Source organism: Rhodoferax sp. GW822-FHT02D07 (assembly GCF_058802405.1).
Window position 1 is genome coordinate 227,574 of the sequence record NZ_JBXAOD010000002.1, and the last position, 56,832, is coordinate 284,405.

Consider the following 56,832-nt stretch of genomic DNA (forward strand, 5'->3'; position numbering starts at 1 on the left):
GTCTGGTCCACAATGAGGTAGCCGCCCGACTTGAGCTCCACGCGCCGCCCAAGGGCCTTGGCCACTTCCTCGTCAATGGAGAACAGATCAAAGATGGGGCGCTCGCCCTTGTAGTGCTGCAGCTTCTCGGCCGCTGCGGGCATGAACTCCGAACCAAAGGCCTTGAGCGCCTCGAACTGCTCGCGCGAGTCCACGCGTATGGTCTGCGTGCCCTCCCCCACCAGATCCCGCAGCACGCGCTGCAGCAGGCTCAGGTCCTGGTGTAGAAGACTCTGGACCGGCAGACGAACGGACGCATCCTTGATGCGCGCCCAAGCCTTGCGCAGATAACCAATGTCCTCAGCCAGCTCGGTATCCGAAGCGTCCTCGGCATTGGTACGCAGGATAAAGCCACCGCCCTGCTTACCCGCCAGGGCCTGCATGCGGCTGCGTAGCTCGTCACGCTGGGCTGTGGGAATTTTTTGCGACACACCGATATGGTCGTCCTGGGGCAGAAACACCAGCAGGCGCCCTGCAATGCTGATCTGAGTGGACAAGCGCGCGCCCTTGGTGCCAATGGGGTCCTTGATGACTTGCACCATGAGCGATTGGCCCTCGAATACCTGCTTCTCGATCGGCACTTGCGGCTGGTTGGCGCGCGACTCGCTCAGGGACTCACCCGGTGCCGGCGGGTGCCAGACATCGGCCACATGCAAAAACGCTGCACGCTCCAGACCAATATCGATGAAAGCCGACTGCATACCCGGCAACACACGCGCCACCTTGCCCAGGTAAACATTGCCCACCAGCCCGCGCTCCAGCGTGCGCTCTACATGCAGCTCCTGCAAGGCGCCGTGCTCGACGATGGCCACGCGCGTCTCCTGCGGTGACCAGTTGATCAGAATGTCTTGTTGCATGGGAAACCCAGCTCGCGCAGCGCCTGCGCGGTCTCAAACAAAGGGAGGCCCATGATGCCAGAGTACGAGCCCTCAATGCGTGCAATAAATGCGGCCGCCCTACCCTGCACGCCATAGGCACCTGCCTTGCCCATGGGCTCGCCGCTGGCCACATAGCCGGCAATGTCTGCATCGCTCAATTCGGCGAACACCACCCGCGATTCGCACAAACGCTGCAACGTCTTGTCGCCCCATCCGATGGCAATCGCTGTGAACACCCGGTGCGTCTGCCCGGACAGGGCTCGCAGCATGCGCTTGGCATCTTCCGCGTCCTCCGGTTTGCCCAGGATCTGCGCTCCCAATGCCACCGTCGTATCAGCACAAAGAACAGGAAGATTTTGGCCACCAGCCCTTGTCAATCGTGCGCGAGAAGCTATCAATTTAAGAGCAGTCACACGCTGCACATAGACCTCGGGCGCTTCGCCGAGCAAGACCACTTCCAGGCTTTCCGCATCTTCGTCGGGCGTGGGCAGCAGCAGCTCATGCGCCACACCAATCTGCCCCAGCAGCTCACGGCGGCGTGGGCTTTGGGATGCCAGGTAAATGAAATCAGTCATTCGCGGTGGTAAGGGTGATTGGCATTGACAGACCAGGCGCGGTAGAGCTGCTCAATCAGCAGCACGCGCACCATGGCGTGCGGCAGGGTCAGGTCGGACAGGCGGATGCGCTCGTGGGCGGCCTGGCGGAATTCGGGGTCCAGGCCGTCGGGCCCGCCGATGACCAGGGCCACATCGCTGCCGCCCAGCTGCCATTCCTTGAGACGCTCGGCCAGCGCCGTGGTGCGCAGGCTGGTGCCGCGCTCGTCCAGCGCCACGATGCGCGTGCCCTTGGGGATGGCCTCTTCAATGCGCTTGCGTTCAGCCGCGTAGAGCTGCTCCACGGTCTTGGAGCCGCGGGGTTCGGTCTTGATGGCCTTGAGTTCGACCTTGAGCTCGTGGGGAAAACGTTTGGCGTAGTCGTCCCAGGCGGTTTGCGCCCAGTCCGGTACCCGCTGCCCCACAGCGACGATGAGCAGCCGCACGGCTCACCTCAGGCTTTACGGGGCGCAGCTTTCTTGGCCGGGGCCTTTTTGGCCGGCGCCTTGGCTGCCACCTTCTTGGCAGCAGGTTTCACTGCGGGTTTGACCACGACAGTCTTCACCTGGGCCTTGGCGGGAGCTGCCTTTTTGGCCGGTGCTTTCTTTGCCGGAGTCTTGCTGGCAGCCGACTTGGCAGCCGCCTTCTTCAATGCGGCCTTGGAGGGGAAGGCTTCCTCCACGCCCTTCTTGGCAGCGCTAGAACGGCGCACACTGGTTTCGCCGACGGTTTTCTTCGCGGGGGCCTTGGCTGCGGCTTTGGCGGCTTCGGACTGGGCCGGCTTGGCCGCGCCCAGCTTCAGGCGCACAGGCTTCTCGCCCCACAGCTCTTCCAGGTGGTAGTACTGGCGGAAGTTGGGTTGCATGATGTGCACCACCACTTGGGCACAGTCCACGATGATCCATTCGCCGTTGGCTTCGCCTTCCACACGGGGTTTGGCAAAACCGGCGTCGCGTACGGCATCGCGCACGCTGGCGGCCAGCGCCTTAGTCTGGCGGTTGCTGGTGCCGGAGGCGATGATCACGCGTTCAAACAGGGCGGAGAGGTGCTCGGTGTCAAACACCACGATGTCTTGGGCCTTGACGTCTTCCAGGCCATCCACGATGGCGCGCTGGAGTTTTTGGGTGTTCTTGGCAACGGTGGAAGTGGTCATCAGGCAGGTCGGTAAAGATGGTGTTGGTCAATATAACGCGCAACCGGTTCAAAAACCAGTGGGACCAGACTCTGGCCCGCTTGAGCGCGGTGTCGGATATCGGTGGCACTGAGGGCCACGGGGGGCATGTTCAGCACCGTCACATCGGGCGCGTGTGCTTTCAGGGCATCAAATTGGCCCTTGGCCCCCGTTGAATCTGCGCGAGCAGCTACACAAATTATAGCGAGTGCAGGCAGGCGCTCCCAACGGCTCCAGCTGGGCAGTGCGCGGGCCTGGTCCTCGCCGATGAGCAGGAAGAGCTGCGCGCCGGGATTTTCCCCCTGCAACTCTTCCAGCGTGTCCACGGTGTAGGTGGGGCCGGGGCGTGCAATTTCGCGCCCGTCCACCACCACCTGCGGCAGATCGGCAAAGGCTAGCCGCACCATGGCCAAGCGGTGTGTAGCTTCGCTCAGCGTACGGCTCTTGTGCCAGGCATGGCCCGTGGGAATGATGTGCAGGGCATCCAGTTGCAGTTGGGCAATCGCTGTGGCAGCCAAGGCGTGATGACCCACGTGCGGGGGGTCAAACGCCCCGCCGAACACACCAATGCGGCGTGACAGCACTGAGGCGGACCGGATCACACCCAATCCTTCGCCGTCAGGAAGTGCTCGGTCAGGCGCGCTTCGGGCGAGCCCGGCTCGGGCTGCTGCTGGTAAGCCCAGCTCACCAGTGGTGGCATGGACAGCAGGATGGATTCGGTGCGCCCGCCGGACTGCAGGCCGAAGTGCGTGCCACGGTCCCAGACCAGGTTGAACTCCACGTAGCGGCCGCGCCGATACAACTGGAAGGCGCGCTCGCGCTCGGTATACGCCATGTCCTTACGGCGTTGCACGATAGGCAGGTAGGCCGTCAAAAACCCATCACCCACTGCCTGCAGCATGGCAAAGCTGCGGTCTTGCCCCAGCTCGGAGAAGTCGTCAAAGAACACACCGCCTACGCCACGCGGCTCGTTACGGTGCTTGAGGAAAAAATAGGCGTCGCACCACTTCTTGAAGTGCGGGTACTTGTCGGCACCAAAGGGCGCCAGCGTGTCCTTGCAGGTCTGGTGGAAGTGCACGGCGTCTTCGTCAAAGCCGTAGTACGGCGTGAGGTCCATGCCACCGCCAAACCAGCACACCTCTTGCCCCTGTGGGTTCTTGGCAGCCAGCATGCGCACATTCATGTGGACCGTTGGCACGTAGGGGTTGCGTGGGTGGAACACCAGGGACACGCCCATGGCCTCAAACGGCGCGCCTGCAAGCTCGGGCCGGTGCTGGGTGGCGCTGGGTGGCAGCTTGGGCCCGCGGACATGCGAGAAACCGCAGCCCGCGCGCTCAAACACCGCGCCCCCCTCCAGTATCTGGGTGATACCACTGCCCTGCAGGGGCTCATGGGCAGCTTTTTCCCAGGGATCGACCAGAAACTGGCCACCATCTATTTCGGCGATAGCCCCCGTGATGCGGCTCTGCAGGCCCACGAGGTAGGCACGCACCAGTTCGGGAGTGGCTTGGGGAGAGGCCATGGCAGTCATTCCGTCTTTGTAGCAGCTTGCGCGGGCGCAGGCAGCGTTTGTATGGGGGCGGCCAGCGCCGGGTTTTTGCCCTGCACACCGGCCAGCAATTCGGCAATGCGGGCAAAGTCCGCCTGCACATCGCCGCTCAGGATGATGAAATGGGTCGCGTCCACCACCTTGCGCCCGTAGTCCAGGCTCACCACACCCAGTGGCACGCCCGCGCCCAGCGTCACCTGGTAGAAGCCGCTGCGCCAGCCCGGCGTCCAGCGGCGCGTACCTTCGGGCGACAGGCCCAGCCAGAACAGCTCGGCGTTCGTGCGAGCCAGGTCAATGCGTTCCACCATCTGGCCCACCACGCCCTGTGGCGCGTGGCGCAACACCGGCACGCCACCTACCCAGCGCAACCATCGCCCGAAGACGGGGATGCGAAACAAGGTGTCCTTGCCCCAAAAGCTCACCTGCAAACCCAGTGACCACTTGGCCATCATCGCCAGCACAAAGTCCCAGTTGCTGGTGTGTGGGTAGACGGCAAACACACCCTGCAAGGCGGGCAAGCCCTCAAACCGCAGCTCCCAACCACACAGGCGCAGCACCCAGCGCGCCAGCGGGTTACCCCGCAGCTGCACGGGCTGCGGGGGCTTCTCTGCCAGTTGCACCCGCTCAGCCCTTGACGGCGCGGTAACCGATATCGCTGCGGTACTGCATGCCCTGAAAGCGGATCTCGCTGATCACCTGGTAGGCGCGCTGTTGTGCCTGCTTCACGCTGTCGGCCAGCGCAGTTACGCACAGCACACGCCCGCCGGAGGTTTGCAGCTGTCCATCCTTGAGCGTGGTGCCAGCATGGAATACGGCGGCGTCTTCACTGTCCTTGGGGATGCCGGTGATGGCATCGCCTTTGCGCGGGTTCATGGGGTAGCCGTGCGCGGCTAGCACCACGCCCAGCGCCGTGCGGCGGTCCCATTGCAATTCCACCTCATTCAGCTTGCCGTGCGGGCCGGGCTCGGTGGCAGCCAGCAGCACGTCCACCAAGTCGGTCTTCAGACGCATCATGATGGGTTGGGTTTCGGGGTCGCCCATGCGGCAGTTGAACTCCAGCGTCTTGGGCTGGCCGTTCTTGTCGATCATCAGGCCCGCATAAAGGAAGCCGCTGAAGGGAATGCCATCGGCCTCCATGCCCTTGACCGTGGGCAGAATGATCTCGCGCATGGCCTTGGCGTGGATGTCGGGCGTGACCACGGGGGCGGGCGAATAGGCGCCCATACCGCCGGTATTGGGGCCCTGGTCGCCGTCCCGCAGGCGCTTGTGGTCCTGGCTGGTGGCCAGGGGCAGCACATTCTTGCCGTCCACCATGACGATGAAGCTGGCCTCTTCGCCTTCCAGAAACTCTTCAATCACCACGCGCGCGCCGCCATCGTTGTGCGCCACGCCCAGGGTGTTGTCCACCAGCATGAAGTCAATCGCTTCGTGCGCCTCGGCCACAGTCATAGCCACCACCACGCCCTTACCGGCAGCCAGGCCATCGGCCTTGACCACCGTGGGGGCGCCCATCTTGTCCACATAGGCATGGGCGGCGACGGGGTCGGAAAAAGTAGCGTATTCGGCCGTAGGGATGTTGTGGCGGCGCATGAAGGCCTTGCTGAAGGCCTTGGAGCTTTCCAGCTGGGCAGCAGCCTTGGTCGGGCCAAAGATGCGCAGGCCGTGGGCACGGAACTCGTCCACCACACCGGCAGCCAGCGGTACCTCGGGACCCACCACGGTCAGCGCGATCTTGTTGTTCTGCGCCCAGGTGCGCAGGCCCACCACGTCGGTGATAGCGATGTTTTCCAGGTGCGGATCGATGGCGGTGCCGCCGTTGCCGGGGGCGACATAGACCTTCTGGATCTTGGGGGACTGGGCCAGCTTCCAGGCCAGGGCATGTTCGCGACCACCGCCGCCAATAACGAGTACGTTCATAAGTATTTAAGAGGCTGCTGAATTAAAGGGCTGCGTTGTGGAAGATGTCCTGCGTGTCGTCCAGGTCTTCCAGCACGTCCAGCAGTTTTTGCATGCGCTCGGCGTCGTCGCCGGAGAGCTCAATCGTGTTTTCAGCGCGCATGGTCACACCAGCCACCGCGGCAGTCAGGCCTGCGGCCTCCAGCGCAGCTTTCACCGCTTCAAAGTCGGTATAGGCCGTCAGCACCTCGATGGCGCCTTCGTCATCGGTGATCACGTCCTCGGCGCCGGCTTCCAGTGCCACTTCCATGACCTTGTCTTCGCTGGTGCCGGGGGCAAAAATCAGCTGGCCCACATGCTTGAACTGGAAGGCCACCGAGCCTTCAGTGCCCATGTTGCCGCCGTTCTTGCTGAAGGCGTGGCGCACTTCGGCCACGGTGCGCACCTTGTTGTCGGTCATGGTGTCGACGATGATGGCCGCGCCGCCGATGCCGTAACCTTCGTAGCGGATTTCCTCGTAGCTGATGCCGTCCAGCGAACCGGTGGCCTTGTCCACGTTGTATTTGACGCGGTCGGCGGGCATGTTGGCGGCTTTGGCCTTTTCAATCGCCAGGCGCAGGCGCGGGTTCATGGCAGGGTCTCCGCCCCCCTGGCGGGCTGCCACCGTGATTTCACGGACGATGCGGGTCCAGATCTTGCCGCGCTTCTCGTCCTGGCGCCCCTTGCGGTGCTGAATATTGGCCCATTTGCTGTGTCCTGCCACGCGAAATCCTTCAAAAATTCGTTACGCTACTCCCTCGATTGTACTTTTCGGGACATCCATGGCCTCTACCTCTGACGCGGGCATCCTGATCGCCCAGCACGGCACCGGCAACTCCACCGTTCAGTGCTTTTTGCGGCCCGACAAGGCCAACCGCCATGGCCTCATCACTGGTGCCACCGGCACCGGCAAGACCATCACCCTGCAAACCCTGGCCGAGGGCTTCTCCAGCATCGGCGTGCCGGTCTTCATGGCCGACGTCAAGGGCGACCTCACCGGCATCTCGCAGACCGGCAAAGTGAGCGACAAGCTCGCCAAGGTACTGGCCGAACGTGGCATTGACACCCCCGAGTCCGCCGCCTTCCCCACCACGCTGTGGGACGTGTTTGGCCAACAGGGCCACCCGGTGCGCGCCACCGTGAGCGACCTGGGCCCGCTGCTGCTGACCCGCATGCTCAACCTGAACGAGACCCAGGCCGGCGTGCTGCAGTTGGTGTTCAAGATTGCGGACGACGATGGCCTGCTGCTGCTGGACATGAAAGACCTGCGCGCCATGTGCCAGGACGTGGGCGACAACGCATCAAGCTACACGACCGAGTACGGCAATATCAGCGCCGCCAGCATTGGCGCCATCCAGCGCGGCCTGATGCAGATCGAGCAACAAGGCGGGGACCAGTTCTTTGGCGAGCCCATGCTCAATATCGCCGATTTCATGCAGACCGATGGTTCTGGCAAGGGCGTCATCAACATCCTGGCAGCCGACAAGCTCATGCAGTCGCCCCGGCTCTACGCCACCTTCCTGCTGTGGATGCTCAGCGAGCTGTTCGAGGCCCTGCCCGAGGTGGGCGACCTGGACAAGCCCAAGCTGGTCTTCTTCTTTGACGAGGCCCACCTGCTGTTTGCCGACGCGCCCAAGGTGCTGATCGAACGCATCGAACTGGTCGTGCGCCTGGTGCGCTCCAAGGGCGTGGGCGTGTTCTTCGTCACGCAGAACCCGCTGGACATTCCCGACAGCGTGCTGGCCCAGTTGGGCAACCGCGTGCAGCACGCGCTGCGCGCCTTCACGCCGCGTGACCAGAAAGCTGTGAAAAGCGCCGCCGACACCATGCGCGCCAACCCCGGCCTCGACGTGGCCACCGCCATCACCGAGCTGGGCGTGGGCGAAGCGCTGGTGAGCCTGCTGGACGAAAAGGGCCGCCCCGCCCTGACCGAGCGCGTCTTCGTGCTGCCCCCGGCCAGCCAGATCGGGCCCATTACGCCGGATCAGCGCAAGACGCTGCTCACCGAATCCATCGTCGCTGGTGTTTACGAAAAGGCCGTGGATCGTGAGTCAGCCTTCGAAAAACTCAAGGGCCGCACCCAAAGCCGTGCGCCTGCCGATGGCGGCGAAGCTCCGGCACCCACACCCCGCGCCGGCCGTGGCGCTGCCGCCGAGCCCGCGCCAGCTGAATCGTCGGGCGGCGGCATCCTGGACAGCATTGGCGACATGCTGGGCGGAGGCCCGCGCCGCTCGCGCGCCAGCGTGGGCGAACAAATGATCAAGAGCGCCGCCAGCTCCATCGGCCGCGAGGTGGGCCGCCAAATCATCCGCGGCGTGCTGGGTAGCATCCTGGGTGGCAGCACCACCCGCCGCCGTTAAGGGCCACCACCGGGGCCGGGCGCGAAACCTGCTTGCTTTGCGACAATCGCACCATTGCCCCCATACAGATTCAAAGGAACAAGAACATGGTCACCATCAACCCCGAAGCCCGTGCCAATGTCACGCTGATCGACCACCCCCTGGTGCAACACAAGCTCACGCTGATGCGCAAGAAGGAAGCCAGCACCAGCAGCTTTCGCCGCCTGCTCAACGAGCTGGCCGGCCTGATGATTTACGAAGTCTGCCGCGACATGCCGCTGCAGGATCTGGAAATCGAAACCCCGCTGGAAAAGACCACCGGCAAGGTCATCGACGGCAAGAAGCTGGTATTTGCCAGCGTGCTGCGCGCCGGCAACGGCATTCTGGACGGTGTGCTCTCCGTGGTGCCCGGCGCCCGCGTGGGCCACGTGGGCCTGTACCGCGACCCCAAGACCCTACAGGCCGTGGAGTACTACTTCAAGATGCCCAGCAACATGGAAGAGCGCGACGTGGTGGTGGTCGACCCGATGCTGGCCACCGGCAATTCCGCCGCCGCCGCCGTCACCCGCCTGAAAGCCTGCAAGCCCAAGTCCATCAAGTTCCTGTGCCTGCTGACCTGCCCCGAAGGCATCAACACCCTGTACAAGGAACACCCCGATGTCCGCGTCTTCACCGCCGCCATCGACCGCGGCCTGAACGACCACGGCTACATCATGCCGGGCCTGGGGGATGCGGGAGACCGGATTTTTGGCACTCAGTAATCTGTAAGTCTTTGAATTTATTGAATGTTCAATGTATTATCTAAAAATAGAAAATACATTGAACATGCCCTCCAGCACCTTCTTCCTCGACCAGTCGGAAAGCCAGAAGCGTCAGTTCATTGACGCGGAAACGGTGTTTCTGGCTACAGCCAAAGCCAAAAAAGCTGCGGCAGAGGTGCGTGGCAGCATGCTCTGGCGTGAGTTGCGCGGCAAATCCACATTGATTCGCACGTCAGCCAACGGCGCCCAAAAATCTCTGGGGATGCGCAGTGAAGAAACAGAGTCGATCTACGCCAACTTCATGGCCCGCAAGAAGTCGACAGAGGAACGACTCAAAGCGCTGAAAGCCCAACTTGCGACTCAACAACGCCTGAATCGCGCGCTGCGCGTGGGCCGCGTGCCGAATGTGGTGGTTGGGGTGCTCAACGCACTGGAGAGCATCGGGGTGCAGGAGCACTTCCTGGTGGTCGGCACCCACGCTCTGTATGCCTACGAAACAGCCGCTGGTGTGCGGATTGCCGAGGAAGCCATGGCCACGCGCGATGTGGACATGCTGTTTGACGCCCGCAAACACATCTCCTTTTTCACGACCATGAAGAAGCTCGACAGCTCCCTGATTGGCGTGCTGCGCAAGGTGGATCCCAGCTTTGAAGTGGTGGAAGACCAGTTGTACACGGCCAGGAATCAGGACGGTTTTGAGGTCGACATCATCCGCCGCGCCGCCAAAGATGCCGATCCGCATCCATTGCGCATGAGCGATGAGGACGATGACTTCTGGGCGGTACAGGTGTCCATGGGCGAACGGTTGCAATCGGCTCGGCGCATGGACCAGGTAGTGGTGGCTACTTCTGGCGAGATGGCGCTGATGCGCACCATCCACCCGCTGGACTTTGCACGCATCAAACAAGGCCTCTCCATCCAGCTGGGGCGCGACCCGAACAAGAGCGGCAAAGATGCGCTGCAGTCCCGCATCGTCACCGAATTGGTGAACGAGTACTTGCCACACTTCTTGCTTGCTGAAGGTGGCGCCGCATCAATTGAATAGACATCTAGCCCACGTATTCATTGCGCAAGCAGCTATCAAATTAGTAGTAACCATCAGGACATTTCCATGCTCGACCTGCTCATCCACAACGCCACCCTGCCCGACGGGCGCAAGAACATGTCGGTGGCGGTGCAGGCCGGGCGGATTGTGGAGGTGAGCGAAGGCCTGATGGCCCCGGCAGCCGAGGTGATGGATGCGGGCGGCATGCTGCTCTCCACGCCCTTTGTGGACGCCCATTTCCATATGGACGCCACGCTCAGCCTGGGCCTGCCACGCTTGAACCAGAGTGGCACGCTGCTGGAGGGCATTGCACTGTGGGGCGAGCTGAAACCCCACCTGACCTTTGATGCCCTGGTGCAGCGCGCCCTGGCCTACTGCGACTGGGCCGTGGCCAACGGCCTGCTGGCCATCCGCAGCCATGTGGACACCAGCGACCCGAGCATGCTGGCGGTGGAAGCGCTGCTGGCCGTCAAGAAGCAAGTCGCGCCATACCTGGACCTGCAGCTGGTCGCCTTCCCGCAAGACGGCGTACTGCGCACCCCAGGTGGCGTAGACAACCTCAAGAAAGCGCTGAGCCTGGGTGTGGACGTGGTGGGCGGCATCCCCCACTTCGAACGCACCATGGCCGACGGCGCGGCCAGCGTGAAGCTGCTGTGCGAGCTGGCGGCCGAACAAGGCAAGCTGGTGGACATGCACTGCGACGAGTCCGACGACCCGCTCTCGCGCCATGTGGAAACCCTGGCTTTTGAAGCCAACCGCCTGGGCCTGCACGGCCGCGTCACAGGCTCCCACCTCACATCCATGCACAGCATGGACAACTACTACGTCAGCAAGCTCTTGCCGCTGATGGCCGAGGCGCAGTTGAGCGTCGTGAGCAACCCACTCATCAACATCACGCTGCAAGGTCGCCACGACACCTACCCCAAGCGCCGCGGCATGACCCGCGTGCCCGAGATCATGGCCGCCGGCATGACGGTCGCCTTTGGGCAGGACTGCTGCATGGACCCCTGGTACAGCATGGGTAGCGGCGACATGCTCGAAGTCGCCAGCATGGGCCTGCACGTCGCGCAAATGACCAGCCAAGCCGCCATGGCGCAATGCTTTGACGCGGTGACCAAGAACCCCGCCCGCATCCTGCATTTGCAGGGCTACGGCTTGGAAGCGGGCTGCAACGCCGATTTCGTGCTGCTGCAAGCCCAAAACCCCGTCGAAGCCATCCGCCTCAAAGCCACCCGCCTGCGCGTCTACCGCCGCGGCAAGCTGCTGGCGCAGACGCCGGCGCGGACTGCGGCGCTGAGCATTCCGGGGCGACCGGCGCAAACTGCCTTCCTCCACGGACAATAGGCCTTTTGGGCCTCTGGCCCGCATGGATACTGCGCGAGCAGCTAGCAAAGCTATAGTGGCGGCTTGTCCAAGCTGTCACACTTGCCATGCCCAAAAACCTTTTCTTTGCCAACTGGCCTGTCAACATGTTGGAGACCACGGCCAGCCATTCGCTGCAACAGAAGCTCAGCCAGCTGGCCATCATGGTGGATGAGGCCGAGCAGTTTCTGACTTCGGCGGCCTTGCGCATCAAGGCCAAAGATCCCATTTACGTTCTCACGCTGCCCGAGTACTACTTTGTCAAAGGCATCTCCGTGGTCAACAGCCGGGGCGTCTGGGAGCTTTACGACAGTGGCGAGAAAGACAGCATCTATGCCGGCCTGAAGCAGATCAGCGCGGCCTACCCTAACTTCATCATCTTTCCCGGCACGGTGTACTGGAAGACACCCCGCCAAACCCCCAGCGTGCGCGATCCGGCCCGTGTCTTTGATGGCATCAACGTGGCCCCCGTTCTCTACAAAGGCAAGGTGCAGTTCGAGTACGAGAAGAAGTTCAACGACGGCTCTTGTGGAGACTACACCAAGGATGTTGTCTTTCGGGCCGGCAATGGCGAACAGGCCTTCAAACTGGAAGGCGTGCGCTTCGGCATTGAAGTGTGCGGCGATTTTGAAGAATCCCGCCTGGCCGCGGCCACCAACAAACCGCTGGACGTGGAAATCTACATGTCCGCCACCAACCCGCACGCGTTCACCGACGACTACATGGCCCGCATCCCCGTGCGCAATGGCGGCTACCTGGTTCACTGTGATGCGTCCGGCGAAGCCAGCAAGAACGGCGTCTGGCTTATCAACCGGGGCAGTGGCTGGCACGGCATGGCGCTGAACGTCGACCAGCGTGACGCCAAGCTGTACGACCCCTTTACCTGCCAGCCCATAGACATCGGTCACACACTGGGCAGTGGCTACCAGGCCTATCGTGTTACCGGCGAAACGGTGGCACTGAGTAAGGTCTTCAAATCCGCACTCGACGCCAATCACCACCACGTCAACTTGCCCGTGCTGCTGGCGCCCCCCAAACCCCTGCCAGCTCCCTTGGGTGGAGCGTATTCGTTGCGCTTCAGCGGGCTTGAGCCTTTGGCCATGACGGACCTTGGCTTCCGCGCCAAAGCCACCGTACAAATCATCGGCAAGGGCGGGCCCGGCCAGCGCCTGAGCTCTGCGGCCATTCAATTCAGCTGCCCACAGGGCCTGGTTACTCCGCCGCATGGCGTCACAGACACCAAAGGCTTCGCCAGCTGCACGGTCACCGCCACAGGCAACGGCCCACTCACCGTGACCGCCAGTTGGCAAGGCGCCAAGACCAGCGCCACCATCGAACTGCTCAACCTCGGCATGGGCAACGTCAGCAAGATGGGCAAGCTGCACGGCAACCCCAACGATGCATTGCCCAGCTGGCACGTTCTGCTTTAAGCACTTGGAGACCATATATGCCCCTAGTCCCCATCAATATTGCGCAAGCAGCTAGCAAAAACATAGCATTCACCATCGCCGCAGCCCAAAGCACCTCTGTGCCGCTGGACGTGGCGGCCAATGTGTGGGACCACCTGCGCTATGTGGAGGCGGCTGCGCAGCATGGCGTGCAGTGGCTCGTCTTCCCCGAGCTATCCCTCACCGGCTACGAATTGGCCGCCATGCCCGATCTGCTGCTGCATGCCGGCCACGCCCAGTTGGCCCCGTTGCGCGAGGCCGCCGCCCGTACCGGCATGGCCGTCACCGTGGGCGCGCCGGTGGACAGCGGCACCGCCCTGCCCTCCATAGGCGCCATCACCCTGCGACCGGACGGCAGCCACGCCGTCTACGCCAAACACCACCTACACGGCCCGGAAACCCAGTTCGCCACCGCGGGCGCCACACCCGTGCACCTGCAACCCTGGGCCGGCCACCAAATCGCCAGCGCCATCTGCGCCGACACCAACCACCCCAGCCACGCGGCCAACGCCGCCCAAGCCGGCGCCCAGATCTACGCCGCCGGCATCCTCACCTCCGCCAACGGCTACGCCGCCGAAGCTCCGCTATGGGCCAGCTATGCGCGCGAACATCGCATGACCGTCCTGATCGCCAACCATGGCGGGCCCGCAGGCGGTTACGTATCGGTGGGGAGAAGCGGGATTTGGGATGCTGAAGGGGCGCTGGTAGCGGAGGCTTCGGGGACGGGGGACTGGCTGGTGGTGGCACGCGCCGCATAAATTTGGAATCCTGCCGGCACTTCACGGATCGGGAGTATCAGGCGGCTTTGGGCCAGTTACGGTAATTGGCGAATGACCGCTATGCAGCTTCACTGCAATCGACTTCAGTGAGTCGGGAGATGAAATTTTCGATGTGTGATCCGGCAGACTATAGTTGGGACCTTACTGTTTGAAAGTCATATAAAGACACATGTACAACCGACTTTCCCGATTCATAGGCTGGCACACTGAGCACAAAGGCCTTGGGAAGGCTGGTTGGCTGCGAAAGCTCTTCAGAGTATCGGCCCGTCCATCGAGCGAACCTTCCATTCCTACAGGTTCCGTAGACGCAAGCAAAGATCCAGAGTGGGTCACGGTCGCAAATGTTGTTTATCTGCGGCAGTACGGCCCAGGTGGCGCCAAAACGACGTCGGGAACAAAGCAGTTGTCTCCTGGGGGGAAAGTCTTCGTCTTCGCCAGTTTCGCTGGAAGCCCCGGTATGGTTGTCACTGTAGTCGGTCGGCATAGAGTTTCAAAGCGCTACATCACGCTTCACATGTCTGCTGAACACCTAATCAACTGGCGAGCAGAGTTGCTCTATAGCCCCCACGTTTTACGGCAGGTTCGAGCGTATGGTTGGTTCGCTTCGCCCGCCTCTTCGCCTGCCGAAGCACGAGCACGCGCCGAGGGTTTTGTAAAGCAGTACTCGAAGGCCTAGCTGTAGATTCACGCCTAGACTGGGCGGTGGTAATCGCCCGGACTGGGTGCAACCGCTGGTTCGGGCCAGGTGCGGTCGTCGATGGATGTCTGCTTTGGGACGCTAGACTCCGAGCCTCGTCGAAGATGACAGCTTGCGTTCACATGATCTTGTAATCGAACAGGAACAGGTAGGTATTACTGATCGGGTACCTTCCGACGAAACAGCTCGTGTTCGTCCTTTTGCGTACCGATACCCTGGTCTTTTGCAAGCAACCAGGGCATGGAAGCGAACCATTCAACCCGCAGCAGTATTCCCTTCCGTTGTTGTCTTGTTCCGTCGACGCGCGATAGCCCCCATCAAACCCAGGCCGGCAAGCAGCATCGCATAGGTTTCCGGTTCCGGCACTGCGGTTGCAAATCCGATGGCGTTGTCACCAATGCCGTCGAGTAGGCCAAAGTTGCCTGCCTGGTATTCGCGAGCGTTCGTGCGGATGATTTGCGTGAAGCTTGTTGTTCCAGGATTGATCTTGGAAAGACCGCTGGGAACAAAATTGAAGCCAATCACGCCCAGGTTGGTGCGGTCTGCATAGTCAGACTTTTCGGTGCCACTGACGAAGAAACCGAACGCGGCATCGGTCTGGTAAACGCTGACTGCAGTGGCACCCAGGCTGCTGAAGTCATAGCCGGTAAAACGCTCGATTCCGTTCTTGGAGCTCGCGTTGTTGGTGAACTGGTAGTAGAAGTCCAGACCAGTCCCCGTGTCATAGACCGCTGCGCGGGCGACGCCGTTGTAGCTGGAGTTGCTGATGTTGGTCAGTGTCTGGGCCAGCAGCGTGCCTCCAAATGAACTGGCCGAATAGTCGACGTTCGCTGTGGGGACGTTGCTGACCAAGCTGGTTGCCTGCGCGCTGCTGAAGGCAGTGACTGCAAGCAATGCGATGGCACTGTGGATCATTGAAATTTTCATGGATAGATTCCTCATGGGGTTGAACGGGGAGTGATTCACCGATCTGTTTTCCGGCGAATCAAGTGCAGGCTAGTGAGTCGGACGGATTCGATATGTACGCTGCTGCACATTGCATCCGAATGATTAACTCCACGGCACAACAAGCCAGCTGAATCGCACATGACTGTGTGCTCTGCCAGACAGACCGGACGTTAGAAGCTGAAGAAACTGCGGACATCAGAACCCATGGCAACAGGCGCTCAAGCTTGTTGACATGGGTAATGAATCGTGGCGCGAGGCAATTCGATCGTCGGCGCCGCACCACTGTCTTGTTACTCAGGAGGCTCCATGCCCATTTCCCTTTTCCGTCCTGTCGTTCTCTTCATTGGGTTGACTGGCAGCACCATGCTTCTGGCTCAGGGCCTGCCCAAGGCGGAATACATCGCGGCGCAGCAAGCGCTTGCAGATGACTACCAGGTGGCCAAGCGCAAATGCGAAGCGTTGTCGGGGCATGCCTCGGATCTCTGCGTGGTTGATGCCAAGTCCGGCCGAATGGTGGCCAAGGCCGAGCTGGAAGCCAGCTATCAGCCGAGCGCCAGAAACCACTACAGGGCCCGATTGGCCAAGGCTGAAGGTGACTACAGCATGGCCAAGGAGCGTTGCAACGAGAAATCTGGAAGCGCCAAAAGCATATGTGTCCAGGAGGCGAAGTCATTGGTGGTGGCTGCCAAGGCTGATGCCGTAGTACAGATGAAAACCCGGGAAGCCAATGCACAGGCCAAGAGCAGCGGTGAAGACGCCCGCAAAGATGCAAAGGAGGAGAAGATGAACGCAGGCTTCGCAGTTGCCAAGGAAAAGTGCGACGCCCTGGTCGGCGCTGCACAGGAGCGCTGCATGAGTGATGCGCAGGTCAGATTTGGCAAGCAGTAAATCTGCTCATTTCCACAGATTTTGGAGAAACACCATGAATGACGTCAGTAAGGCAGCGTTTGCTGCCATCTACGCAGTGACTTTGGCCAGTCTTGCAGGCTGTGCGGGCATGACTGCACAGGAGAAGGGCACCGCGATTGGCGCGGGTGCGGGCGCCGTCGGCGGCGCCATTTTGGGAGGTGGTACCTTGGGCACCATCGGTGGCGCCGCTGTGGGCGGCGTCATTGGACATGAGGTCACCAAGCCGTGATCCGCCATGCCTCGGGTCGACAACTCATTTTTCCGCAACAGGAGCATCTCATGAATACATCCAACATTCCCCAACCCACAGAGCCGTTGAGCGATGGCATTCTGCCTTTGATACATGACGCTGCAGAGCAGGCGGATGCCCTTTTGGAGCGAGGTGGAAAAGCTTTGCGCCAGACACGTACGGGCTTGCAGCAGCGCGCTGTACAGGCGGGCGAGCTGACATGTGACTATGTGCGCAAGGAGCCTTTCAAATCCCTGCTGATGGCGGCCGGGGCAGGTGCCTTGCTGATGGGGGCGCTGATATTTCTGAGCCGTTCCCCCGTGCGTGGGTAGGTGCCATGGCAGCGCGAGAAGCGGTTCTCGGCCAGCAACTGTTGCGTTTGTTGACGCAAAGGCCTGAACTTCTGCTGGCCCACGCACAGGGCTATCTGCAGGTGTTTCGGCAGGATGGGGCGGTATTGACGGCGTACTGGGGACACAAGGCTTTGCTCTATCTTGGGGCGCTGCTACTGGCCACCGTCGGAATCACGCTGATTGGAGTTGCAGCCATGCTCTGGGAGATTACCCCTGTACCGGCACAGTGGATCCTGCTGGTAATCCCGGGCGTGGGCGTTGTGGCGTCGGCCGCATGCTGGTTGGCAGCTCGTACAGGAGGGCCGCACCCGGGCCTGGACCAGTGTGTTGCCCAGCTTGAGGAGGATCAACTCATGCTGTATACCGGTACTACCGAGCCATGAAAGCCAGAGACCCGGCGCAGCAAGGCTTGCGTCGGTCACGTTTGGCGATTGCAGAGGCTTTGCGCTCGCAGAGCGCCGCCGCAGACATTCCGAATCTACTGGTACTGGCGCAGCGAATTGCCATGCACGCCCGGACGGGGGCGCAGGCCCGTGGTGCCGTATGCGATGCAGCGCGCCGATCACCCCTGATCACCGTGGGGACTGCGGTGTTGGTGTCGGTCGCGCTTCTGTGGGTGCGTCCCTGGCATTGGCTCGGCCATTCACCCGCCGTCCGGAAGCTGACTTCCGAGTGGGCGATTCGTACCATTGCAGATATGGTGTTCAGGGATGGCGGAAAGCCCTAGCCAGCTTCTCCCAGCTGGTCATAGAAGGCATAGCCGGTGTGCAGCCGCTTGGCATGGTACATGGCGGTATCTGCGTTCTTCAGTAGCGCTTCTGTAGTGACACCATCATTCGGGCATATGGCAATGCCAATGCTTGGGTGCACTGTCAAATCCTGTGTGCCAATTTTGGAAGTCGCATTCACGGAGTCAAACAGTTTGCAGGCGAGCTGTGTCAGCTGCTTGTGGCTTTCCATGCCGCGCAGCAGGCAAGCGAATTCATCTCCCCCCAGCCGGCACACCACATCCTCCATGCGTACGGCTTGATTCAGGCGTGCTGCGACAACGCGCAGCAATTCATCGCCGATGCCATGGCCATGCGTGTCATTGATGCTCTTGAATTCATCGAGATCCAGAAAGAGGACAGCCAGGCCTCCGCCAGTCAAGATATGTTCTTGCAGAGCGCTACGCAGCTGATCTTCGAAGTAAACGCGGTTCGGCAGTTGGGTCAGGCTGTCGTGCTGTGCAGAGTGCAGTGCCCGCCTCTCGCCCGCGCGCCTGCCTATCAACTCCTGGCGTGCCTGCAACAACGCGGCCTGGGTCTCGAGCATTTCCAGCTTCAGCAAGGCGTTGTGGTTCACTTCACTGTCCAGCCGAGTTTGCAGTGCATCTAAAGTCTCGATGCATTCGAGCACACTGATGCAAAAACGCGAAAGCATGTGTTGGTCGGCATGGCCGTTGCCCTGTGCGGACAACTCACCGACTGTCAGGTTGAGGCGCAGTTTGACAGCATTGAGCATGCTGTCCCAGTCAGGAGACGGTACAGGCAATGGGGAAGTTTTTGCATGGAACGGAGTACTGATACCGGATAGGGCGCTCATGGCAAATCAGCTCGTTTTGCCTGGAGGGAGGCGAGCCGGCAAGGCTTCAACTTCTGGAGTCAGCCTTCTTGGGAGGTGCAGGGTGTGCTTGTGGGTTTTCGTGGGGGTAGCCTGCGGCAATTGCAGGCTGTTTTCAGGTGTCTCGGCAATTGTCGGTTGATTGTGGACATAGTGCTTCGGACTCTTGCTGATGGTGATACTGGTCATGAGATCTCCCCGGCATATGGAGTCTTCTTTGTAGCGCTTGCTGAACCAGGAGTCTGTTCGCCAGCGAACACGCCAATTCCCTTGTCAGCGCATGGTGGTGAAGCGTACAGATGGGCCGTCGATTTGCCCACAGACTGAGCGCATCATTCACTGCAAAGGACAACATGAACGCCCTCTCTGGCCCTCGGAGGATCGATTCCGCCCAGCAGAACCTGCTGCTGGCACGTTTGCCTCCAAAAGACCGTTTGGCAGTGCAAACGCAATCGACGCTGGTGGATTTGACGTTGCGGCAAGTGCTTTGGGAGCAGGCAGGGATTGTTGAATACGTGTACTTCCCGCTGTGTGGCTGCGTATCACTGATCCGTACAACGGATGAAGCACATGCCATTGAAGTGGGCATGGTGGGGGCCGAGGGGATGTTGGGGACTGGCGTTGCCTTGGGAATGACGCGGTCCACGCTGCGGGCAATGGTGCAAGGCAACGGACAGGCCCTGCGCCTGGAAAGCAGGGCGTTCTCCACCCTGTTGAGCGAGTCCTCATCATTGAGCCACCTGGTCAGTCGCTTTACGTTTGTGGCCATGGCCCAGTTGGCCAATGCTTGTGCCTGCGTCCGCTTCCATTTGATTGAGCAGCGCCTAGCCCGCTGGCTGCTGATGTCTCACGATCGAGCCCCTGGCGATGTGTTTCCCATGACCCATGTATTCCTGTCCGCGATGCTGGGTGTGCGCAGGGTGGGCGTGACCAATGCTGCCACTGCCATGCATGCAGCCGGACTGATTGAGTACCGCCGTGGTGTTGTGCGTGTAGTCCAACGCAAGGGCTTGGAAGCTGCGGCATGCGGCTGCTACCAGAAAGACTGCGAGAGCTATGAAGAGGCTCTATCGCAGCCTATCAAAAGGAGCAGGGGATGAGTTTTCATACCTTGACCCTGCTGGGGCAGCCGTAGCGTTTTCATGTCGCGGGGCGCTTGGGTAGCAGTCGGTCGTATTCAATCTTGACCACGTCGTAACACTCGCAAGCCCGGGTTTCAAGGCCACGGCGATCCAGTACCTTGATGTGTCCGCGTGCGTAGCTGATCAGGCCTGATCGCTGTAGTTTGAGTGCTGCTTCCGTGACCCCCTCGCGCCGTACCCCCAACATGTTGGCGATGAGCTCCTGTGTCATCCACAGTTCGCTGCCGCTGAGCCGGTCCAGGCTCAGCAACAGCCAGCGGCAGAGCTGCTGGTCCAGGGTGTGGTGACGATTGCAAACGGCAGTTTGGGACATCTGCGTGATCAGTGCCTGGGTATAGCGCAGCATCAGATGCATGACCGGGCCGGAGTGATTGAACTCCTCCTGCATGGTGTGTGAATTCAGACGGAAGCCTTTGCCGGCGCTTTGGACTACCGCACGGCTGGGGGTGGATCCTCCTCCCATGAACAGCGATATACCGACAACGCCTTCAAAACCAACGACGGCAATTTCCGCGGAAGACCCATTTTCCAGTACGTAAAGCAGGGACACGATGGCAGTCGTTGGAAAGTACACGTGGCGCTGTGTGGCGCCGGATTCATAGAGTACTTTGCCAAGTGGAAGATCTACTTCTTCCAGTAGGGGTTCCCAGCGGGCCCAATCGGCATCAGGTAGGCAGGCGAGAAGTTGATTGCTTTTGGAAAGACTGTCTTTCTGCAAGGGTACCTCCGGTCAGTTTTTTTGGGGGGCATTGACCCGCAGAGGGGCCGCATGGGGCAGAGCCAGTCTAACCATAGGGATTCACTTTGTATGTGCGGTATCGCACAAAACTTGCGCCCCAGGCCTGGGCTGGGTACGTTGCCGAACAGACAAGAAACAGCGTCTTGCGCACCATGGGGGTTTACAGAACGGAGGTACGCAATGGGACTGCTCACCGTGGAACACCGTCCATGGGCGTACTGCTTGGACTTTGTCTTTTACATCCTGGCAGTGCTACTTCTGGGGGGATTCCTGGTGGGGCAGACCCCACCTTCCATGGCTTGGTCCGTGGCGGGATGGGGTGTTTTGGGGCTGCTGGCATGGAGCCCGCTGGAGTATGTGCTGCACCGTTTTGTGCTGCACGGCCTTCACCCCTTCAAAGAGTGGCACCAGGCGCATCACGCCAGGCCTTTGGCACCCATCTGCAGCCCGACCCTTTTGAGCGCAGGCAGCATCTTCTGCTTTCTGTACCTGCCTGCATGGTTTGTTCTGGGCATTTGGCCCGCTGGCGGTCTGACCCTGGGCGTTCTTTTGGGTTACCTGTTCTACGCATTGGCCCACCATTCCATCCATCACTGGCATGCGCCCTATGCATGGTTGCAACGAAGAAAGAACGCCCATGCCTATCACCACGGGCATGGACGGGACCACTATGGCGTGACCACCGGAGTGTGGGATCAGATGGGAGGAACTGGTCATCTTGATTGGGAGGGCACATGAAGCAAGCGCTTTCCTTGAGACCGCAATGGAGTACCGCTGCCTTCGGGTCTCCGGCAGATACGACCCCCATGGAGCTGGATGTCTTGTGTGAACATCTGCGACGCTGTACTTCCCGGCGCAGCAATGCGCAGCGCGCGCGCGTTGCCGCTGAAACTATGGTGCGTTTTGTGCTGGGACGCGCTGTCACCAGCTTTGTCTTATTGACACTACTGAGTGCGGTGGCCTCCATGGCCCTATGAGGTTCTTCCTTAAGGCGTCACTGCGCGATCTGGTGCCTTTGGCACCGGCTGGAATGGATCAGGTGCTTGACTTGCAGGCAGGGTTTCTGGAGCCCCCGATTCGCTCGGAGGTTTTCGGGGAAAGCCGGTTTTCACAGCATGGGCGCAGCCTGGGAAGCACGCACCAATGCACCAGTGTGAGACGCCGAAGGGAGAGTTTCACGCCCCGCTTGCGCAACAACATCCAGCGGCTGCGCCTGGCCAACGCCTACATTGGAACCCAGGCGCAGACCGGCTATGACATCAGTCCGGCTGCGGAGTGGCTGCTGGAGAACTTCCACCTGCTGGAGGCGCAGTTCAAGGCGGTGTACGAGGGGCTGCCCGCCTCTTACTTTCAATCCTTGCCGGTTCTGGTGCAGGCGCCTTTGGCCGGCTTGCCCAGGGTGTACGGTGTGGCCTGGGCATTTGTGGCCCATACGGATGGTGCTTTTGACGAAGACCTGTTGGTGCAGTTTTTGCGCGCGTATCAAGAAACGTGCACGCTGAATTTGAGCGAGCTGTGGGCCTTGCCGACCACCTTGCGGGTTGTGCTGATGGAAAACCTGCGCCGCCTGGCGGACCGCGTGGCTGCCAACAAGGCTGCCCGTGAGTTGGCCAATCTGGTGTGCGATGACCTTGAGCGTTATGACCTGGCCCGGTTGAATGCATTGCTGGGGTTGCTGCGCCCCCGCGGTGTAGGGGGTGTTTTCCTGGCGCAGATGACATTGCGTTTGCAGGCCACGTCGCTGGACAGCAACACGGTGTGCAAGGACTGGTTGCGTCTCGCTTTGCCCGATGTGGCTGCGATGCTGGCGCAACAACGCGCAGACCAAGCGGCTGACAATGTAAGCGTGAGCAACTCGGTGACCTCTTTGCGCACGATTGGCGACACCAATTGGGACAGCCTGATCGGCCAAGTAGATACTGCCACCCGCCTGCTGCTGGAGAGTCCGGCGTTCCAGGCAGAGCACACCTTGACACGGGAAGACACCTTGCACGGGGTGGAGGCGCTGGCCAAGCGCAGTGGGAGAAGCGAGGCGGATGTTGCAACGGCCTTGTTGGCTGCCATGGCACACGCGAATCCGGAACACCCGGCCAGCACGGTACCCGCCTACTGGTTGCAAGGGGAAGGTGCGCCTGCGCTGCACCAGGCTCTGGGGCTAACGACGAAACACCTTCGACGATCAGAGGCGATGCGGCGGTTGGCATTGCCAGCCTACTTGTGCGCCATCGCCTGCGGTACTGCCGGGTTGATGTACTGGCTGATGGCAAAGCATTGGGATGGGGGGCTTATGCCGCCTGCTGGTGTGTATTGGCTTGCGGTCGTATTGTTGGGCCTGTTGGCATCGGAAGTGGTGGTGGCGTTGGTCAACCGCCTGGTCAGCGAGTCGGTGCGGCCGGTTCGACTGCCGCGACTGGCTTTTCTGCAAGGCATTGCGCCGGAGCACAGGGTACTGGTGGTTATCCCTTGCATGTTGGTGAGCCGGCAGGGCATCGAGGCACTGGTTCATCAGCTGCAGTTGCATTACCTGGCAAACAATGAGGAGCAGGCGCAGTTTGCCTTGCTGACTGACTGGCTGGATGCACCAGCCCAAAGCATGCCAGGAGATGCCGACTTGTTGGCGCATGCGCTGGACTGCATTGTGGGAATGAATATGAAATACCCACGACGAGGCACCGCGCAGTGTCCACGCTTTGTCTTGCTGCACCGTGAGCGGCGGTTCAGTGACTCCGAGCAATGCTGGATTGGCTGGGAGCGCAAGCGGGGCAAGCTGGAGCTGTTGATCGCGACGCTGGCGCGCGGGGGGCACGCAGGCTGGCTGGACTTGGGGGCAGCCAGTGCGTTGCAGGCCGATACCCGCTATGTCTTGACGCTGGATGCGGATACGCAGCTGCCCTCCGGCCGCTTGCGCTCGTTGGTGGGTATTGCTGCGCACCCCAGCAACCATCCGCGCGTAGATCCAGCGACGCGCACCGTGGTCTCCGGCTACGGCGTCCTGCAGCCGCGCGTTGCCACGCCATTGCCGCAGCCGCATATGCGCACACCCTACCACTGGCTGTTCGCGGGTCAATACGGCATTGACCCCTACAGCGCAGCCAGTTCAGAGGTGTACCAAGATATTTTTTCCCAAGGCACTTTTAGTGGCAAAGGACTGTTGCACGTGCAGGCCTTGCACCAGGTACTGGCTGAACGCCTTCCAGAAGGCCGGGTACTGAGTCACGATTTGTTGGAAGGTGCGATGGCGCGTTGTGCAGCCGTGACCGATGTGACGGTGATGGAAGACGCACCACACCACCCGGATGTGGCCTACGCCCGCATCCATCGCTGGACGCGCGGGGACTGGCAATTGCTTCCTTTCATGCTGCGGGCCAGGTGTTACGGCATCACGGTCATCAACCTCTGGAAGATGCTGGACAACTTGCGTCGTTCACTCGTCGCCCCTGCTGGCGTAGGCTTGCTGTTGTTGTCTTTGTGCGGGGTAGGACTGTCTCCTGTCCTGTCTGCAGGATTGGTGTTTATGGCCTACGCTGCCGGTCCGCTCATGGGCGCCTTTGCTGGGTTGCTTCCGAGCCGGCCGCATGTGGCTCTTGTTTACTTTTATGCCCAGGCAGGCACTGAGCTGCTGCGCGCACTGGGTGTAGGTGCCTGGCAGTTTGCGCAGCTGCTGCGGCAGGCCATTCTTGGTCTGGATGCGTTGTGCCGAGCACTCTACCGAATGCTGTTCAGTCACAGGAAGCTGCTGGAATGGACCACGGCGGCGACTGCACAGGCCTTTGCCAGAACAGGCTTGCAGCCATTGCTGCGGCAGCATTGGCCGACACCGGCCCTTGCTCTGGCGTTGGCTCTAGTGCTTCTCCCGGGTCATGTGCATGCGGTGTACACCCTTTTGCTGCTGGGGCTTTGGTCGACTTCCTCTCTGGGGATATGGTTGGTCAGTCGGGTGTCAGAAGTGGGCGCTGCCCAGACCCTGTCGGAGTCTGACCGGCTTTACCTGGGCAGTGTGGGGCGGGATACCTGGCGCTTTTTTGAACGCTGTGTCACCGCGCAGGACAACCATCTGCCACCTGACAATCTGCAGGTAGTGCCTGGTGACCAGGTGGCCCATCGCACTTCCCCTACCAATGTGGGCCTGTATCTGTTGAGCACAGCCTGTGCGGCGGAGTTTGGCTGGATCAGCACCGCCGACATGTTGGACCGCATGGAATCCACTTTGGCCACGCTGCGCGGCCTGCCGCGCCACAGGGGCCATTTTTTCAACTGGTATGACACACAGACCCTGGCGCCTTTGCTTCCGGTGTATGTCTCTACGGTGGACAGTGGAAACCTGAGCGGCCACCTGCTTGCCAGTGCGCAGGCCTGCCTTGCCAGAAGCGCGACATCGCCAGTCCCGCTCCAGGGCGAACGCTTGCGCGCACTGGCCCAGGCGATGCAAAGCCTTGCATGGGAGGCAGAGTATGGTTTTCTGTACAACGCCAAAAGACGGCTGTTTCACATTGGCTACCGGGTGCAGGAACGCGAGCTTGACGCCAGCTACTACGACCTGCTGGCCTCCGAGTCGCGGCTGACCAGCCTGTTGGCCATTGCCAAGGGTGATGTTCCGGTTTCCCACTGGGCGGCCTTGGGGCGTATGCATTGCGTGTCGGGAGCACAAGCTGGATTGTGTTCCTGGTCAGGGTCCATGTTCGAGTACCTCATGCCGTCCCTGGTGCTGGCCGAGCCCGAGGGCAGCGTACTGCAGCTTGCAGGCCGCATGGCGGTGCAAGCGCAACAGGGCTACGGGCAGTTGCGCGGTGTGCCATGGGGTATTTCGGAGTCGGCATATGCCGGGCGCGACAGCTCGCTGGCGTATCAGTATGCGCCGCAAGGTGTGCCGGCCCTCGCCCTGCGTCGCACTCCTGCCGATGTATTGGTGGTAGCTCCATATGCGACGGCACTCGCTGCGCAGGTGGACCCAGTATCGGCAATTGCAAACTTGCGGCGCCTGGAAGGCTTGGGGGCGCGTCAGGCCTATGGCTTCATTGAGGCATTGGACTACACACCCGTACGTCAGAATGGCCCCGAACTTTTCACGCCAGTGGCCACCTATATGGCACACCACCAGGGCATGTGGATTGTGGCGCTGGCCAATGTCCTGATGGGGGGCGTGGTGCAGCGATGGGGGATGGCTGATCCGCATCTGGAGGCTGCATCCGGCTTGCTCCACGAGCGCCTGCCCAAGGAGGTATCGCGTCAACTGATGGTGACTGCCACATCGCCTATGCAAATGTTGCAACACCAGGCGCCTGGCATGTTGCGCAGCGTAAGTCCCGGTGCAACGGCTGTGGAGCCCAGCCATTTGCTGTCGAACGGAAACTACAGTGTTGTGTTGAGACCCAATGGCGCAGGCTGGAGCCGCTGGAAGGGCGCAGATATCTCCCGCTGGCGCGATGACGCCTTGCGCGATCACTACGGAACGTTCTTTTATCTGCGCTTTCTGGCAGAACAGCCTGTTGGTCAGCGTCATTCGCTCACGCAACATCCTGCGCCAGATGCCAATGCCGTGTATGGCTGTGATTTCCATGCAGACAGGGTGGTGTTGTCTGCCCAGTGGCCGAACTTGCAGGTCCAGATCACCGTGTGGGTGAGTCCGGAAGATGACATCGAGTTTCGGCAGATCGAGATCAGCAATCACGGCGCGGAAGGAACTGTTCTGGAGCTGTCCTCTGCGCTGGAGGTGACCCTGGCACGGGCCCAGGCTGATGCGGCGCACCCCGCGTTTTCAAACCTCTTTGTCAATACACGCTGGTTGGCGCCTCATCGCGCCCTCTTGTTTGAACGCAGGCCACGAATTGCCAGTGAGGCAGCCATGCATGCCGTTCATTTTGTCGCGCGCGCTGATGCCTGTGTGCAGCAGGTCCGGGCTTGTGCAGACCGTCAACAGTGGGCCGGGCGCAACAGAAAGCCCGGGGAAGACAGTGGCTGGAGTGGGGCCAACTCGATTCCATTTGCATACTTTCAGGATGTGGATCCGGGTGCCAATGGTCTGGATCCCGTCGCTGCGTTGGTCGTTCGCCTGCATCTGGAGCCGCACGCCAAAACTGTGCTGACCTTTGCCACAGCAGCTGCACAGGAGCCTCGCCTGTTGCATGCCTTGCTCGATAAATACCAGCAGGCCAACCACTTGCAACGCGCTTCTTTGATGTCGGCCACGCTAACGGGCATCCGCCTGCGTGCTTTGGGCATCAGCCCCCCGAGTTTTGCTGCGGTGCAGTCCCTCACCACAACCCTTTTGCTTGCGCTCGCTAAACCCCGCTTGGGGCGGACTTTGGCTTCGTTTGCGCCAGAGGTGGTCTGCGACAAAGCGGTACTTCGACGGTGGGGCATATCGGGGGATCGTCCCATCCTGCTCGTATCCATTGCCATTTTGCAGGGACTGGGCTTGGTGCGCTCGCTTGCCCAGGGATTGCGGATGTGGGCCTGGAGCATGGTGGAGTGTGATCTGGTCGTGATCAATGGTGAGCCTGCGTCCTATCATCAGCCCCTGCAGCGTGAGCTTCTGGAACAAGTACAACGCCTGCAATCGGATTGCCCCCCGGCCAGTGCGCGGGGAGCTGCCCAGTTCTTTGTGCTGCGCAAGGATGCGCTGAGCGCAGACGAACGCAGCACCTTGCATGCGTTGGCCCGCATCCACATCGATGCCGATGGCCGCCCGTTGGCGCACCATGTGTCGGAATGGGAGGCCCTGCATCAGCGCGATGCATTGCTGCGCTTGCAGTGGTCCAGCCAATCTGTCGGTGTGGCCTGCCCGCCGGTGAAGACGGAGCAGGTGAGCGAAGGCAGTTTTGATGCAGTGTCGGGGGAATTCACTTTCGGTGTGATGCAGCAACAGCGCCCCCTGCGTCCTTGGGCCAATGTGCTGGCCAATGCGGACTTTGGTACGGTCTTGACCGAAGCAGGTGGCGGGTACACCTGGGCGCGCAATAGCCGCATGAACCAGTTGACCCCGTGGTCCAACGATCCTGTGGCTGACCCTCCGGGGGAATGGTGGCTGCTGCAGGATTGCAAAACGCTGGAGACTTGGTCTCTGGCCCCCAGTGCCTGGGGCGATATGCGTTGCCGCTACACCGTCGTGCATGGCCCCGGCAGTTCCCGCATTTCGCACCAGCACGGCCCACTGGACATCAGCCTGCACTGGTCTGTGGATCCGCAGACGGCAGTCAAACAGGTCGCTCTGAGCGTTCATAACCGAGGGACGCGTCCTGCGGTACTGCGTCTGGTTGCCATGGTGGAGTGGATATTGGGGGCAGAGCGGCAGGATCGCGCGAGTACCTGTACGTCCAGCCACCAGGATACCCTGATGGGGGGGCGCAACACGGTACTCTTGTGCCAGCAGCGTGAGCGCTCGGGCGGATTGGGCGGCGGAACGGCCTTCCTGGCGATGACGGAGGTCAGTCGTGGTGCTGACCTTGAGTGGACGTGTGATCGCCGTGAGTTTTTTGATGCCGCTGGTTCGTTGCAAATGCCCTCGCGACTGGCTTCGCGTTGTGGCGAGGGATTCGATCCCTGCGCCGCGCTGTCCCAAAACCTAGAGGTTGGCGGCGGACAACACTCCGGACGCGTGTTTCTTGTGGGCTATGCACCGGACGCAGCCTCAGCGTTGACACTGGCCCACGATGCACTGCGTGTGCCAAGTGTCCGTCGCGCGGCTGCAGTGCAGGCGCACTGGAATGGGCTGTTGGAAGCAACGCAGGTCCAGACCCCGGACCCCTGGTTTGACGTGCTGGTCAATCGCTGGCTGCTTTACCAGACGGTGGTGTGCCGCTTGCATGCCAAGGCCGGGTTTTACCAGGCTGGTGGGGCTACGGGTTACCGCGATCAGCTGCAGGACGCCATGGCGCTGAGTTGGGCCCGCCCCGAGCTGCTGCGCGCACAAATCGTGCTGTGCGCCTCGCGCCAGTTTGAGGCTGGGGATGTCCAGCACTGGTGGCACAGCCCTCTAGGTGCTGGCGTGCGCACCCATATCTCGGATGACCTGCTGTGGCTGCCTGTGGCCTGCAGTCGCTACCTGCTGGCGACGGGAGACAAGACGCTGCTTGATGCAACTGCCCCATTTTTGCAGGGGTCGGACATTCCACAGGGGGCAGAGGACATGTATTTCATCCCCGAAGTCAGTGCGGTGCAAGACACGGTGTATGAGCATGCAGCCCGGGCAATTGACCACAGTCTCACACACGGTGTGCATGGTCTGCCTCTGATGGGGGCAGGGGACTGGAACGATGGCATGAACACCGTGGGTAACCTGGGCCGAGGAGAGTCGGTGTGGCTGGGCTGGTTTGTATGCGACATCGTGCGTGATTGGGCGCCTCGCGCGCAGGAACGGGGCGAGTTGATGCGGGCACAACGCTGGCGCGAAGCGAGTGCCCGCTGGGAGCAAGCCTTGCGCACCAGTGCATGGGACGGCAACTGGTTTCGGCGAGCCTACTTTGACGATGGCCAGGTACTTGGGGCCAGCAGCAATGCCGAGTGCCGCATCGATCTGGTGGCCCAGGCATGGGCCGTACTGTCCGGAGTCGCGTCGCCAGGTCAACAGGAAACTGCCATGGCCTCGGCCCACACGGAGTTGGTGGACCCGCAGGCCGGACTGATCCGACTTCTGGCGCCACCCTTGCAGCACATGTTGCCCCGTGCAGGCTATATCCAGGCCTACCCTCCTGGCGTGCGGGAGAACGGCGGGCAGTACTCCCATGCCAGTGTATGGGCGTTGATGGCACAAGCGCGTCTGGCGTGCGCCGGGGGGGCGGACCTGCCCTACACCTATTTCACATACCTGAGTCCGGCCCATCGCAGCCATCACCCCAGACACGGGCTGGTGTATGGCCTGGAGCCCTATGTGATGGCGGGCGACGTGTATGCCGCAGCACCCTATGTGGGGCGTGGCGGCTGGAGCTGGTACACAGGTTCTGCAGGTCTTATGCATCGCGCGGCCCTGGAGTCCATTCTGGGTTTGCAGCAGAGGGCTGTGGAGCTCTGGTTCACCCCGTGTCTGCCAGCGCACTGGCCGGAAGTAACAGTCCGTTTGCAGCGCGACGGACGTGACTTGCATTTCACTTTGCAGCGGCTCGATGCCTCCGAAGTTGCAGCCAGGGCCCAGGCGTTGCATGCAACGGTCCTGCATGTTGGGCAGAAATTGGTATGGACCGCAGTGGCAGGATCTGCGCGCTATCTGATTCCGTTGTAGGTGTTGTTGGGTACGGCAGCGCACCGACGAACCGGGGGAGAGCTCCTACATTGGCTTTGAACCTCTTACTTCCTTCTGGAGAAAACCATGAAAACTTCTGTTCTTCTCGCCGGGACCACGTTGGTGCTCGCTTCAGCTTTGCTACCTGGCTGCGCTGTACAGCGCGGCCAGGAGAGTATGGGCGCCTATATCGATGATTCCACCATCACCACCCAGGTCAAGAGCCGGTTTGTGGAGAGCAAGCTGGTCGATGCTGGCGCTATCAGTGTTGAAACGATGAAGGGAACGGTCATGCTGTCCGGTTTTGCCAAGAATGCCATCGAAAAAAGTACTGCAGAAAGCATTGCCCGCAAGGTGAGCGGTGTGACTGCTGTGAAGAACGAAATCGCGGTACGTCCGTGAACCTACCCACCAACAAATACTGGAGAAACTCATGAAAGACGCTGCACGTTACTGGGCACTGGTTGAAAGCAACTGGAAACAGGTGGCTGGCCAGGCCAAAGAACATTGGGGAAAGTTCACAGAGGATGAGTTGACCGTGATTGCTGGCAAGCGTGAGCAATTCATGGCCAAATTGCAGGAACACTACGCCCTGAGCACCTTGCAAGTCGAGTGGCAAATGGCGAAATGGGCCCGAAAAGCCAGCGAACCCTGGTTCAAAAAGGCGCCGCTGAAAGGGCGTCAGTCATGAACACGCATTTCCCCTCCCTCTGGCGGATCTGCAGCTCCGTGCTCCTGGGTATTCCCCTGATCCTTCATGCGCAGGCCGATGTGAGGCCCGGCTATTGGCAGGACACAGGCGGCCGATCTATCGGATCCGCAACACCTGGCCAGTGCTGGCATACCGGAGAGTGGACCCCGTCGCTGGCTGCAGCGCCCTGTGACGGAGCTGTTGCCGCTGTCGTCGCTGTACAAGCCCCCGAACCGCCCGCGGAGATTGTTTCTGACGTTGTCGTTGCGCTTCCCATGCCGGTTCCGCCCGTACCTCAAAAAATGAGTTATTCGTCGGATGCCCTCTTCACGTTTGGCAAAGCGACCTTGAGCAATGAGGGAACGAACATGCTGGATGAACTGGCCCTCCAACTCGATGGCGCCAATTACGAGGTTGTCCATGTGACAGGACATACCGATCGGATAGGTACTGGTGCCTATAACCAGCGGCTTTCGATGCGCCGTGCAACGGTAGTGAGTGAGTATCTGGTATCTCGAGGCGTTACGAAATCAGCCATCAATGCGTCGGGTCAGGGCGAGACACAACCCATTACAGCAGCGGGTGATTGCCTGAGGGGCGATCGAAAGACCACGATTGCCTGCTTGGCACCTGATCGCCGCGTGGAGGTAGAAGTTCAGGGTACCAAGGGATAAGAGGCCTTACCCTGGCCTTGTCCGAATGCGGAACGTCTCTGGTTTGCTGATTTGCTCTGCTGGCGGCGCACCGTCGCGCAACGCTTGAGCAACCACAGTGCCATCGTTGACAAGAGTCTCCGCGATAGCCGGCTTGACCCGGAACGGCACGAACTGCCCCATCGGCTTTGTTTTCCACTCGTCATAGTTCAGAAGAAAAACACTGCCGACGATATCGTGGGTGAGCCTGCCGGCCGGCCGGCGAAGTTCCAGAGCAGAGCTGGATCCAGTGGTTTGCCTCTGTATCTGCAAGCAATGAAAAGGGGATGATATGAGGCTCCCCGTTGCGGTGCTCAGTCGTGCTTGCGCGCGGGGTGCAATCCCTTCAAGGGCAAGCGGATGCTGGCCCGCACCCATGTTGACTCCCGTCTAAACGCTTGCGTGACTTTGCTGCTTACATTATTCGCCAGGACCAAACCCCTGGTTGGCCAGCCATTGCCAAGCTTCTTCCATGCTGCGACAGTGATGGTAGTTGGCGAGAGTTCTTGCCTCGGCGAACAAGTCTTGCACCATCAACTCATGGAACTTCGACGGCAGCACATCCGTGACCGTCGTCATGCCATTGGCCACCGCATCTTTGAAGAAAATCAACCACTGGTCAAAAACCTCATCGGAGCTTCCCGTCCAATCACGTGCATCAGAGAACATAGCCCATGGACGTCGAGGTGGCTCCACCCACGCTGCCTTCGCCGCCTTGTGCAGGGCCAGTACAGCTTGGCGGTTCCAATCTTTGCGGTAGGTAACAAGCAATACGTCCCCGCGCCAGGCCAGGGAAAACTCTCCGTGTGGGGGGAGGTCGCGTTCCTTCATGGCCAAATATATTGCCATTATTTTTAGGCCACGCCAAACAGCGAGGGTCTAACCCAAGGGAGCAATCCACCACAGGGTGTACTCGCCCCGAATGTCCGCAATCTGGCAAAGAATTTCGGTGGCTTGGAGACCGCTTTGGGTCGAAAGCAGCGACACGTTCAGGCTGCTCCACCCTTTCAAAAGGCCACGCCCTTCAACTCCAACCGCCCTGCCCCCAACTCCCCCCGCAGAAACTCCAGACACACCTGCAGCTTCGCCGACTGCGTAGAGCGCATGGGCATGACCGCGTAGATATCCGCACTCTGCCGATATTCCGGCAGCACGCGTTCCACCGTGCCCTCCCGCAGCGCCTGGGCCACGTCCCATTGCGATAGCAGTGCGATGCCCAGGCCTTGGCTGGCCCATTGGAGGATGGGGTCGCTCTGGTTGGAGCCCATGGTGCCGCTGACCTGCACCGCCTCCTCGCCCTGCGGCCCCTGCATGCGCAGCGTGGTGAAGGGCTGGTCGCGGTCGCGGAAGAGCAGGCAGTTATGCCGGGCCAGCTCGGCCAGCGCGGTGGGCCGGCCGTGCGCGGCCAGGTAGCTGGGCGCTGCGCACAGGATGCGGGCGCTGCTGGCCATCTTTTGCGCCACCAGGTGCGGCTCGCGCACCTCACCCACGCGGATGTCGATGTCAAAGCCCTCGGCAATCAGGTCCACGCGCCGGTCCACCAACTCCAGCCAGACTTCCAGCTCAGGGTGCTGCTGGCGCAGCAGTGCCAAGATAGGCGCGATGTGCATGCTGCCCAGCCGGTGGCTGGTGCTGACCTTGAGCGAGCCGCTGAGCGCACCGCGCGACTGGGCCACTTCCTGGTTGAGTTCATCTGCGGCTTGCAGCACCTTGCGCGCCCAGGTGTAGACCACCTCGCCCTGGGCGGTGATGCTGACGCGCCGCGTGGTGCGCAGGAACAGCGGCGTGGCCAGCACCTTTTCCAGGTGCGCGATGCGCTTGGTCACGTAGGCCACGGAGATGCCCAGGTCCACCGCTGCACCAGTCAAGCTAGCGCGGCGCGCCACAGCGCAGAGCACGCGCAGGTCGATCAATTCCCAATTATTTTTAACCATTAGGAAAATATAAATCAACAAAACCGCTTATTGCCGATATTTCAATAGCCAATGAGCATGTGGGTCTATGACAAACAAGCCCCCTACCCGCATCGCCCTTGCCGGCGCCGGCCTCATCGGCCAGGCGCACATGAAGGTCATCCAGCAACGCAAAGACTGCGTGCTCAGCGCCATCGTGGATCCATCCCCCGCCGCTGCGGTAATCGCCGCACAGGCCGGCGTGCCGCTGTTCACCCGGCTCGAGGACCTGCTGGCGCAAGACCGGCCGGACGGCATCATCCTCGCCACGCCCAATGCCCTGCATGTGCCGCAGGCGCTGCTGTGCGTGGCGGCAAGCCTGCCGGCGTTACTGGAGAAGCCCATCGCCACCAGCGTGCAGGAAGCGCAGCCCCTGGTGGACGCGGTGGAGCGCAGCCAAGCCCGCCTGCTCATAGGCCACCACCGCGCCCACAGCCCCATCATGGCCAAGGCGCAGCAGGTCGTGGCCTCCGGCCAGCTGGGGCGGCTGGTGGCGGTGATGGGCAGTGCCACTTTCTTCAAGCCTGACCAGTACTTTGACGATGGTCCCTGGCGTCGCGTGGCGGGCGGCGGGCCCATCCTCATCAACATGATTCACGAGGTGCACAACCTGCGCATGCTGTGCGGCGATGTGGTGGCCGTACAGGCTTTTGCCTCCAACGCCACGCGCGGCTTTGCGGTGGAAGACACCGTGGCCATCAACCTGCGCTTTGCCAGCGGCGCGCTGGGCAGCTTCATGCTGTCGGACACCGCCGCCTGCGCCCGCAGCTGGGAGCAAACCAGCCAGGAAAACAAAGCTTATGCTAGCTACGACGACGAGGACTGCTACGTCATCACCGGCACTATGGGCAGCCTGTCGGTCCCGACCATGCGCCTCAAGACCTACGCGCGCGCCGAGGAACGCTCTTGGTGGAAGCCATTTGAGGTGGGCACCGTGGGCCTGGTGCGCGAAGACCCGCTGGACTGCCAGATGGCGCATTTCGTCCAGGTCATCCAGGGTGAGGCAGCGCCCCGCGTGACCGCCCGCGACGGGCTGAACAACCTGCGCGTGACGGAGGCCATCACCCGGGCTGCGAGTGAAGGCGGCAATGTGGAGTTGGAGGTGTAGGCGGGGTTTTCCGCGGCACGGCAACGCGGTACGCTAGGGGTCTGTCCATCACAGCCCCTTTGCCCCATGCCCCACTACTGGCTCATGAAAGCCGAACCCGCCGAGGCTTCGGTCGATGACGTTCTGGCCATGCCCCAAGCCACCGTACCGTGGACCGGCGTGCGCAACTACCAGGCGCGCAACTTCATGCGCGACGGCATGCAGGTGGGGGATGGCGTGCTGTTCTACCACTCCAGCTGCGCGGAGCCGGGCATAGTGGGCATTGCCCGCGTGGCATCGGGCGCCTACACGGACCCCACGCAGTTCGATCCGAAGTCGCACTACTTCGACGCCGCCAGCAAGCCAGAGGCGCCGCGCTGGATATTGGTGGATGTGCAGGTGCTGCACAAGACGCGCAACCTCACCCTGCCCGAGCTGCGCGCGGATGCAGCACTGGCCGACCTGATCGTGCTCAAGAAGGGCAACCGACTCTCCATCACGCCCGTGGAGCCGGCGCACTGGCAACACATCCTGCAGCTACTGGACATCCCGGGTTTATAGAAAAATCTGCATCTAGCCCCTGTGGATAGTGCGCGAGTAGCTACTAAAATCATAGCAAGCTGCGCACATCACGCTCAGGCGTGCTTGCTCTCCAGCAGCTTTACCAGCGCCCAGAGCACGCGGTTGGCTGGCGTGGCAATGCCTAGCGCCTGGCCGCGGCGCACCACCAGTCCGTTGAGGTAGTCAATCTCGCTGGGCTTGCCGCGCGCAAAATCCTGCGCGGTGGAGGAAAACTGGTTGGGCATGGTGTCAAAAATCATGCGCACGGCGGCATCTACATCACCCGCCACCTGCACGCCTTCGGCCTTGGCCACAGCCAGACATTCGTTCACCACGTCGCGCATCACGTCCTGTACGCCCTCGCCAACCGCCGTCTTGCCATAGGGCAGCTGGCTGATGGCGGAAACGGCGTTGTACGCGCAGTTGAGGATGAGCTTGAGCCACAAGGCGCCGCGCACGTTGTCGGATACCTCCGCCCCCACACCAGCAGCTACCAGCGCCGGGGCCATGCGGCCCGCGCTGGGCTCAATGACCAGGTCACCGCGCCCATGGTGTTTCACATGGCCGGAGCCCGCCATCTCGGTCGCCACGTAGACCACGGCCGCAGCCACGGTATGGTCCGGCAACACGGTGCGCAGGCGGCCCGCGTTGTCCACGCCGTTTTGCAGGCACAGCACCAACGTGTTCGGCCCCAGGTGCGGGCGAATCTGGGCGCCGGCGGCTTCGGTGTCGGTGGATTTGACGCAGAACAGCACCACGTCTGCCCCCTGCACTGCGCTAGCCTCGGTGCTGGCGGCCAGGCGCACCTGTTCGTCAAAGGTTTTGGTCTCCATGCGCAGGCCCCGGGCCTGGATGGCCTGCACATGGGCCGGCCGGGCGATCAGCGTGACGGCGTGGCCCGCGCGGGCCAGCATGCCGCCGTAGTAACAGCCGACGGCACCAGCGCCCATGACGGCAATGCGCAGAGTGGAGGGGGTGAGTGTGGTGTTCATGGCGATGGCGTGTTGCGGCAAAGAGGTCCTGCCATTCTAGGCAGCGCCGCACACCCGCCACCTCCTCTACACTGAGCGCTTTCAGCCCTTTGCCCACACCGCCATGACCACTGCCACCGACCTGGAACGCCTCGCCCTGCAAGAACAGCGCCTGCAGTTTGACGCCTTTGACCAAGGCACCGCCTGGACGCTGGGCACCAACATCAAGGCGCTGTGTGAAGCCGCAGGTGTGGCGCTGGCCATCGAGATCCGCCTGGCCAAGGACACGGTCTTCTACTACGCAATGCCAGGTACCGGCCCCGGCAACGCCGACTGGGCCCGCCGCAAGCGCAATCTGGTGGAACTGTCCCAGACCAGCTCTTACGCCATCGGGTTAAAGCTGGAGCAGGAAAAGAGCTCGCTGGAAGAGAAACAGGGCCTGCCCCTGCGCGACTTCACCGCGCACGGCGGCAGCTTCCCCATCCGCGTGCGCGGCGTGGGCATGGTGGGCGTGGTTACGGTATCGGGCATTCCCCAGCGCGAAGACCATGCCATGGTGATCAAGGCGCTGGCTTCCCTATGCGGCGTACCGCTGGCCGAGGTGGCGCTGGACTGACTAGAGCGCGCCGCGGGTAAGTTTGGCGTACTCCGCCTCCAGCTTCGCGCGGTCCACCGTCTTCAGCGCTGCGTCAAAGGCGTTGCGCTGCTCCAGCCCTGCCGGTGTGCGCTTGAAGCATACGTGCAGGCTCAACTCGGCAATGGGCTTGGCGCCGAACACGATCTTGTCCGAGCCGCCCGTGTGGGCCAGGGTGTAGTCCAACACGTTCTTGTCGATGACGATGCCCCGGATCTTGCCGCTGTTGAGCTTGTTGACGTTGATCGCGTCGCTGGCCGCCACCTCCACGCGCTGGCGCTTGTCTTTCACCAGTTGGTCAAAGGCCTCGCCGTTGGAATAGCTGTCCACCACACCCAGGCGGACATCCGCCAGGTCGTTCAGCACACTCCAGTTGACGGGTGCACTGCGCAGGGACGCAACGCCCAGCACGCTCATGCCCATGGGCTGCGACAGGTAGCAGGCCTGCTCGCGCTCCTTGCTGTAGTACTCGGGAAAGTAGCCGTCGAAGTTGGGGTCTTTTTCGCCCTTCTCCAGCGTCACCGACCATTCGAAGGACGCTGTCATCAGCTTGTAGCCCGCCGCCTTGGCCACCACAGACGCGACGCGGGTGGACACCCCCGATTGCGGCAACAGCGTGCCGGTGTACGGCGGCCACTCCAGTGTTGAGAGGCGCATGAGCTTGGTGGTCTGCGCAAATGCGCCAGATGCCATCAGCAAAGACAAAGACAAGGAAAAACCCCAAGACCAGCCCCAATGCCGCATGTGCGTTCTCCGATCCAGCCAGCCAACATTGGCGACAGCTTAGGGTGAACCTTATCGGCGGAGGGCCTGTGCTGCTGGACGCAGCACGACCTGAAGTGCCTCAATTACGACGCAGTGCAGCATTTTTGACACGATAGGCCAGCCAAACGACCTGACGCCGCTGCGCCAAGGTGGCGCTGGACTGAGCGGCCGTCAGGAGGCCAGCGGCGCCGCAAGGAAGTTGACCTCGAATTCCTCGGCCGGCAAGGGCCGGGAATAGAAGTAGCCCTGCAGCAAATCGCACTGCTGCTGGCTGCAAAAATCAGCCTGCGCCTGGGTCTCCACGCCTTCGACCACGATGCGCATGTTGAGCGCTTTGGCAAAGGCGATGATGGCCACGAACAGGGTTTCGCTCTTGCCGCCCTCACCCACCGCAGACACAAAGCTCTTGTCGATCTTGAGCACGTTGATGGGAAACAGCTTGAGGTGGTCCAGCGAGGAATAGCCGGTACCAAAATCGTCCAGCGACATGGCCACGCCATGGGCCGAAATGGCCGACAGCATGGCCACCGTTTCGCCAGTCACCTCGATCAGCATGCTTTCGGTGATTTCCAGCTCCAGGCAATCGGGCGGCAGGCCGTGGTCATCCAGCGCGGAAAGCACGGTGCGTGCAAGGCTCGGTTGCTTGATTTGTACCGCAGACAGGTTGATCGCCAGTTTGAGGTTGGCAAACATGGGGGCATAGCGCTCGCGCCAGGTCTTGAGCTGATGGCAGCCTTCGCGCAGCACCCAGGCACCAATGTCCACGATCAGGCCGGTTTCTTCCGCAATGCCCAGAAATGCCGCTGGCGACAGCACACCCAGCCGGGGATGGTTCCAGCGCAACAAGGCCTCCATACCAAAAAGGCTGCCGTCGGCGGCGCGAATTTGCGGCTGGTAGTAGATACATAGCTCGTTCTTCTCCAGCGCGCGCTGCAGGTCGTTCTTGATGACGGAGCGGAACTGCACCGCCTCCTGTAGCGCGTCGGAATAGAAGCGGCTCTTGTTGCGCCCGTCCAGCTTGGCTTGGTACATGGCCAGGTCGGCATACTTGAGCAAATCGGCGGCGGTCTTCGTGCTTCTGTCGAGCACAGCAATGCCGATGCTGGCTGTGATGGTGCGCTCCGTGGAGCCCAGAAACACAGGCGCCCGCAACTGCACGTTGATGCGATCCGCCAACACGATGGCCTGGTCGTCGTGCTCGAAACTGGTCATCATCACCACAAACTCGTCGCCCCCCAGACGGCACAGCAAGTCCCCATCGCGCACGATGAAGCTCAGGCGGCGCGCAATCTCCACCAGCAACTCGTCACCCGCATCATGTCCCAGTGTGTCGTTGATGCCCTTGAAGTCGTCCAGATCCAGCAACAGGATCGCCAGCCGCCCCTCGCTGCGGCGTACCCGCGCCAGGTGCGCTTCCAATGAACGCTCAAAGCCCCGGCGATTCATCAAGCCCGTCAGCACATCGTGCTCCGACATGCTGCGCACCTGCTCCAGGCTGTAGCGCAAGCGCTCCTCGATCTGGAAGCGCTGACGCGCTTGCAGTACCACTCGGGTCAGGTGGCGGCTGTTGACTTCATCCTTGAGCAGAAAGTCCTGCGCGCCCGCCTCCAGGCACTCCTCGGCCAGGCTTTCGTTCTCAAATCGACTCAGCATGACCACGGCCACACCGTCATAGGTGCCACCGCGCAGATGGCGCAGCACGTCCAGACCATTTTGGTCTGGCAGGCGGTAGTCGAGCAGTATGGCGTCGAACTTGGTGTTGGAGGCTTTTTCCAGGCCCTCTGCGGCTGTTGCCGCATGGTGCACCGCGCAAGGCAAGGTGCTCTTGTGCAATACACGGGTGATGGCGTGGCGGTCCACCTCGTCATCATCAATCAGCAGCAGGGAGAGTTCTGCAATCATGGGCAATACGGTTAGTACGGTCAGGCCAGCAGTTCCACCACACGCCAATAGCCGTGCAGCATGTCCATAGCGCGCATCACGCCGTCACTCACCTGACTTTTGATGATGTAGCCGGCAATGTTGTGCCGATATGCCACCAGCTTGTCCTCCTCCGCCTTGGAGGTGGTCAGCACAAAGACCACTGCACTGGAAAGCTCGGGATCTCTGCGGATTTCAGCCAAGAGCTCCAACCCATTGAGACGCGGCAGGTTCAGGTCCAGCAACACCAGATAGGGTTTGCGGGAGGCATGGCATTCCCGCAGCTTGGCCAATCCTTCAAGCCCGTCACTGGCTCGCACGATGGGGTTGTGGATTTCAAGCTTCTTCAACGCCCGCTGAACCCCCATGACGTCCACATCGTCGTCATCGATGAGCAGCAGCGTGACGTCTTTGGTGGTCTTGGTGTCTTGCATGGTGAAGGCTCCTCAATCAGCGCGGATCGGCCAGGTAAATCGGAAGGTACAACCGGTCTTGCCGTCTGACACCAGGGTGACCGTGCCACCTACTGTTTCCACCGCTTTCTTCACGATGGCCAACCCCATGCCGCTGCCCTCGACCTCGTCACGCGGCTTCAGAGTCTGGAAAATGGTGAATACGCGTTTCTGGTGCTCGGGCGGAATGCCCGGACCATCGTCGGTCACGGAGAACTCATGCCCCCCCGGACAAGGCGTGGCACTCACCCGGATGATTCCTTCAGGCTTGTCGTGGTGCTTGATGGCGTTGTTGATGAGGTTGCGCAACACCAATTCCAGTGGAACCTTTTGTGTGCGCATCTGGGGCAACTCGTCCACCACCAGACGGATTTTCTTGCGCGAAGCCGCCAACTCAAAGATGTCATTCACCAGTGCATTGGTGTTCACCAAGCCGACTGGATTGTCGGACTGCCCCACGCGGGAATAGGCCAGCAAGTCGTCGAGCAACATTTCCATGCGGCCGATGCGGTTGCGCATGAGCCGCAAATGCTCTTTGGTTTCATCACTCAGGGCGTCGTTGAGGTCTTCTGCAATCCAAGTGGCCAGTTGGTCCACCCCGCGCAGGGGTGACTTCAGATCGTGTGAGGCCACATAGGCGAAGTTATTGAGATCGTCGTTGCTGCGGGTCAGTTGGCTGACCAGGTTGCTCAGGTGCAGCTCGGATTGTTTGCGCGCGGTGATGTCCACAATAGCGGAAAGCACCTTCACTCCGGTAGAGGTCACGATGGGATTCAGGCCAATCTCTACGGGGAATTCGCTGCCATCCTTGCGCAGGCCGTAGAGATCGCGCCCGCTCCCCATGGCGCGCGGACTGGGACCGGAAAAGTAGGAGGCACGGTGCTGCGGATGGTGGCCGCGAAAACGGGCCGGCAGCAATAGATCAATGGACTGCCCCAACAGTTCGGAACGGGCATAGCCAAAGATGACTTCGGCTTGAGAATTCACCAGTTCGATGATTCCAGCCTCATTGATCATGACCATGCCATTGGGCGCCATCTCCACCACCTGGCGGAACTGCTCTTCCTGGCGCTTGCGCTCGGTCAGATCCACAATGGCCGACACCACTTTCATGCCCTTGGTGGTGCGGATGGGGGTGAGGCCAATTTCGACGGGGAATTCACTGCCGTCCTTGCGGCGGCCATTCAGGTCACGGCCAATGCCCATGAGCCGTGGACTGGGCTCCCGCATGAAGCCGGCACGATGGGGCGGATGCAGGCTCCGGAAACGCTCCGGCAGCAGCACCTCAATGGCCTGCCCCAGCAGCTCGCTCCGGGTGTAGCCAAAAATGATCTCGGCCTGGCGATTGATCATCTCAATGCGCCCTGTTTCGTCAATCATGACGATTGCATACGGAGCCATCTCCACAATATGGCGGAACTGCCCCTCTGACCCGTACTCCTGCGCGATATCCATGCACCTCCCCCGCCTTGTGCACCCAAGGCAATGCAATCCATTCACTTGCCACGCTGCTCTGTGCTGTCAAAAGGCAGCTGCAGTCTGTAGCGGCAAGTAGGACTGACTATGGCGGAATCCTGATCTTTGTCAAGACGCCGGTCCGCCTGTCTAGTGGGCTGCCCCCTCGCCCAGGTACTTCTGGTAGATGGCCTTGAACTGCCCGCTCTTTCTGAGCGCAGCCAAACCGGCATTGAAGTCATCGCGTATGTGGGCATCCCGGAATACGGGTCGGTAGTCCATGGGGTTGAGCTTGACAAAAGCATGCTCAGTCACCGGTGCCAGCAAAGTGCCCTCGCTGCGCATAACCTGTGCACTGAAGTACTTGAAGATATTGCGATCACTGAGGACTAGGTCGTAGCGCTTCTTGTGCAGGGTCAGCACCTGCAAGGCCTGGTCATTCTGTTCAAAGTAGCGGCCTTCAGCCTTGACGGGATTCAGCCACTCGGGGTAGCGCTTGAGCGCGCCCACGAAGGCAATCACGGTGAGACCGCGCAGATCCTCGGGGCGGCGGATCAGCAACTTGCGCTCTGCAAGGCTGATGAACACATTGTCGTAAAACACGCCGGGATCGCCATAAAAGGCACCATCACCGGTGAGATCCGTCCCCAGATCCGACATGGCTGCGTCGACTTCACGGGACTTGAATGCCACAGGAATCCGGGTGAAGGGAAAGTACTTGGGCTTGAGCACATGGCCTCGGTAGGCCAGTGCTTCGCGCATCACCTCCACCTCGATCCCTGAATTGGTTTCTGGAAAACAAAACGGGGGAATCCGCTCGCCAAACGCCATGCTGACGTCCGCCGCACGCGCAGCGGCCGTACTGCACAGGAGTATGGGGATGACGAGTTTCCAGAAACGCATACGGCCTCCCAAAAAGGATCAGCGTCGTCTTGCCGCTCTTACACCGGCCAACTCTCCCACAATCTTCAGCACCCGCGCCAGCCGGCCGGATTCGGCCACTTCCACGGTGAAGGTCATCCAGGCAATGCCTTTGACCGACTGGGTCTGCACGCCGATGACATTCATCTTCTCCTTGGCAAATACCTCGGAAATGTCACGCAACAAGCCTTGGCGGTCAATGGCCTCAACGGCTACGTCCACCGGGTAGACATTGCTGTCCTTGCCAGTGGGCACGCCCCACTCCACTTCGATCAGGCGGTCGCCGCTGCGGTTGACCATGTTGCGCAGGTTGGAGCAGTCTGACCGGTGCACGCTCACGCCCTTGCCGCGGGTCACAAAGCCGCTGATCAGGTCGGGCGGCGCGGGCTTGCAGCACTTGGCCAGCTGCGTCATCAGCGAATCGATGCCCACCACCAGCACGCCACCCTTGCCCCCCGAGGCCCTGGGCTTCTTGAGGGGCATGTAGTCGTCCTGCGTGGTGGCAGGCTCGGGCGGGCGCAGCAGCATCTCAATGTTGCGCAGCGAAAACTCGTCCTTGCCCACCACCTCGAACAGCGCATCGGCGTTGTTGAAACCCAACTGGCTGGCTAGGTCGTCGAGCTTGATGGCGGTCTTGCCCTCGCGCTGCAGCAACTTTTCCACCGCCTCGCGGCCCTTCGCCATGGTCTCGCCCATGGCCAGCGCGTTGAACCAGGCGCGCACCTTGGCGCGCGCGCGGTGGCTCACCAGATAACCCAGCTCGGGGTTAAGCCAGTCGCGTGAAGGGCCGCCCTCCTTGACCGCGGTCACTTCCACCGTCTGGCCATTTTTCAGGGGCGTGTTCAGCGGCACCATGGCTCCGTCCACTTTGGCGCCGCGGCAGCGATGGCCCAGGTTGGTGTGCACGCTGTAGGCAAAGTCTACCGCCGTGGCGCCCTGGGGCAGCTCGACGATGGCTGCATCCGGCGTGAGCACGTAGATGCGGTCGTCGAACATGCCCTGCCCGTCGGCCCCCGTGTGGGCGCCCGACAGGTCACGCTCCCAGGCCAGCAACTGACGCAGCACGGCGATCTTGGCGTCATATTCTCCCGCCGCAGTGACTGTGCCGCCGTAGCCCTTGGCGCCCGCTTCCTTGTAGGCCCAGTGCGCCGCCACGCCGTGTTCGGCATGGTCGTGCATGGCCTGGGTGCGGATCTGGACCTCGATGGGCTGGCCGCCCGCGTCACGCACTACGGTGTGCAGCGACTGGTAGCCGTTGGGCTTGGGGCGGGCGATGTAGTCGTCAAACTCTTCGGTCACCGGCACAAACCGGCTGTGCACCCAGCTCAGCGCGGCGTAGCAGTCGGGCACCGCCGGCACCACGATGCGCAGCGCGCGGATGTCATAGACCTGGTCGAAACCCAGCGACTTGCCGCGCATCTTCTTGACGATGCTGTAGATGTGCTTGGGCCGCCCCTGCACCGTGGCCTGTACGCCCTGCCCGGCCAGCTCGTCAGCCAGCTGCTGGCGCAGGCGGTCCACCGAGGCCTCGCGCTCGGCGCGTTTTTCATCCAGCAGCTTGGCGACCTGCTTGTAGGTGTCGGGCTCCAGGAAGCGGAAGGACAGGTCTTCCATCTCCCACTTGATTTCCCAGATGCCCAGGCGGTTGGCCAAGGGCGCAAACACCTGCAGTGCCTCGGACGCCAGACCGGGCGGTACAGGCTGCTTGGTGGCGGCAAAGTGGCGCAGTGTCTGCAGGCGCGAGGCCAGGCGCAACATGACCACGCGCAGGTCCTTACTGAAGGCCAGCAGCATCTTGCGCACGCTCTCTGTCTGCGCGGCGGCCGTCTGCGCCATGGGGGCTGCGCTGCCGGTGCCGGGTGCCTGCTGGCTGTGGGCCAGGCGGGCCATGCGCTGCAGGCGCACCAGCTTGGTGGTTTCCAGCGCCAGGTCGGCAAAGTTCTCGCCAAAGGCTTTGGCAATGACTTCGTGCGGCTTGTTCAGGTGGTCGCAGGCGTAGACCAGGTAGCTGGCGGCCTGCATGGCCTCGGACCCGCCAATGGTGCGCAGGATGGCGGCCACAGCATCGGCGTGCTGCAGCACGTTTTCACCCGTGTCCAGCGCCTCGCTGGCCAACAGCGGCTCGGCAAATGCCCGGGCCCGGGCCAGGGCGCCTACCTGTTCGGGCAGGCTGTCCGCCGTGGCCGCAATGACCTGCGGGGTGGCCGAAGCAGTGTGCTCGGCATACGAACTTTTCATGAAACGCTCACATCAGCCGGGATGCGTCACCCCAGCAAAAAACTTGTCACGGTGTCCACCTGGTCCGGCGCAATCAGCGTGGGCGCATGGCCCACACCGGCAAATTCGACCAAGCGGGCCTTGGGGCCGCGCTGGGTCATGGCCTGCGCCGTGGCAGGGGACAACAAATCAGAATTCGCCCCGCGCAGCAGCAAGGTCTGCGCCGTCAGGCTGTCATACAGCTGCCAGAGCTGGGCTTCGCCCTGCGCAGCAATCTCTTGCGTCACCGCACCAAAGGGCACGGCAATGGCAGGATCGTAGTGCAAGGCCACACGGCCATCGGGCGCGGGCTTGACCATGGCGCGCGACAGCTCCAGCCACTGGGCAGGCGTATGCGGGCCAAAGCTTTGCGAAATGGCCCACATGGCGTCGGCCGCCTGCTGTAGGGAATCAAATGTCTGGGCCTTGCCCAGGTAGGTGCCGATGCGGGCCAACGCTTCCCACTGGATGGCCGGGCCCACATCGTTGAGCACCAGCCGGCGCACGCTGACTCCCACGGCCTGCGCATGGGCACAGACCGCCATGCCAATGAGCCCGCCCATGCTGGTGCCCACCCAGTCCAGCGTGGCGGGTTTCAGTAGCGCCAGCAGCGCGAGCATGTCAGCCGCGTAGCCGGGCAACTGGTAGCCCTGCGGGTCCTTGAGCCAGTCGCTCTGGCCGCGGCCCACCACGTCAGGGCAGACTACGCGCAGCGGCTGCGGGCTACGGGCAATCAGCGCCTGTGCCAGCACATCGAAGTCGCGGCCCTGGCGCGAGAGGCCGTGGGCACAGACGATGGTGTGGGCCGCATCCGCGTCGCCCCACTGCCAATACGCCATCCGGTGACCGCCCTGCGCGTCGGCGCAGGGTACGTAGTTCAGCGTAGGGTCAGCCATGGTGCAATCAGTGGTTTGATAATGACCACATCCTAATGGAAACCCCCCTACTCTTTTGGAAGGACGCAGCAATGTTGAAAGGTAAAACCGCCATCGTCACCGGCTCCACCAGCGGCATCGGTCTGGGCATCGCCAAGGCCCTGGCTGCGCAGGGGGCCAACATCGTGCTCAACGGCTTTGGCGATGTGGACGGCCCCAAGGCCGAAGTCGCAGCGCTGGGCGTGCAGGTGGGCTACCACGGTGCCGACATGAGCAAGCCCGCCGACATCGAAGCCATGGTGCAGTACGCCACCACCACCTTTGGCGGTGTGGACATTCTGGTGAACAACGCCGGCATCCAGCACGTGGCGCGGGTGGAAAACTTCCCGGTGGAAAAGTGGGACGCTGTGATCGCCATCAACCTGTCCAGCGCTTTCCACGCCAGCCGCCTGGTGCTGCCCGGCATGCAGGCCAAAAACTGGGGCCGCATCATCAACGTGGCCAGCGTTCACGGCCTGGTGGGCTCCGCCGAAAAGTCGGCCTATGTGGCGGCCAAGCACGGCATCGTGGGCCTGACCAAGGTGACCGCGCTGGAAAACGCCACCAGCGGCGTGACCTGCAACGCCATCTGCCCCGGCTGGGTGCTCACGCCCCTGGTGCAAAAGCAGGTGGACGCCAAGGCGGCAGCCCAAGGCATCAGCAATGCCGACGCCACCAAGCAGCTGCTGGGCGAGAAGGAGCCCTCGCTGCAGTTCACCACGCCTGAGGAGCTAGGCGCATTGGCCGTGTTCTTCTGCTCCCCGGCGGGCGACAACGTGCGCGGCGTGGCCTGGAACATGGATGGCGGCTGGGCCGCACAGTAAGAGCTCTTAATCTCACCTAAGCGCGTTTTAGGCCTCTAGCCCACGTGGATAGTGCGCGAGCAGCTCCTGTTTTGCTAGCAACTACGCCGCGGGGCTGAGGCTGGTGTGCGGCCGCTGGCGGCTCGCCCACCAGCTCATGGCCATGGACGCCAGCAGGCCCGCCAACGCAAACCAGTGCAGCGAGCCCATGCCGTCGTGGGCGATGAGCCAGCCACCGCTGGCCGCGCCCAGCGCCTGCCCTGCGTACATGGCCGAGCTGTTCAGCGCAATGGAGCCCGAGGCCAGCGCCGGCGCAACGCCCACCAGCCGCGCCTGCTGTGCCGAGTTGGACGAGAAGCAGCCCAGCGCCCAGGGAATCAGCACCAGCGCGACCATCCCCAGATTGGTCCCCAGCGGCCACAACACCAGACTCAGCGCCATGGCGCCCACGCCACACATGACAGCGCGCGGGGCGCCCATGCGGTCGATGCGGCGGGACATGACGATGTTGCCCAGCAGCCCGAACACGCCGAACCAGGCGAACAGCAGGCTGAGTTGCAACGGCGTGATCTGCACCAGTGCCTTGAAATACGGCGCAAAGTAGGAAAACAGCACAAACTGCCCCGCCGAATACAACAGCGTCACGGCCACCGTCAGCATGAGCACCGGAGAGCGCAAGGCCTCGCCCCATGCCGCGCGCGACAGCGCTGGCGGGCGAATGCCGTCGGGCATGGCACGCCAGACCCAGCCGGCGCTCACCAGACTCAGCAGCGCCACCACCCCAAAGGCACTGCGCCAACCCAGCGTGCCGCCAATGAAGGCGCCAATCGGCATGCCCAGCACCGAGGCCACCGACCAGCCCAGGAACACAAAAGTAATGGCACGCCCACGCTGCTCCAGCGGCACCAGCAGGCCCACACAGGCCGCAGCCTGTGGGGTGAAGATAGCTGGCGAAATGACGGTGAGCACCCGCACGATCAACAACGAGCCAAAGCTGGGCATTAGCGCGCTCAAGCCCAGGAAGGCGGCGTACCACAGCAGCGACAGCGCCAACAACCGGCGCCGGTCCCAGCCCGCCACCAGGCTGGCCAGCAGCGGCGCGCCCACGCACATGACCGCTGCCGCCGCGGCAATCAGTTGCCCTGCAGTGGCGACCGAGATATTGAGCGAGCTGCTGATGTCGTTGAGCGTGCCCGGCACCACCATGACGCCGGTGCCGATGACGAAGTTGCCGAAAAGCAAGGCCCACAGGACGGGCGAGGAAGACGTGGAAGCAGGCGACGTAGGGTTGGATTGCATCGGGGGCCGGGCGGTGAAGCGGCATTCTCGCAGTGCGGGCCGCATCCGGTATGCCTCGGGGCAGGACAACCCTGTTGGCAACATTGATTAAAAATGGCACCCAGCCGGCGTGGAATCTGCGCAAGCAGCTCACAAATCAGGAGCATCCCCCTTCGCAAGCCCTTCAGCCGGACTGCTTGACCGCCATGACCGCCTGGTTGCGCAGGGTGCGCAGCAGGGCCAGTTCCTTCTCGTCGAGCTCCAGTGCACCGCGCACGGCCTTGTCCGCATAGATCAGGCCGAAAGGCGTGCCCTTGATCTGCACAGGCAACAGCAAAAAGGTAGGCGCATTGATGTGCTGGCGGTACCAGTCGGGCAGGCGGTTCACGATGCGTGTTTCCGATGCATCGCTGATCATGGTGTCTGCCCCCTTGATACTGACCACGCCAAACAGGTCCGGCGTGGCTGCCTTCAGGTGCGTGCGAAACACCTTGACGCAGCCCTCCACATCGCGCCCCAGGCCAAAGCGGCCCACCATCATCTCGGTTTTGGCGTCGCGCATGCAGAAGATGATGCGATCGAACGCCATGGCGCGGTACATGGTTTCCAGAATCATGCGCAGCACATCGCTGAGCCGGAAGTCCTCCACCATTGCATTGGTGATGTCCTGGATACCGGCGGCCAGCGTGTCAGCCACCTGGCGGGCCTGCAGCGAGGCCATTTCCATGGCTTCCTGAGGCGTGGCCTGCAACTCCAGGCTGGCGAAGTGCGATTCCCCTGCCGGGCTGGGCGAACGCATCTCCATCAGCGGCTCGGCCGGCTTGAGCAACTGCGCCGCCGCCGACCCCGGCGCCACCCGGATGTCCATGGCCGCAGCCAAATCCACCAGCTTCTGTCGCCCCTTGCTGGTCGCCGACTGCACCTCCCGCGCGCTCACGCCCATGGCGGACATGTACTTGCGGGTGACGGCGGCCAGACGCGCCTCGCGCTCCGACAGCTCGCTGTGCAGCAGCACGTCTGCCATGTCGTTGGACGCCAGCGCCACCCAGCGCACGCGCTCGGCGCCATCGGCCGGGGCGCGCAGCGGGGGCTCGCCCGCAGGCTTGCGCATGCAGCGCTGGATGTCTTCGGGCAAGCTCCAGGCCCTGGCAATGCCCAGGCCTAGCGCCTCAAAGCTCAGCCCCAGAACGCTGACAGCCGCCGAAATCTCGGACAGGGGCTGGCGCGGGTTCTGCATGAGCCCGCGCACACGGATGGCTTCTTCGGGAAAGTAAAACAGCACCAGCAGGCGGCCCAGGTTCTGGAACATGGCGCCGATGAAGGCTTCCTCGCTCTCGCGCAGCTCGGGGCAAAGTTCGGCGCCAATGCTGCCCGCCAGCAGGGAACGCAAAAACTCTTCCTTGAGCTGTGCTGCGTGGGTCTTGTCCTGCATGTGCTCCAGCAGCACCAGGCTCAGCGCCATGTTGCGGATGCCATTGAACCCCACCAGGGTGACGGCGCGCGAGACGGTGCTGATGCTGCCGCTGCGGCCGTAGTGGGCGCTGTTGACCAGGCGCAGCAGCTTGTTGGTCAGCGCCACGTCCTTCAGGATTTCGTTGGTGATGCTGCTGATGCTTTCAGTCTCGGACGCCGCGAGGTTCTGGATGCGCACCACCGCGTCCGACATGGCCGGAAAGTCGCTCTTGTGGCGCATGCGCCGCATCAGGAACTCCAGCGTGTCGCTGCTCTGGCTATGGCCCACCGCCGTGTGCGTGCGGCTGTTGGCATCGGCCTGGCTCCACTGCTCCAGTTCGGACTGGAACACGCGCGCGCTGACAAAACGCTGGCGCGGGTCGTGCGCCAGCGCGCGGTTCACGATGGCGCGCAACTGGTCATCCACGCCGGGCAAGGCCGCATCCGGCAACAGCAGTTGTTCATGCTGCATGCGGTGCAGTGCCTGCTGGGGATCGGCCTCCTCCACCAGGGGGCGCCCGAGCAGCATTTCAGCCAGCACCAGCCCGGCAGAAAAGATGTCGGCACTTGGCACGGGCGGTGCACCGCTGGCGGCTTCCGGCGCAAGGTAGCGCGGGTTGGCCTCTTCAGGGGCCGCGTCCGCGATGCGGGCGTGGCCGGCGCTGTCAATCACTACGAGAGAGGGTTGCAGATCATGGCGCGACACGCTCGCAGCATGGGCCACGGCCACCGCGTCGAGCACATCCACCATCCAGCTGACAGCCTGCGGCACCGTGGGCGTGCCATGCTCGCGCAGCCATTGCGCAAGCGTAGGGCCAGAACCCCCAACGACCGGGGTGGTTTCATTATTCGTCACACCCCCAGTATGGCACTGCGACGGCCTGCATAACAGCCCGGGAGACCCCCTACTTAACCCACAGCAACGACGGCAGGCTGCTGCTGTGCCTTGCGCACAAAGGCGACAAACTCGGGCACGGGAATGGGTTTGCTGAAAAAGTAGCCCTGGAACAGGTTGCAGCCATGGGCAACAAGGAAATCGCGCTGACCTTCGGTCTCCACGCCTTCGGCCACCACGGCAAAGCCGAGGCTCCTGCCCAGGGTGATGATGGTGTGGGCAATGGCAGCGTCATTGGAGTCCAGGAGCACATCGTGCACAAAAGACTGGTCGATCTTGAGCTGGTCCAGCGGCAGACGCCGGAGGTAGGTGAGCGAGGAATAGCCGGTTCCGAAATCGTCCAGCGAGCAGCCCACACCCAGAGCCTGTAAGGACGCCATCTTGTGCACGATGTCGTCCATGTCCTCCACCAGCATGCTTTCGGTCAACTCCAGCTTCAGGCGCTGGGGATTGGCGCCAGTGCGTTCCAGCACGGCCTGGACCTGCCCCACAAAATCGGGTTGCCGGAACTGCCGCGCGCTCACGTTGACAGAAATGCTGAGGTGCGAGAGCTCCGGCACCTGGGCCCAGGTGACCAGCTGGGTGCAGGCACTGCGCAGCACCCAGGCGCCCAGCGGCAGGATCAGCCCGGTCTGCTCCGCCATGTCGATGAAATCTCCCGGCGCTACCAGCCCCAGCTTGGGGTGGCGCCAGCGCAGCAGGGCCTCGGCACCGAGCACATCACCGCGATGGGTCACCTGGGCCTGGTAGAGCAAAAAAAACTCCTCCCGCGCTATGCCTTTGCGCATATCCATTTCCAGCGCGCTGGACTCGGACACCTCGGTCACCATGATGTGGACCAGCGCGTACAGCCCGAGCATGGCCAGGGCCGTATTGATCCAGGTACCGCTGATGCGCACCTCGTGCGGAATCAGGTAGGCAGTCTGGATGCCCCAGGTGGTGCTGCTCAGCGCAACATAGGACACGAACAACAGGCCGATCACGCTGTGGCGCAGCCAGTTGGCTTCATCCCGCAAGACCAGCATGGCGGCCAGCGCCAGCACGAGAATGAAATGGTGGGTAGACCGGGGAACCTGTGCATCCGGAATGTCGAACACCAGGCCGAATGCACAAATGGAGGCGTAGACGGTGGCCAGCATCACGAAGAAAGCCAGGCGCGTGCGGCGGTACTGCGTCAGGCGGGCAACCACCACGCCCAGCACCGCCATGCACATTTCCACCGCCACGATGATCCACACGCCGCGCAGGGCAAAGAAGACAGACCAGCCCACACCAATGCAGACCATCAGGATGGCCGCCACCCACAGCATCATCCGCACCCGACGCTGGTGCAGCTGCCCGGGTGGAATGATGGGCTGGTTCATACAGTTTCCTGGATGGACTGCCGGGCCTGCACATAGGCCACAAACGCAGCCTCCGGCAAGGGCCGGCTGAACAGGTACCCCTGGTAGGTACGGCAGCCACTGCTGATGAGGAAATCACGCTGCTCCCGCGTCTCCACGCCTTCCGCAATGACAGCCAAGCCAAGGCTGTGGCCCAGCGCCACGATGGTGCGGGCAATGGCAGCGTCGTTGGGATCGGTCAGTACGTCGCGCACAAAAGACTGGTCAATCTTGAGCTGGTCCAGCGGCAGGCGCTTGAGGTAGCTCAGGCTGGAGTAGCCGGTTCCGAAATCGTCCAGCGAGAAGCCCACGCCGCGCGCGCGCAGGGCCGTCATCTTGGCAATGACGTCCTCCACGTTCTCCACCAGCAGGCTTTCGGTCAGCTCCAGCTTGAGGCGGCGCGGGTTGGCGCCGGTGTAGTCCAGCATGGCCAGCATGTGGTCGGCAAAGTCCTGCTGGCGGAACTGGCGCGAGCTCACGTTCACAGCCAGCGTGAGGTGCTCAGTCGCCGGGTCCTGCGCCCAGGCCACCAGTTGGGAGCAGGCGGTCTCCAGTACCCAACTGCCCAACATCACGATCTGGCCCGTCTCTTCGGCCACAGGAATGAAGGACGCTGGCGACACCATGCCGCGCACCGGGTGGCGCCAGCGCAGCAAGGCTTCGGCACCGAGCACCTGGCCTTGGGCATCCACCTGGGGCTGGTAGTGCAACTCGTACTGCCCAAAAAGCTGGCCCTGGCGAATGTCCGCTTCCAGCTCGGCGCGCTGGGTCACGGCGGCCTGCATCAGCGGGTCGAAGAAGCGCAGGCCATTGCGGCCCACATTCTTGGCCTGGTACATGGCCAGATCGGCCTGCTTGAGCAGCTCGTCCAGCGCGGCTTCATGGCCACTGAAAATGGTCAGCCCCATACTGGGTGTACTGTGGTATTCGTGGCCAGCCAACCGGTAGGGCAAGTTGAGCGCCGCGATGATCTTTTCCCCTACCAGCGTGGCCTGGGTTGCCGCCGCAGAACGCTCGGTGTCCAGCCCTTCCAGCATCACCACATACTCATCCCCACCCAGGCGGGCCACAGTATCTTCTTCCCGCACCGTGTCCATCAGCCGATGCGCCACCTCCTGCAACAGCAAGTCGCCCTTGTCGTGGCCCAGGGTGTCGTTCAGGGTCTTGAAGTGATCCAGGTCGATGAAGAGGAGCGCACCGCATGCGCCAGACCGCGCGCTTGCCGCCAGCGCGTGCTGCAACCGGTCCATCAGCATGCGGCGGTTGGGAAGGCCCGTCAGCGGATCGTAGAACGCCAGTTGGCGGATCTGGTCTTCGTCGGCCTTGCGCTGGGTGACGTCGATCATGGTGGCCACGTAGTGCGTGATCCGTCCATCGTCATCCGAGACCGTGGAAATCTGCATGAAATGGGGTGATATCTCGCCGCTCTTGTTGCGGTTCCAGAGCTCCCCCTCCCAGTGGCCCTGCTGCGCCAGCTGCTTGTTCAGTTCGGCGTAGAAAGCGTCGTCGTGCCAGCCCGAGCGGAACATGGCGGGCGTGCGGCCAATAACCTCATGGTCGGCATAACCCGAAATGCGGGTGAAAGCCTTGTTGACGCGCAGGATCTCCCGCCGCGCGTTCGTCACCATCATGCCCTCCTGGGACTCAAAGGCAGTGGCTGCCACACGTAGTTCGGTCTCGTTGCGCCGACGCTCAGTGAGGTCAATGTCGAACCGGAAAAACTCGGACACGCTGCCGTAGGCATAGACCGCCGCATGGCTGGAAAAGACGGGCACCTCGTGGCCGTCCTTGTGCATCAGGGTCAGCTCCTGTGTCACAAAGGCTTGCGGACCGGCCTGCATGTCCTGCAGCAACTGCTGCATGTCGCTACGCAGCGTATGGGGCACAATCAGCACAAAGATATTGCGCCCCACGGCCTCCTCAGCAGAGTAGCCGTACAGGCGCTCGGAGGCGTGATTCCAGTAGGTAATGGTTCCGTCCGGCGTATAGCCCTGCACTGCCACGGCACCCACGTTCTGCAATAGCCCCCGAAAACGCGCTTCCGACGCCTGCAATGCCGCATCGGCCTCGCAACGCTCAGTAACATCCCGGGCCAGCAGCACCAGGGTCCGTGGCTGCCCAGCCACGGGTTTGAGCGCATGGGCACGCCCTTCAAAACGCCGCACCCCGTGGCGCGTGTGCAGGTCAAACTGAAAGGTCTGGGTGTCCTGTAGCTCCAGGGTGCGCTGCAGGTGCTGCAGCAATGCCTCTCCGTCCTGGTCGCCCAGCACATCGTGCAAACGCCTGCCGGGGAGTTCGTAACCCCGCCCGCGCAGCAGGGCCGCGTCCGATAGCACTTCGACAAAAGTGCCATGTTCGTCAATCACATACAGCAGGTCCGGGATGGCCCGTATGGTCACACGCAGACGCTCTTCGTGGCTGCCCAGCGCCTGCTCGGTTGCCGATCGGGCCTGAACGTCCTTCAGGATCAGGCCCATGAGCATGGTGGCGGGTGAAAAGACCAGCAAAACCGGCAACGCAACGGTCTGCATCACAGTCACGGCCAGCCCCACCGGCAGAAGGCTGAATAGATACAGGGTGACACCGTGGACCAGAACACCGAAGGTCAGCAACTGCCACCAGTCCTGCCCGACAAGTCCCCTGCGGTGCAGGGCCCGGTAGGCCAACCCCATGCCATAGCAACTCAAGATGACCGCCGACCCGACATAGACCCCAGCGCCTCCAAGACTCCAGCGGTAGGCCAGGGCAATCGCGGCTGCGATGGTGCCCACCCATGGCCCGCCAAACAGGCTGGCCGTGCACAGGACAACTGAGCGGGCATCAAAAATCACACCAGGCACCACGTGCAACGGCATGGTCATGCCGGTCACGCAGATAGTGCCAAACAAGAGTCCGTTGACAGCCTGGCTGAGGACGGGACGGGAGCGCAAGGCGCGCACGCAGTAGCTGTACAGCTGGCTCAGGGCCAGCAGCAGCGCTACACCCTTGGCAAGCTCTAAAAGCAAGAGAACCTCCTGCAGTTCGGACCGCTACAGCACGCCAAACCCCTCTCCCCCCTGAAGTTGGATGCAAGCATTATGGCCCGCAGAGGCGGAATTGCGACAGGTATTGCACCTAGCTGCCAGAACAGGCGGCTATTGTCTAAACGGGCTCAGCGGGAGGGCTGGTCCCGGAGCTGGCGCCGCAATTCGGCGCGCTCAATGGGGCTGAGCTGACGGCCGGCGCCCGCCTCGGAGGCAGGTACCGCAGCCTCCTGCTGCGGCACCAGGGCCTGGCGCAAGGCCGCACGGCGCTGGTCCTTGTTCTGGTCACCACCACTCTCAGCCGCCGGCATGCCGGCAGCCCGGGCCGGAGGCGCAGGGCCATTGGCCGGACCCGCAGCACCCCAGAGGGGAGCGGCGAGAAGCGCAACGAAGAACAGAAGGTGACGCATGGTGATTCAACGCAGGAAAGGACAGGGCGGGAGACATTGTTGAATTCCCTCCCGGTAAGCAGGCTTGCTTATTTGTAACATAGTGTCAAAGTACCGGGGGATCGCGGCATTCGCGGATCGGCGCACCGCAAAATCGCGCCTGTTACAAATTCTGAGTACGCCATGCAACCCAACGCAAACCGTCCCAACAAGATTCTGGTGGTCGATGATGATGCCCGCATTCGCGACCTGCTGCGCCGCTACCTGACCCAGGAGGGCTTTGACGTGCTCCTGGCGGAAGACGGCAAGGCACTCACCCGAATCATGCTGCGCGAAACGGCGGACCTGATCGTGCTGGACCTAATGATGCCGGGTGAAGACGGGCTCTCCATCTGCCGCCGGCTGCGTGCAGCCAATGACGTGACCCCCATCATCATGCTGACCGCCAAGGGCGAAGACATTGACCGCATCGTGGGCCTGGAAGTCGGTGCCGACGACTACCTGGGCAAGCCCTTCAACCCGCGCGAGCTGCTGGCCCGCATCCACGCCGTGCTGCGCCGCCGCCCGGTGGCCGAAGTGCCGGGCGCGCCCTCCAGCGACAATGAGGTCGTGAAGTTCGGCACCTTCGTCTTCGACTTGGGCGCACGCACGCTGACCAAGGCCGGACAGGAACTGACCCTGACCACCGGCGAGTTCGCCATGCTCAAGGCCCTGGTGCGCCACCCCCGCATCCCCTTGTCGCGCGAAAAGCTGGCCCAACTCTCGCGTGGCCGGGAATTCGAGCCCTTTGACCGCAGCCTGGACGTTCAGGTCTCCCGCCTGCGCAAGCTCATCGAGAGCGACGCCACAACCCCCCGTTTCATCCAGACCGTTTGGGGCGTTGGTTATGTCTTCGTCCCTGACGAAGCCGTCTGAGCGCCCCGCCCTCGCCTGTGTCCCAGACGCTGCCACCAGAATTTGACCCCAGTGCGGTCGCGGCCCTGTCCGCGGACGAGGCACCGCGCCGCTTCCGCTGGCCGTTGGCGCGGCTCAGCCTCTTCTGGCGGACCTTTTTCCTGCTGGCGCTGTTGCTGCTGGGCAGCATCCTGGCTTGGCTGCAGACTCTGCGCTCGCTGGAGTTCGAGCCGCGCGCCCTACAAACAGCGCAGCAGCTGGCTTCGCAGGTCAACCTGAGCCGAGCCGCGCTCATTCATGCAGACGGCATCGCCCGCCTCTCGCTCCTCAAGACCATGCGCGACGAGGAAGGCCTGCGCATCGTGCCGCGCGAGCCCACCGACCAGTTCTCCTTGCTGGACAACGATGCCCTGAGCCGGCGGGTGTCCGTCGACTTGGCAGAACGGCTGGGCAAGGGAACCGTGGTGGCCAGCGAAGTCAATGACCATCCCGGCCTATGGGTCAGCTTCACCATCGACGGTGACGAATACTGGCTGCAGACCGACCAGAACCGCGTCTCGCTGGCCGCTGGCACCACCTGGATGATCTGGCTATTCGTGGCGGCAGCCCTGTCTCTGACGGGAGCGGCCTTGATTGCAGGCCTGATCAACCGCCCGCTCAAGGAACTGTCCTTCGCGGCCAGCCGGGTGCGCGAGGGCAATTTCAGCGCGAGCCAGCTCGACGAGCATGTCAACACCAGCGAGATCCGCGAGGTCAACATCGGCTTCAACCGCATGGCCCAGAAGCTGGCCAAGGTGGAGCAGGACCGCGCAGTCATGCTGGCCGGCATCTCACACGACCTGCGCACGCCCCTGGCCCGCCTGCGGCTGGAGACCGAAATGAGTGTGGCGGATGAAAGCGCGCGCGCCTACATGGTGGCCGACATCAACCAGCTTGACGCCATCATCGACAAGTTTCTGGACTACGCCCGCCCGGACCGCGGCGTGGCACTGGCCCCGGTGGTGTTGGGCGATGTGGTGGACACGTGCGTGTATTCGCTGCAGAAGCTGCCGGATGTGCGCATCAAGGTGGACATGCAGGAGGACCTGGTGGTCATGGCGGACGAGGTGGAGCTGGGCCGCGTGCTGACCAACCTGCTGGAAAACGCCAAACGCTATGGCAAATCGGTCAATACCGGGATCGCGATGATCGACATTGCCGCCATCGCACGGGAAAAATGGGTGTTGATCAAGGTGCGTGACCACGGACTCGGCGTGGCCGATGAACAACTGCAACAGCTGACGCAGCCGTTCTACCGCGGAGAAGCCGCCCGCACGGCAGCCAATGGCGCCGGCTTGGGCTTGGCGATTGTGGACAAGACGATCCAGCGCATGGGCGGCGTGTTTCGGCTGACCAATTCCAGCTCAGGCGGCCTGTCCGCCCAGATTCGCTTGCAGCGCGCTACGCGCCTTTGAAAAGCAGCGCCACGGCGCGGGCTTCCATGGCCCGCCCTTCGCCCACCGGCCCCATTTTCTCGGCCGTCTTGGCCTTCACGTTCACCTGCCCCACATCCAGCCCCAAGACCGAGGCAATACGCTCGCGCATGGCCTGGATATGGGGTGCCAGCTTGGGCGCCTGGGCAATCACGGTGCTGTCGACATTGCCAATGGCATAGCCCATAGCGCGCACATCGGCAGCCACCTGGGCCAGCAGCACGGCCGAGTCTGCACCCTT

General features: G+C 62.1%; 53 protein-coding genes (2 of these 53 running past the window's edge). 23 read left to right on the forward strand and 30 right to left on the reverse strand.

Annotated features, from left to right (window positions below):
• The 9 genes in view from rng to AC1RNN_RS05770 are tightly spaced (at most 22 nt apart) and all read right to left on the reverse strand, a layout consistent with a single transcriptional unit that may run on beyond the window.
• On the reverse strand, window positions 1-896 hold the 5' portion of the coding sequence (rng, locus tag AC1RNN_RS05730; RefSeq protein ID WP_493087871.1) for a ribonuclease G. The gene continues 580 nt to the left of window position 1, outside the view; 896 of the gene's 1,476 nt are visible here — the first part of the coding sequence; its start codon is at window positions 894-896; its stop codon lies off the left edge, out of view.
• Window positions 878-1,492, reverse strand: a complete 615-nt coding sequence (locus AC1RNN_RS05735) for a Maf family protein (RefSeq protein WP_493087869.1) — start codon at window positions 1,490-1,492, stop codon at window positions 878-880. Before AC1RNN_RS05735 ends, rng begins: the two co-directional genes overlap by 19 nt.
• Window positions 1,489-1,956: a 23S rRNA (pseudouridine(1915)-N(3))-methyltransferase RlmH gene (rlmH, locus tag AC1RNN_RS05740; RefSeq protein WP_493087867.1), complete on the reverse strand. Its 468-nt coding sequence runs from the start codon at window positions 1,954-1,956 to the stop codon at window positions 1,489-1,491. Before rlmH ends, AC1RNN_RS05735 begins: the two co-directional genes overlap by 4 nt.
• A gap of 8 nt (window positions 1,957-1,964) precedes the next feature.
• Window positions 1,965-2,663, reverse strand: coding sequence for a ribosome silencing factor (gene rsfS, locus AC1RNN_RS05745; protein WP_493087865.1), 699 nt, complete (start codon window positions 2,661-2,663; stop codon window positions 1,965-1,967).
• On the reverse strand, window positions 2,663-3,283 hold the full coding sequence (gene nadD, locus AC1RNN_RS05750; RefSeq protein WP_493087863.1) for a nicotinate (nicotinamide) nucleotide adenylyltransferase: 621 nt from the start codon (window positions 3,281-3,283) through the stop codon (window positions 2,663-2,665). Before nadD ends, rsfS begins: the two co-directional genes overlap by 1 nt.
• Entirely contained in the window at window positions 3,280-4,212 is a 933-nt protein-coding gene (hemF, locus tag AC1RNN_RS05755; protein ID WP_493087861.1) for an oxygen-dependent coproporphyrinogen oxidase, read from the reverse strand. The genes nadD and hemF overlap by 4 nt, the downstream gene beginning before the upstream one ends.
• Complete coding sequence (locus AC1RNN_RS05760; RefSeq protein WP_493087860.1) at window positions 4,209-4,850, reverse strand: 1-acyl-sn-glycerol-3-phosphate acyltransferase; 642 nt, start codon at window positions 4,848-4,850, stop codon at window positions 4,209-4,211. The genes hemF and AC1RNN_RS05760 overlap by 4 nt, the downstream gene beginning before the upstream one ends.
• A gap of 4 nt (window positions 4,851-4,854) precedes the next feature.
• Entirely contained in the window at window positions 4,855-6,147 is a 1,293-nt protein-coding gene (gene purD / locus AC1RNN_RS05765; protein WP_493087858.1) for a phosphoribosylamine--glycine ligase, read from the reverse strand.
• 22 nt (window positions 6,148-6,169) lie between these two features.
• Window positions 6,170-6,889, reverse strand: a complete 720-nt coding sequence (locus AC1RNN_RS05770) for a YebC/PmpR family DNA-binding transcriptional regulator (RefSeq protein WP_493087856.1) — start codon at window positions 6,887-6,889, stop codon at window positions 6,170-6,172.
• A gap of 58 nt (window positions 6,890-6,947) precedes the next feature.
• On the opposite strand from AC1RNN_RS05770, the gene AC1RNN_RS05775 reads away from it, so the two are divergent.
• The 6 genes from AC1RNN_RS05775 (at window position 6,948) to AC1RNN_RS05800 (ending at window position 13,878) form a co-directional block, all read left to right on the forward strand.
• Complete coding sequence (locus AC1RNN_RS05775; protein WP_493087854.1) at window positions 6,948-8,525, forward strand: helicase HerA-like domain-containing protein; 1,578 nt, start codon at window positions 6,948-6,950, stop codon at window positions 8,523-8,525.
• Between the two features lie 86 nt (window positions 8,526-8,611).
• The gene (gene upp / locus AC1RNN_RS05780) at window positions 8,612-9,265 is read left to right on the forward strand and encodes a uracil phosphoribosyltransferase (RefSeq protein WP_493087851.1); all 654 of its coding nucleotides are present in this window, start codon (window positions 8,612-8,614) and stop codon (window positions 9,263-9,265) included.
• A 64-nt stretch (window positions 9,266-9,329) separates the two neighbouring features.
• Complete coding sequence (locus tag AC1RNN_RS05785) at window positions 9,330-10,310, forward strand: GSU2403 family nucleotidyltransferase fold protein (RefSeq protein WP_493087849.1); 981 nt, start codon at window positions 9,330-9,332, stop codon at window positions 10,308-10,310.
• Between the two features lie 66 nt (window positions 10,311-10,376).
• Entirely contained in the window at window positions 10,377-11,654 is a 1,278-nt protein-coding gene (locus AC1RNN_RS05790; RefSeq protein WP_493087847.1) for an amidohydrolase family protein, read from the forward strand.
• A gap of 86 nt (window positions 11,655-11,740) precedes the next feature.
• Complete coding sequence (locus tag AC1RNN_RS05795) at window positions 11,741-13,102, forward strand: hypothetical protein (RefSeq protein ID WP_493087845.1); 1,362 nt, start codon at window positions 11,741-11,743, stop codon at window positions 13,100-13,102.
• A gap of 17 nt (window positions 13,103-13,119) precedes the next feature.
• Window positions 13,120-13,878 (forward strand): carbon-nitrogen hydrolase family protein, encoded by a 759-nt coding sequence (locus tag AC1RNN_RS05800; protein ID WP_493087843.1) that lies wholly within the window; start codon window positions 13,120-13,122, stop codon window positions 13,876-13,878.
• Window positions 13,879-14,851: 973 nt separating this feature from the next.
• On the opposite strand, the gene AC1RNN_RS05805 is transcribed toward AC1RNN_RS05800, so the two are convergent.
• On the reverse strand, window positions 14,852-15,523 hold the full coding sequence (locus AC1RNN_RS05805; RefSeq protein ID WP_493087841.1) for a PEP-CTERM sorting domain-containing protein: 672 nt from the start codon (window positions 15,521-15,523) through the stop codon (window positions 14,852-14,854).
• A gap of 327 nt (window positions 15,524-15,850) precedes the next feature.
• Between AC1RNN_RS05805 and AC1RNN_RS05810 the strand changes: the two genes are divergently transcribed.
• The 5 genes from AC1RNN_RS05810 to AC1RNN_RS05830 are packed head-to-tail and all read left to right on the forward strand — an operon-like array spanning window position 15,851 to window position 17,762.
• Window positions 15,851-16,432 carry a hypothetical protein gene (locus AC1RNN_RS05810; protein ID WP_493087839.1) on the forward strand — a complete coding sequence of 194 codons (582 nt, stop codon included), beginning with the start codon at window positions 15,851-15,853 and terminating at the stop codon, window positions 16,430-16,432.
• 34 nt (window positions 16,433-16,466) lie between these two features.
• On the forward strand, window positions 16,467-16,682 hold the full coding sequence (locus AC1RNN_RS05815; RefSeq protein WP_493087837.1) for a YMGG-like glycine zipper-containing protein: 216 nt from the start codon (window positions 16,467-16,469) through the stop codon (window positions 16,680-16,682).
• Window positions 16,683-16,732: 50 nt separating this feature from the next.
• Window positions 16,733-17,014, forward strand: coding sequence for a hypothetical protein (locus AC1RNN_RS05820; protein ID WP_493087835.1), 282 nt, complete (start codon window positions 16,733-16,735; stop codon window positions 17,012-17,014).
• A gap of 5 nt (window positions 17,015-17,019) precedes the next feature.
• Entirely contained in the window at window positions 17,020-17,418 is a 399-nt protein-coding gene (locus AC1RNN_RS05825; RefSeq protein WP_493087833.1) for a hypothetical protein, read from the forward strand.
• Complete coding sequence (locus AC1RNN_RS05830) at window positions 17,415-17,762, forward strand: hypothetical protein (RefSeq protein ID WP_493137342.1); 348 nt, start codon at window positions 17,415-17,417, stop codon at window positions 17,760-17,762. The genes AC1RNN_RS05825 and AC1RNN_RS05830 overlap by 4 nt, the downstream gene beginning before the upstream one ends.
• Here AC1RNN_RS05830 and AC1RNN_RS05835 read toward each other — a convergent pair.
• Together AC1RNN_RS05835 and AC1RNN_RS05840 are read right to left on the reverse strand one after the other, a co-directional pair.
• Window positions 17,759-18,619: a diguanylate cyclase domain-containing protein gene (locus tag AC1RNN_RS05835; RefSeq protein WP_493087830.1), complete on the reverse strand. Its 861-nt coding sequence runs from the start codon at window positions 18,617-18,619 to the stop codon at window positions 17,759-17,761. The two genes, AC1RNN_RS05830 and AC1RNN_RS05835, sit on opposite strands and share 4 nt — an antisense overlap.
• Before the next feature lie 6 nt (window positions 18,620-18,625).
• Entirely contained in the window at window positions 18,626-18,826 is a 201-nt protein-coding gene (locus AC1RNN_RS05840) for a hypothetical protein (protein WP_493087828.1), read from the reverse strand.
• A 164-nt stretch (window positions 18,827-18,990) separates the two neighbouring features.
• Between AC1RNN_RS05840 and AC1RNN_RS05845 the strand changes: the two genes are divergently transcribed.
• A complete protein-coding gene (locus tag AC1RNN_RS05845) occupies window positions 18,991-19,737 on the forward strand; it encodes a Crp/Fnr family transcriptional regulator (RefSeq protein WP_493087826.1) in 747 nt (248 codons plus the stop codon).
• Between the two features lie 40 nt (window positions 19,738-19,777).
• On the opposite strand, the gene AC1RNN_RS05850 is transcribed toward AC1RNN_RS05845, so the two are convergent.
• Window positions 19,778-20,497, reverse strand: a complete 720-nt coding sequence (locus AC1RNN_RS05850) for a Crp/Fnr family transcriptional regulator (RefSeq protein ID WP_493087824.1) — start codon at window positions 20,495-20,497, stop codon at window positions 19,778-19,780.
• Window positions 20,498-20,698: 201 nt separating this feature from the next.
• Here AC1RNN_RS05850 and AC1RNN_RS05855 point away from each other — a divergent pair, with 201 nt between their 5' ends.
• From AC1RNN_RS05855 to AC1RNN_RS05875, 5 genes are all read left to right on the forward strand, one after another.
• A complete protein-coding gene (locus tag AC1RNN_RS05855; RefSeq protein ID WP_493087822.1) occupies window positions 20,699-21,256 on the forward strand; it encodes a sterol desaturase family protein in 558 nt (185 codons plus the stop codon).
• 448 nt (window positions 21,257-21,704) lie between these two features.
• Window positions 21,705-29,732 carry a GH36-type glycosyl hydrolase domain-containing protein gene (locus tag AC1RNN_RS05860; RefSeq protein ID WP_493087820.1) on the forward strand — a complete coding sequence of 2,676 codons (8,028 nt, stop codon included), beginning with the start codon at window positions 21,705-21,707 and terminating at the stop codon, window positions 29,730-29,732.
• A gap of 87 nt (window positions 29,733-29,819) precedes the next feature.
• Window positions 29,820-30,134 carry a BON domain-containing protein gene (locus tag AC1RNN_RS05865; RefSeq protein ID WP_493087818.1) on the forward strand — a complete coding sequence of 105 codons (315 nt, stop codon included), beginning with the start codon at window positions 29,820-29,822 and terminating at the stop codon, window positions 30,132-30,134.
• 31 nt (window positions 30,135-30,165) lie between these two features.
• Complete coding sequence (locus tag AC1RNN_RS05870) at window positions 30,166-30,423, forward strand: CsbD family protein (RefSeq protein ID WP_493087816.1); 258 nt, start codon at window positions 30,166-30,168, stop codon at window positions 30,421-30,423.
• Window positions 30,420-31,097, forward strand: a complete 678-nt coding sequence (locus tag AC1RNN_RS05875) for an OmpA family protein (RefSeq protein ID WP_493087814.1) — start codon at window positions 30,420-30,422, stop codon at window positions 31,095-31,097. The genes AC1RNN_RS05870 and AC1RNN_RS05875 overlap by 4 nt, the downstream gene beginning before the upstream one ends.
• A gap of 6 nt (window positions 31,098-31,103) precedes the next feature.
• Here AC1RNN_RS05875 and AC1RNN_RS05880 read toward each other — a convergent pair whose 3' ends face one another.
• The 3 genes from AC1RNN_RS05880 to AC1RNN_RS05890 form a co-directional block, all read right to left on the reverse strand.
• Complete coding sequence (locus AC1RNN_RS05880) at window positions 31,104-31,493, reverse strand: hypothetical protein (protein ID WP_493137344.1); 390 nt, start codon at window positions 31,491-31,493, stop codon at window positions 31,104-31,106.
• 42 nt (window positions 31,494-31,535) lie between these two features.
• Window positions 31,536-31,946, reverse strand: a complete 411-nt coding sequence (locus tag AC1RNN_RS05885) for a hypothetical protein (RefSeq protein ID WP_493087812.1) — start codon at window positions 31,944-31,946, stop codon at window positions 31,536-31,538.
• Window positions 31,947-32,122: 176 nt separating this feature from the next.
• On the reverse strand, window positions 32,123-33,049 hold the full coding sequence (locus AC1RNN_RS05890) for a LysR substrate-binding domain-containing protein (protein WP_493087810.1): 927 nt from the start codon (window positions 33,047-33,049) through the stop codon (window positions 32,123-32,125).
• 67 nt (window positions 33,050-33,116) lie between these two features.
• Between AC1RNN_RS05890 and AC1RNN_RS05895 the strand changes: the two genes are divergently transcribed.
• Window positions 33,117-34,175 carry a Gfo/Idh/MocA family protein gene (locus AC1RNN_RS05895; RefSeq protein WP_493087808.1) on the forward strand — a complete coding sequence of 353 codons (1,059 nt, stop codon included), beginning with the start codon at window positions 33,117-33,119 and terminating at the stop codon, window positions 34,173-34,175.
• Window positions 34,176-34,241: 66 nt separating this feature from the next.
• On the forward strand, window positions 34,242-34,715 hold the full coding sequence (locus AC1RNN_RS05900; RefSeq protein ID WP_493087806.1) for an EVE domain-containing protein: 474 nt from the start codon (window positions 34,242-34,244) through the stop codon (window positions 34,713-34,715).
• A gap of 74 nt (window positions 34,716-34,789) precedes the next feature.
• Here AC1RNN_RS05900 and AC1RNN_RS05905 read toward each other — a convergent pair whose 3' ends face one another.
• Window positions 34,790-35,680 (reverse strand): ketopantoate reductase family protein, encoded by an 891-nt coding sequence (locus AC1RNN_RS05905; protein ID WP_493088236.1) that lies wholly within the window; start codon window positions 35,678-35,680, stop codon window positions 34,790-34,792.
• A 130-nt stretch (window positions 35,681-35,810) separates the two neighbouring features.
• On the opposite strand from AC1RNN_RS05905, the gene AC1RNN_RS05910 reads away from it, so the two are divergent.
• On the forward strand, window positions 35,811-36,302 hold the full coding sequence (locus AC1RNN_RS05910; protein WP_493087805.1) for a heme-degrading domain-containing protein: 492 nt from the start codon (window positions 35,811-35,813) through the stop codon (window positions 36,300-36,302).
• Here the strand turns inward: AC1RNN_RS05910 and AC1RNN_RS05915 are convergent, their stop codons facing one another.
• From AC1RNN_RS05915 to AC1RNN_RS05945, 7 genes are all read right to left on the reverse strand, one after another.
• Window positions 36,303-37,031 (reverse strand): substrate-binding periplasmic protein, encoded by a 729-nt coding sequence (locus AC1RNN_RS05915; protein WP_493087803.1) that lies wholly within the window; start codon window positions 37,029-37,031, stop codon window positions 36,303-36,305.
• Window positions 37,032-37,256: 225 nt separating this feature from the next.
• Window positions 37,257-38,987 (reverse strand): putative bifunctional diguanylate cyclase/phosphodiesterase, encoded by a 1,731-nt coding sequence (locus AC1RNN_RS05920; protein ID WP_493087801.1) that lies wholly within the window; start codon window positions 38,985-38,987, stop codon window positions 37,257-37,259.
• 20 nt (window positions 38,988-39,007) lie between these two features.
• The gene (locus AC1RNN_RS05925; RefSeq protein ID WP_493087799.1) at window positions 39,008-39,439 is read right to left on the reverse strand and encodes a response regulator; all 432 of its coding nucleotides are present in this window, start codon (window positions 39,437-39,439) and stop codon (window positions 39,008-39,010) included.
• A gap of 12 nt (window positions 39,440-39,451) precedes the next feature.
• Window positions 39,452-40,912 (reverse strand): sensor histidine kinase, encoded by a 1,461-nt coding sequence (locus AC1RNN_RS05930; protein WP_493087798.1) that lies wholly within the window; start codon window positions 40,910-40,912, stop codon window positions 39,452-39,454.
• 150 nt (window positions 40,913-41,062) lie between these two features.
• Complete coding sequence (locus AC1RNN_RS05935) at window positions 41,063-41,815, reverse strand: substrate-binding periplasmic protein (protein WP_493087797.1); 753 nt, start codon at window positions 41,813-41,815, stop codon at window positions 41,063-41,065.
• A gap of 18 nt (window positions 41,816-41,833) precedes the next feature.
• Window positions 41,834-44,071: a RelA/SpoT family protein gene (locus tag AC1RNN_RS05940; protein ID WP_493087796.1), complete on the reverse strand. Its 2,238-nt coding sequence runs from the start codon at window positions 44,069-44,071 to the stop codon at window positions 41,834-41,836.
• A gap of 26 nt (window positions 44,072-44,097) precedes the next feature.
• Window positions 44,098-44,985, reverse strand: a complete 888-nt coding sequence (locus AC1RNN_RS05945; RefSeq protein WP_493087794.1) for an alpha/beta fold hydrolase — start codon at window positions 44,983-44,985, stop codon at window positions 44,098-44,100.
• 71 nt (window positions 44,986-45,056) lie between these two features.
• Between AC1RNN_RS05945 and AC1RNN_RS05950 the strand changes: the two genes are divergently transcribed.
• Window positions 45,057-45,827, forward strand: a complete 771-nt coding sequence (locus AC1RNN_RS05950; RefSeq protein WP_493087793.1) for a 3-hydroxybutyrate dehydrogenase — start codon at window positions 45,057-45,059, stop codon at window positions 45,825-45,827.
• Window positions 45,828-45,908: 81 nt separating this feature from the next.
• On the opposite strand, the gene AC1RNN_RS05955 is transcribed toward AC1RNN_RS05950, so the two are convergent.
• From AC1RNN_RS05955 to AC1RNN_RS05975, 5 genes are all read right to left on the reverse strand, one after another.
• On the reverse strand, window positions 45,909-47,105 hold the full coding sequence (locus AC1RNN_RS05955) for an MFS transporter (RefSeq protein ID WP_493087791.1): 1,197 nt from the start codon (window positions 47,103-47,105) through the stop codon (window positions 45,909-45,911).
• A 163-nt stretch (window positions 47,106-47,268) separates the two neighbouring features.
• On the reverse strand, window positions 47,269-49,392 hold the full coding sequence (locus AC1RNN_RS05960) for an HDOD domain-containing protein (RefSeq protein ID WP_493087790.1): 2,124 nt from the start codon (window positions 49,390-49,392) through the stop codon (window positions 47,269-47,271).
• 53 nt (window positions 49,393-49,445) lie between these two features.
• Window positions 49,446-50,795, reverse strand: a complete 1,350-nt coding sequence (locus AC1RNN_RS05965) for a putative bifunctional diguanylate cyclase/phosphodiesterase (RefSeq protein WP_493087788.1) — start codon at window positions 50,793-50,795, stop codon at window positions 49,446-49,448.
• The gene (locus AC1RNN_RS05970; RefSeq protein ID WP_493087786.1) at window positions 50,792-53,818 is read right to left on the reverse strand and encodes an EAL domain-containing protein; all 3,027 of its coding nucleotides are present in this window, start codon (window positions 53,816-53,818) and stop codon (window positions 50,792-50,794) included. The genes AC1RNN_RS05965 and AC1RNN_RS05970 overlap by 4 nt, the downstream gene beginning before the upstream one ends.
• A gap of 146 nt (window positions 53,819-53,964) precedes the next feature.
• Window positions 53,965-54,246 (reverse strand): hypothetical protein, encoded by a 282-nt coding sequence (locus tag AC1RNN_RS05975; RefSeq protein WP_493087784.1) that lies wholly within the window; start codon window positions 54,244-54,246, stop codon window positions 53,965-53,967.
• Between the two features lie 162 nt (window positions 54,247-54,408).
• Here AC1RNN_RS05975 and ompR point away from each other — a divergent pair, with 162 nt between their 5' ends.
• A complete protein-coding gene (gene ompR, locus AC1RNN_RS05980; RefSeq protein WP_493087783.1) occupies window positions 54,409-55,140 on the forward strand; it encodes an osmolarity response regulator transcription factor OmpR in 732 nt (243 codons plus the stop codon).
• A gap of 65 nt (window positions 55,141-55,205) precedes the next feature.
• Window positions 55,206-56,573 (forward strand): ATP-binding protein, encoded by a 1,368-nt coding sequence (locus AC1RNN_RS05985; protein ID WP_493088234.1) that lies wholly within the window; start codon window positions 55,206-55,208, stop codon window positions 56,571-56,573.
• Here the strand turns inward: AC1RNN_RS05985 and ispF are convergent.
• On the reverse strand, window positions 56,560-56,832 hold the 3' portion of the coding sequence (gene ispF / locus AC1RNN_RS05990; RefSeq protein WP_493087782.1) for a 2-C-methyl-D-erythritol 2,4-cyclodiphosphate synthase. 210 nt of this gene lie beyond the right edge of the window; only the last 273 of its 483 coding nucleotides appear in the window; the start codon falls outside the window, past its right edge; its stop codon occupies window positions 56,560-56,562. The two genes, AC1RNN_RS05985 and ispF, sit on opposite strands and share 14 nt — an antisense overlap.

Excerpts from the sequence above, each read along its gene's own strand:
- AC1RNN_RS05735 (WP_493087869.1), bottom strand. The coding sequence starts at position 1,492 with ATGACTGATTTCATTTACCTGGCATCCCAAAGCCCACGCCGCCGTGAG.
- rsfS (WP_493087865.1), bottom strand. The coding sequence starts at position 2,663 with ATGACCACTTCCACCGTTGCCAAGAACACCCAAAAACTCCAGCGCGCC.
- hemF (WP_493087861.1), bottom strand. The coding sequence starts at position 4,212 with ATGACTGCCATGGCCTCTCCCCAAGCCACTCCCGAACTGGTGCGTGCC.
- purD (WP_493087858.1), bottom strand. The coding sequence starts at position 6,147 with ATGAACGTACTCGTTATTGGCGGCGGTGGTCGCGAACATGCCCTGGCC.
- AC1RNN_RS05775 (WP_493087854.1), top strand. The coding sequence starts at position 6,948 with ATGGCCTCTACCTCTGACGCGGGCATCCTGATCGCCCAGCACGGCACC.
- upp (WP_493087851.1), top strand. The coding sequence starts at position 8,612 with ATGGTCACCATCAACCCCGAAGCCCGTGCCAATGTCACGCTGATCGAC.
- AC1RNN_RS05785 (WP_493087849.1), top strand. The coding sequence starts at position 9,330 with ATGCCCTCCAGCACCTTCTTCCTCGACCAGTCGGAAAGCCAGAAGCGT.
- AC1RNN_RS05790 (WP_493087847.1), top strand. The coding sequence starts at position 10,377 with ATGCTCGACCTGCTCATCCACAACGCCACCCTGCCCGACGGGCGCAAG.
- AC1RNN_RS05795 (WP_493087845.1), top strand. The coding sequence starts at position 11,741 with ATGCCCAAAAACCTTTTCTTTGCCAACTGGCCTGTCAACATGTTGGAG.
- AC1RNN_RS05800 (WP_493087843.1), top strand. The coding sequence starts at position 13,120 with ATGCCCCTAGTCCCCATCAATATTGCGCAAGCAGCTAGCAAAAACATA.
- AC1RNN_RS05805 (WP_493087841.1), bottom strand. The coding sequence starts at position 15,523 with ATGAAAATTTCAATGATCCACAGTGCCATCGCATTGCTTGCAGTCACT.
- AC1RNN_RS05810 (WP_493087839.1), top strand. The coding sequence starts at position 15,851 with ATGCCCATTTCCCTTTTCCGTCCTGTCGTTCTCTTCATTGGGTTGACT.
- AC1RNN_RS05815 (WP_493087837.1), top strand. The coding sequence starts at position 16,467 with ATGAATGACGTCAGTAAGGCAGCGTTTGCTGCCATCTACGCAGTGACT.
- AC1RNN_RS05820 (WP_493087835.1), top strand. The coding sequence starts at position 16,733 with ATGAATACATCCAACATTCCCCAACCCACAGAGCCGTTGAGCGATGGC.
- AC1RNN_RS05825 (WP_493087833.1), top strand. The coding sequence starts at position 17,020 with ATGGCAGCGCGAGAAGCGGTTCTCGGCCAGCAACTGTTGCGTTTGTTG.
- AC1RNN_RS05830 (WP_493137342.1), top strand. The coding sequence starts at position 17,415 with ATGAAAGCCAGAGACCCGGCGCAGCAAGGCTTGCGTCGGTCACGTTTG.
- AC1RNN_RS05835 (WP_493087830.1), bottom strand. The coding sequence starts at position 18,619 with ATGAGCGCCCTATCCGGTATCAGTACTCCGTTCCATGCAAAAACTTCC.
- AC1RNN_RS05840 (WP_493087828.1), bottom strand. The coding sequence starts at position 18,826 with ATGACCAGTATCACCATCAGCAAGAGTCCGAAGCACTATGTCCACAAT.
- AC1RNN_RS05845 (WP_493087826.1), top strand. The coding sequence starts at position 18,991 with ATGAACGCCCTCTCTGGCCCTCGGAGGATCGATTCCGCCCAGCAGAAC.
- AC1RNN_RS05855 (WP_493087822.1), top strand. The coding sequence starts at position 20,699 with ATGGGACTGCTCACCGTGGAACACCGTCCATGGGCGTACTGCTTGGAC.
- AC1RNN_RS05865 (WP_493087818.1), top strand. The coding sequence starts at position 29,820 with ATGAAAACTTCTGTTCTTCTCGCCGGGACCACGTTGGTGCTCGCTTCA.
- AC1RNN_RS05870 (WP_493087816.1), top strand. The coding sequence starts at position 30,166 with ATGAAAGACGCTGCACGTTACTGGGCACTGGTTGAAAGCAACTGGAAA.
- AC1RNN_RS05875 (WP_493087814.1), top strand. The coding sequence starts at position 30,420 with ATGAACACGCATTTCCCCTCCCTCTGGCGGATCTGCAGCTCCGTGCTC.
- AC1RNN_RS05880 (WP_493137344.1), bottom strand. The coding sequence starts at position 31,493 with ATGGGTGCGGGCCAGCATCCGCTTGCCCTTGAAGGGATTGCACCCCGC.
- AC1RNN_RS05885 (WP_493087812.1), bottom strand. The coding sequence starts at position 31,946 with ATGAAGGAACGCGACCTCCCCCCACACGGAGAGTTTTCCCTGGCCTGG.
- AC1RNN_RS05890 (WP_493087810.1), bottom strand. The coding sequence starts at position 33,049 with ATGGTTAAAAATAATTGGGAATTGATCGACCTGCGCGTGCTCTGCGCT.
- AC1RNN_RS05895 (WP_493087808.1), top strand. The coding sequence starts at position 33,117 with ATGACAAACAAGCCCCCTACCCGCATCGCCCTTGCCGGCGCCGGCCTC.
- AC1RNN_RS05900 (WP_493087806.1), top strand. The coding sequence starts at position 34,242 with ATGCCCCACTACTGGCTCATGAAAGCCGAACCCGCCGAGGCTTCGGTC.
- AC1RNN_RS05910 (WP_493087805.1), top strand. The coding sequence starts at position 35,811 with ATGACCACTGCCACCGACCTGGAACGCCTCGCCCTGCAAGAACAGCGC.
- AC1RNN_RS05920 (WP_493087801.1), bottom strand. The coding sequence starts at position 38,987 with ATGATTGCAGAACTCTCCCTGCTGCTGATTGATGATGACGAGGTGGAC.
- AC1RNN_RS05925 (WP_493087799.1), bottom strand. The coding sequence starts at position 39,439 with ATGCAAGACACCAAGACCACCAAAGACGTCACGCTGCTGCTCATCGAT.
- AC1RNN_RS05930 (WP_493087798.1), bottom strand. The coding sequence starts at position 40,912 with ATGGATATCGCGCAGGAGTACGGGTCAGAGGGGCAGTTCCGCCATATT.
- AC1RNN_RS05935 (WP_493087797.1), bottom strand. The coding sequence starts at position 41,815 with ATGCGTTTCTGGAAACTCGTCATCCCCATACTCCTGTGCAGTACGGCC.
- AC1RNN_RS05940 (WP_493087796.1), bottom strand. The coding sequence starts at position 44,071 with ATGAAAAGTTCGTATGCCGAGCACACTGCTTCGGCCACCCCGCAGGTC.
- AC1RNN_RS05945 (WP_493087794.1), bottom strand. The coding sequence starts at position 44,985 with ATGGCTGACCCTACGCTGAACTACGTACCCTGCGCCGACGCGCAGGGC.
- AC1RNN_RS05950 (WP_493087793.1), top strand. The coding sequence starts at position 45,057 with ATGTTGAAAGGTAAAACCGCCATCGTCACCGGCTCCACCAGCGGCATC.
- AC1RNN_RS05955 (WP_493087791.1), bottom strand. The coding sequence starts at position 47,105 with ATGCAATCCAACCCTACGTCGCCTGCTTCCACGTCTTCCTCGCCCGTC.
- AC1RNN_RS05965 (WP_493087788.1), bottom strand. The coding sequence starts at position 50,795 with ATGAACCAGCCCATCATTCCACCCGGGCAGCTGCACCAGCGTCGGGTG.
- AC1RNN_RS05975 (WP_493087784.1), bottom strand. The coding sequence starts at position 54,246 with ATGCGTCACCTTCTGTTCTTCGTTGCGCTTCTCGCCGCTCCCCTCTGG.
- ompR (WP_493087783.1), top strand. The coding sequence starts at position 54,409 with ATGCAACCCAACGCAAACCGTCCCAACAAGATTCTGGTGGTCGATGAT.